44 protein-coding genes and 2 pseudogenes (1 of these 46 running past the window's edge) are annotated in these 57,671 nt (G+C 68.9%); 12 read left to right on the forward strand and 34 right to left on the reverse strand.

The window, feature by feature from the left end:
• Window positions 1-118 precede the first annotated feature (118 nt).
• The 6 genes and pseudogenes from LWC33_RS23930 to LWC33_RS23960 all read right to left on the reverse strand — a co-directional run bounded on the left by LWC33_RS23930 (window position 119) and on the right by LWC33_RS23960 (window position 7,278).
• Window positions 119-1,908 (reverse strand): annotated as a pseudogene (locus tag LWC33_RS23930) (IS1634 family transposase).
• A 1,152-nt stretch (window positions 1,909-3,060) separates the two neighbouring features.
• Window positions 3,061-3,993: an IS110 family RNA-guided transposase gene (locus LWC33_RS23940; RefSeq protein WP_255692650.1), complete on the reverse strand. Its 933-nt coding sequence runs from the start codon at window positions 3,991-3,993 to the stop codon at window positions 3,061-3,063.
• On the reverse strand, window positions 3,986-5,740 hold the full coding sequence (ltrA, locus tag LWC33_RS23945) for a group II intron reverse transcriptase/maturase (protein ID WP_233306712.1): 1,755 nt from the start codon (window positions 5,738-5,740) through the stop codon (window positions 3,986-3,988). Before ltrA ends, LWC33_RS23940 begins: the two co-directional genes overlap by 8 nt.
• Window positions 5,741-6,356: 616 nt before the next feature.
• Window positions 6,357-6,665 carry a hypothetical protein gene (locus LWC33_RS23950; protein ID WP_233306713.1) on the reverse strand — a complete coding sequence of 103 codons (309 nt, stop codon included), beginning with the start codon at window positions 6,663-6,665 and terminating at the stop codon, window positions 6,357-6,359.
• Window positions 6,666-6,820: 155 nt separating this feature from the next.
• A complete protein-coding gene (locus tag LWC33_RS23955) occupies window positions 6,821-7,006 on the reverse strand; it encodes a hypothetical protein (protein WP_233306714.1) in 186 nt (61 codons plus the stop codon).
• An 8-nt stretch (window positions 7,007-7,014) separates the two neighbouring features.
• Window positions 7,015-7,278 (reverse strand): hypothetical protein, encoded by a 264-nt coding sequence (locus LWC33_RS23960; protein ID WP_233306716.1) that lies wholly within the window; start codon window positions 7,276-7,278, stop codon window positions 7,015-7,017.
• Window positions 7,279-7,913: 635 nt separating this feature from the next.
• On the opposite strand from LWC33_RS23960, the gene LWC33_RS23965 reads away from it, so the two are divergent.
• On the forward strand, window positions 7,914-8,426 hold the full coding sequence (locus LWC33_RS23965) for an Rv3235 family protein (RefSeq protein ID WP_233306718.1): 513 nt from the start codon (window positions 7,914-7,916) through the stop codon (window positions 8,424-8,426).
• Between the two features lie 196 nt (window positions 8,427-8,622).
• Entirely contained in the window at window positions 8,623-9,603 is a 981-nt protein-coding gene (locus LWC33_RS23970) for an ATP-dependent DNA ligase (RefSeq protein ID WP_233306719.1), read from the forward strand.
• 146 nt (window positions 9,604-9,749) lie between these two features.
• On the opposite strand, the gene LWC33_RS23975 is transcribed toward LWC33_RS23970, so the two are convergent.
• Genes LWC33_RS23975 through LWC33_RS23985 form a run of 3 tightly spaced genes read right to left on the reverse strand, consistent with a single transcriptional unit; the run spans window position 9,750 to window position 11,851 of the window.
• Window positions 9,750-10,472 (reverse strand): hypothetical protein, encoded by a 723-nt coding sequence (locus tag LWC33_RS23975; protein ID WP_233306720.1) that lies wholly within the window; start codon window positions 10,470-10,472, stop codon window positions 9,750-9,752.
• A gap of 51 nt (window positions 10,473-10,523) precedes the next feature.
• Window positions 10,524-11,408 (reverse strand): endonuclease NucS domain-containing protein, encoded by an 885-nt coding sequence (locus LWC33_RS23980; RefSeq protein ID WP_233306722.1) that lies wholly within the window; start codon window positions 11,406-11,408, stop codon window positions 10,524-10,526.
• 32 nt (window positions 11,409-11,440) lie between these two features.
• Complete coding sequence (locus tag LWC33_RS23985; protein ID WP_233306725.1) at window positions 11,441-11,851, reverse strand: DUF732 domain-containing protein; 411 nt, start codon at window positions 11,849-11,851, stop codon at window positions 11,441-11,443.
• A gap of 195 nt (window positions 11,852-12,046) precedes the next feature.
• Here LWC33_RS23985 and LWC33_RS23990 point away from each other — a divergent pair, with 195 nt between their 5' ends.
• Complete coding sequence (locus LWC33_RS23990; RefSeq protein ID WP_233306726.1) at window positions 12,047-12,343, forward strand: hypothetical protein; 297 nt, start codon at window positions 12,047-12,049, stop codon at window positions 12,341-12,343.
• On the opposite strand, the gene LWC33_RS23995 is transcribed toward LWC33_RS23990, so the two are convergent.
• On the reverse strand, window positions 12,324-14,441 hold the full coding sequence (locus LWC33_RS23995; protein WP_233306727.1) for a UvrD-helicase domain-containing protein: 2,118 nt from the start codon (window positions 14,439-14,441) through the stop codon (window positions 12,324-12,326). The genes LWC33_RS23990 and LWC33_RS23995 overlap by 20 nt on opposite strands.
• On the reverse strand, window positions 14,441-20,605 hold the full coding sequence (locus LWC33_RS24000) for a DEAD/DEAH box helicase (protein ID WP_233306728.1): 6,165 nt from the start codon (window positions 20,603-20,605) through the stop codon (window positions 14,441-14,443). The genes LWC33_RS23995 and LWC33_RS24000 overlap by 1 nt, the downstream gene beginning before the upstream one ends.
• Before the next feature lie 1,174 nt (window positions 20,606-21,779).
• Between LWC33_RS24000 and LWC33_RS24005 the strand changes: the two genes are divergently transcribed.
• Entirely contained in the window at window positions 21,780-22,124 is a 345-nt protein-coding gene (locus LWC33_RS24005) for an Rv1352/Rv1906c domain-containing protein (RefSeq protein WP_233306730.1), read from the forward strand.
• 356 nt (window positions 22,125-22,480) lie between these two features.
• Here LWC33_RS24005 and LWC33_RS24010 read toward each other — a convergent pair whose 3' ends face one another.
• The 9 genes and pseudogenes from LWC33_RS24010 to LWC33_RS24045 form a co-directional block, all read right to left on the reverse strand.
• Window positions 22,481-24,910, reverse strand: coding sequence for an AAA family ATPase (locus LWC33_RS24010; protein WP_233306731.1), 2,430 nt, complete (start codon window positions 24,908-24,910; stop codon window positions 22,481-22,483).
• Window positions 24,911-25,008: 98 nt separating this feature from the next.
• Window positions 25,009-25,707: a TY-Chap2 family putative peptide chaperone gene (locus LWC33_RS24015; protein WP_233306732.1), complete on the reverse strand. Its 699-nt coding sequence runs from the start codon at window positions 25,705-25,707 to the stop codon at window positions 25,009-25,011.
• A gap of 622 nt (window positions 25,708-26,329) precedes the next feature.
• The gene (locus tag LWC33_RS24020; protein WP_372476682.1) at window positions 26,330-26,617 is read right to left on the reverse strand and encodes a TY-Chap2 family putative peptide chaperone; all 288 of its coding nucleotides are present in this window, start codon (window positions 26,615-26,617) and stop codon (window positions 26,330-26,332) included.
• Window positions 26,607-27,035, reverse strand: a pseudogene (locus LWC33_RS36600) (TY-Chap2 family putative peptide chaperone); the annotation flags it as partial. The pseudogene LWC33_RS36600 and the gene LWC33_RS24020, both read right to left, overlap by 11 nt.
• Window positions 27,035-28,816, reverse strand: a complete 1,782-nt coding sequence (locus LWC33_RS24025; RefSeq protein ID WP_233306735.1) for a DUF262 domain-containing protein — start codon at window positions 28,814-28,816, stop codon at window positions 27,035-27,037. The gene LWC33_RS24025 and the pseudogene LWC33_RS36600, both read right to left, overlap by 1 nt.
• Before the next feature lie 4 nt (window positions 28,817-28,820).
• On the reverse strand, window positions 28,821-33,557 hold the full coding sequence (locus tag LWC33_RS24030; protein ID WP_233306737.1) for an Eco57I restriction-modification methylase domain-containing protein: 4,737 nt from the start codon (window positions 33,555-33,557) through the stop codon (window positions 28,821-28,823).
• Complete coding sequence (locus LWC33_RS24035) at window positions 33,554-36,520, reverse strand: SNF2-related protein (protein ID WP_233306738.1); 2,967 nt, start codon at window positions 36,518-36,520, stop codon at window positions 33,554-33,556. The genes LWC33_RS24030 and LWC33_RS24035 overlap by 4 nt, the downstream gene beginning before the upstream one ends.
• Entirely contained in the window at window positions 36,447-37,424 is a 978-nt protein-coding gene (locus LWC33_RS24040) for a hypothetical protein (protein ID WP_233306740.1), read from the reverse strand. The genes LWC33_RS24035 and LWC33_RS24040 overlap by 74 nt, the downstream gene beginning before the upstream one ends.
• Window positions 37,425-37,494: 70 nt before the next feature.
• Window positions 37,495-38,535: a DUF6416 domain-containing protein gene (locus LWC33_RS24045; protein ID WP_233306741.1), complete on the reverse strand. Its 1,041-nt coding sequence runs from the start codon at window positions 38,533-38,535 to the stop codon at window positions 37,495-37,497.
• Between the two features lie 384 nt (window positions 38,536-38,919).
• Between LWC33_RS24045 and LWC33_RS24050 the strand changes: the two genes are divergently transcribed.
• The gene (locus LWC33_RS24050; RefSeq protein WP_233306742.1) at window positions 38,920-39,420 is read left to right on the forward strand and encodes an Rv3235 family protein; all 501 of its coding nucleotides are present in this window, start codon (window positions 38,920-38,922) and stop codon (window positions 39,418-39,420) included.
• A gap of 114 nt (window positions 39,421-39,534) precedes the next feature.
• On the opposite strand, the gene LWC33_RS24055 is transcribed toward LWC33_RS24050, so the two are convergent.
• Entirely contained in the window at window positions 39,535-40,752 is a 1,218-nt protein-coding gene (locus LWC33_RS24055) for a GntR family transcriptional regulator (protein ID WP_233306746.1), read from the reverse strand.
• A 32-nt stretch (window positions 40,753-40,784) separates the two neighbouring features.
• On the opposite strand from LWC33_RS24055, the gene LWC33_RS24060 reads away from it, so the two are divergent.
• Complete coding sequence (locus LWC33_RS24060) at window positions 40,785-41,384, forward strand: hypothetical protein (protein ID WP_233306748.1); 600 nt, start codon at window positions 40,785-40,787, stop codon at window positions 41,382-41,384.
• Between the two features lie 38 nt (window positions 41,385-41,422).
• Here LWC33_RS24060 and LWC33_RS24065 read toward each other — a convergent pair whose 3' ends face one another.
• Together LWC33_RS24065 and LWC33_RS24070 are read right to left on the reverse strand one after the other, a co-directional pair.
• A complete protein-coding gene (locus LWC33_RS24065; RefSeq protein WP_233306750.1) occupies window positions 41,423-42,046 on the reverse strand; it encodes a hypothetical protein in 624 nt (207 codons plus the stop codon).
• 320 nt (window positions 42,047-42,366) lie between these two features.
• Entirely contained in the window at window positions 42,367-42,936 is a 570-nt protein-coding gene (locus LWC33_RS24070; RefSeq protein WP_233306752.1) for a hypothetical protein, read from the reverse strand.
• A 286-nt stretch (window positions 42,937-43,222) separates the two neighbouring features.
• Between LWC33_RS24070 and LWC33_RS24075 the strand changes: the two genes are divergently transcribed.
• The 6 genes from LWC33_RS24075 to LWC33_RS24090 all read left to right on the forward strand — a co-directional run bounded on the left by LWC33_RS24075 (window position 43,223) and on the right by LWC33_RS24090 (window position 47,493).
• Window positions 43,223-44,533, forward strand: coding sequence for a tyrosine-type recombinase/integrase (locus tag LWC33_RS24075; protein WP_233306754.1), 1,311 nt, complete (start codon window positions 43,223-43,225; stop codon window positions 44,531-44,533).
• Between the two features lie 753 nt (window positions 44,534-45,286).
• On the forward strand, window positions 45,287-45,421 hold the full coding sequence (locus LWC33_RS35400) for a hypothetical protein (protein ID WP_255692652.1): 135 nt from the start codon (window positions 45,287-45,289) through the stop codon (window positions 45,419-45,421).
• 211 nt (window positions 45,422-45,632) lie between these two features.
• Window positions 45,633-45,758, forward strand: coding sequence for a hypothetical protein (locus tag LWC33_RS35405; protein WP_255692653.1), 126 nt, complete (start codon window positions 45,633-45,635; stop codon window positions 45,756-45,758).
• A gap of 301 nt (window positions 45,759-46,059) precedes the next feature.
• Window positions 46,060-46,302 (forward strand): hypothetical protein, encoded by a 243-nt coding sequence (locus LWC33_RS24080; protein ID WP_233306755.1) that lies wholly within the window; start codon window positions 46,060-46,062, stop codon window positions 46,300-46,302.
• A gap of 427 nt (window positions 46,303-46,729) precedes the next feature.
• A complete protein-coding gene (locus LWC33_RS24085) occupies window positions 46,730-47,206 on the forward strand; it encodes an RNA polymerase sigma factor (protein WP_308190998.1) in 477 nt (158 codons plus the stop codon).
• Window positions 47,134-47,493: an anti-sigma factor domain-containing protein gene (locus LWC33_RS24090; protein WP_372476683.1), complete on the forward strand. Its 360-nt coding sequence runs from the start codon at window positions 47,134-47,136 to the stop codon at window positions 47,491-47,493. Before LWC33_RS24085 ends, LWC33_RS24090 begins: the two co-directional genes overlap by 73 nt.
• A 188-nt stretch (window positions 47,494-47,681) precedes the next feature.
• On the opposite strand, the gene LWC33_RS24095 is transcribed toward LWC33_RS24090, so the two are convergent.
• From LWC33_RS24095 to LWC33_RS24140, 11 genes are all read right to left on the reverse strand, one after another.
• On the reverse strand, window positions 47,682-48,146 hold the full coding sequence (locus LWC33_RS24095; RefSeq protein WP_233306758.1) for a peroxiredoxin: 465 nt from the start codon (window positions 48,144-48,146) through the stop codon (window positions 47,682-47,684).
• Complete coding sequence (locus LWC33_RS24100; RefSeq protein ID WP_233306760.1) at window positions 48,143-48,973, reverse strand: DUF1295 domain-containing protein; 831 nt, start codon at window positions 48,971-48,973, stop codon at window positions 48,143-48,145. Before LWC33_RS24100 ends, LWC33_RS24095 begins: the two co-directional genes overlap by 4 nt.
• Complete coding sequence (locus LWC33_RS24105; RefSeq protein WP_233306761.1) at window positions 48,970-50,352, reverse strand: SAM-dependent methyltransferase; 1,383 nt, start codon at window positions 50,350-50,352, stop codon at window positions 48,970-48,972. The genes LWC33_RS24100 and LWC33_RS24105 overlap by 4 nt, the downstream gene beginning before the upstream one ends.
• 73 nt (window positions 50,353-50,425) lie before the next feature.
• Window positions 50,426-51,643: an SAM-dependent methyltransferase gene (locus tag LWC33_RS24110; protein ID WP_233306762.1), complete on the reverse strand. Its 1,218-nt coding sequence runs from the start codon at window positions 51,641-51,643 to the stop codon at window positions 50,426-50,428.
• A gap of 68 nt (window positions 51,644-51,711) precedes the next feature.
• Window positions 51,712-52,473: a DUF1365 domain-containing protein gene (locus LWC33_RS24115; protein ID WP_372476685.1), complete on the reverse strand. Its 762-nt coding sequence runs from the start codon at window positions 52,471-52,473 to the stop codon at window positions 51,712-51,714.
• A gap of 32 nt (window positions 52,474-52,505) precedes the next feature.
• Entirely contained in the window at window positions 52,506-53,741 is a 1,236-nt protein-coding gene (locus LWC33_RS24120; RefSeq protein WP_233306764.1) for an NAD(P)/FAD-dependent oxidoreductase, read from the reverse strand.
• Window positions 53,742-54,097: 356 nt separating this feature from the next.
• Entirely contained in the window at window positions 54,098-54,790 is a 693-nt protein-coding gene (locus tag LWC33_RS24125; RefSeq protein WP_233306765.1) for a fasciclin domain-containing protein, read from the reverse strand.
• A gap of 127 nt (window positions 54,791-54,917) precedes the next feature.
• Complete coding sequence (locus LWC33_RS36225) at window positions 54,918-55,208, reverse strand: molybdopterin-binding protein (RefSeq protein ID WP_308190995.1); 291 nt, start codon at window positions 55,206-55,208, stop codon at window positions 54,918-54,920.
• Entirely contained in the window at window positions 55,190-55,969 is a 780-nt protein-coding gene (locus tag LWC33_RS24130; RefSeq protein WP_308190996.1) for a hypothetical protein, read from the reverse strand. The genes LWC33_RS36225 and LWC33_RS24130 overlap by 19 nt, the downstream gene beginning before the upstream one ends.
• A 248-nt stretch (window positions 55,970-56,217) precedes the next feature.
• Window positions 56,218-56,682 (reverse strand): anti-sigma factor, encoded by a 465-nt coding sequence (locus LWC33_RS36605; protein ID WP_372476684.1) that lies wholly within the window; start codon window positions 56,680-56,682, stop codon window positions 56,218-56,220.
• 452 nt (window positions 56,683-57,134) lie between these two features.
• A protein-coding gene (locus tag LWC33_RS24140; protein WP_233306767.1) for an RNA polymerase sigma factor crosses the window boundary here: on the reverse strand, window positions 57,135-57,671 show its 3' portion. It continues 252 nt past the right edge of the window; only the last 537 of its 789 coding nucleotides appear in the window; the start codon falls outside the window, past its right edge; it ends in the stop codon at window positions 57,135-57,137.

Genomic DNA, 57,671 nt, shown 5'->3' on the forward strand with positions numbered 1-57,671 from the left:
ACCCAGCCCGGCAAACCCAGATCAACTCAAGGCCTACTCGCGGATTCGGGTCTGAGCTGGGCGAACGGGTGTGGGCCTGGTGACGTGTCGTGTCACTAGGCTTGGGTGTTGTGCCTGGTCAGCGGCTTGCGGGCTGCTCGGGGTCGAGGTCGAGGATCCGCGGTGGCAGGGCGATGTCGAGGACTTGGTGCAGGCGGCGGACCTCGGGGCTGGGTGGGGTGGTCTGGCGGAACAGTCCGGCTGGGCCGGTGAAGGTGCCGACGTGCAGGCGTTGGAGCTGGTCGCGGGCCCGCGGCCAGGTCGTGGCCTGGTCGGGGGTGCTTGCGCGGGTCTCGACGATGCGGGCCAGCAGCAGCGCGAGCCAGCAGAGCAGGACGTGGGCGCGGATGCGGTCTTCGAGGCGGTGATAGACCGGGCGCAGGTCCAGGACCTGTTTCATGTCCCGCCAGCCGCGTTCGACTTCGAGGAGTTGCTTGTAGCCCAGCGCGATGTCCTCGGTGGTCAGGTTCGGGTCGCTGGTGCGCAGCAGGTACTTCCCGTCGAGCTTGGCGTCGGCGGCGATCTTGGTGGTGTCGACGCGGAGCAGCCCGCCCGGGGTCAGGCGCAGGAACCGGTTCAGGCCGGGCTTGGTGGAGATCACCCCGCGTAGCTCGGCCCGCTTGGTCGCGGTGAGCCGGTCGGAGTCGGCGACCATCGCCTCGAGGCGCTCGACGAGGTTCGCGCGCACGGCGGCGTCACGGTCGGCGGCGTCGGGGTCGGCGGCGTCGGGGTTGTGGCAGACCACGAACCGCTCGTGCTCGCTGATCTTCACTTCCTTGACCCGCAGGTTCGCGCTCACCTGCTGGTAGCGGCCTTGCCGGGCCATCGCCGCGGTCGCCTCCGCCGAGCCCGACCGCAGCTTCTCGCCCAGGATGTAGCCCCCGCCGCCGGCGGTCAGATGGCGCCGGTTCGCCGCGGAGGTGAACCCGCGGTCGGCCACCCAGATGACCTTCCCCAGTGTCCAGTCCCGCAGCTCGTCGCGGACCTGGCGGATCAGCGGCGAGTCACTGGTGTTGCCCGGCCAGCACCACACCCGCACCGGGATCCCGTCACGGGTCACGGCCATCCCGACCACGACCTGCGGCAGGTCGTCGCGGGAGTCCTTGGACTTGCCGCGGCTGCGGAACCCCGCCCGCCCGGTCGCGCCGCCCGGCGGCTCACCGCCCTCGGCGGCACCGTGGGCAGGGTCGGGGTCGACGACGCGGCCGTGTTCGTCGCGCCAGAGCGGGGTGTCGGAGTCCTCGGTCTCGAAGTAGGTGGAGGTGGTGTCGAAGAAGATCAGGTCGACTTCGAGGTTGAGCAGGTGCGCGACGGCGTCGAACACCCCGCGCGCGAGCTGGTCCTCGACCTTGATCAGCCAGTCCATGGCCCGGTAACAGGCGTCGTCGGACACCTGTTCAGGCCGGGAACGTGCACGTCATGGGCGACCCACGAGGTGGCGGCGAGCTTCGAGGACGGCGCCAGCGCCCGGTTCGCGACCAGCGCGAACAGCACCCGCTCCACCACCGGATCCCGCCGTGTCCCGGCCGCGAGGCGACGCAGCAGGGTGTCGATCCCGAGCCGGTGCCACAGCCGGTCGAGCAGCCACGCCCCACCCAGCGGGCGGGACTCGGTGAACTCCAGACCGGGCACCCCGAGCGCGCGAGCCCGATCCGGGCCGGTCGCGCTCGCCTCGACACCCACGACCCGGGTCAACGCGGCGATCAGGCGCTCGATCGCGGGCCGGTCGAGCTGGTCGGCCCGGCCGAAGGAGTACAGCACCTTCGTCCGGGCGGTCTTCGCGGCCGGGTCCCACTCGTTGTGCGCCAACTGCAGGTAGGACACCTTCGACCCGTCCCGGTTCCGCCGGGTCGACGTACGCACGAACACGCCACCAGAGCTTACACACTTCTCCCCAGCTCAACACCCGATCCACGCCCAAGTCGTGTTACTAGGGAATACGCGGCGCTTGGCCAGGCCTCACCGCGCTGACCTGCACCAACACCCACGATCATGCACCAGATCACACGCTAGCTGCGGAACTCAGGCTCAGCTAAGACGAATCGAGGGACTCGGGTCGCCGCGGTGCTCGACGACTTTGCAGGAAGATGGCTCGTCGGCGGATCAACCTCGCGAACCTGTGCGCGCAGCACCACGGGGCTACGCGCTCCGCGGCGCCACGCCACTCGTCGCGGCGTCTGCCGTGGAAGCCCATGACCAAGAGCTGGTTCAATCGCAACCCGAGGAACGCCTCATATGAAAGCTGACGTCATGATCAGCTCGCTGCTTGTCAGGGGCACGAAAAGGTCAAGGGTCGGGCCGAGGGCTCCGAGTTTCGGCCCACTCGCCTGGGTGCCACTGGGACACCCCGAGGAAGCCGGAGTTCTCCGTTGCTGGGCACGCCCGGCGGCTTTATGCCGAGAACGCCTCATATGACAGTCGCGTTCAGCGGCGCCGCCGATCCAGGGCTTCCCGGGCCATCACGCCGGATACCGTGATCGTCCGGCATGTCCTCGTATGCCGGGCTATTGAGCTGCGGCCGCTGTTGCGGGTCAACGCCGAGCGAGGAGAAGGAGCGCCGCGTCCCGGAGGTCATCCCTGAAGGAGCGGGGCCGGTCAACCCCCTGTTCTTGTTGTTGATGTTCGTCGCTGCAGCTTCCGGGCGCGCTGAAGTAGCGGCGGGGTCAAGGAGCGCCCGGCAGGGCGCCCGCGTAGCGGCCGAAGGTCCTTGATGCCGTCGCTGGGCGGCGCGAGGCTCTGTTCAGCTGGGCGAGATCGACGTGGTTGTTGCTCCGCTGCTCGGGGGTGTTGGGATTGTTGTGCCGCGCCTGAAGCCGTGGTCCCGGCTCGATATGGACGTAGCCCCCGAGGGGGTCGTCGGTCATCCCTTCGCCGCGCCGACCTTCCGGGGTCGGGCGGCATGGTGCGCTGCGACGAATGCTTGGGGTGGTGGGCGAGATCAATCAGTCGGGACGATCACGCCGAGCAGGCTCGAGGATCATGACCCCTTCGATCCGCGCCCACCACGATCACGGGGCCTGCTCACGCAGCATCGGTGATGGCGCCGTCCGCGCAACGATGCAGGCAGCGGATGTGGTGATCACGTAGGCCGTAGAAGACCAGGGTGACCAGGTCCCGGGCCGCGGCGACGACACCGATGTTGTGGCCCCGCCGCTCACCGACCCGGTCACGGCGCTGCCCGAGTCGGGTGTGCGCGGGCACGCGTTGGACGGCCTCCACCGCGGCCCAGCGGACCAACCTGGAGCCCTGTTTGGTGATCCGTCCCCGGTGCACGGTGGTGTCGGACTCGCGGTGCGAGGGAGTCAAGCCCGCCCAGGACGCCAACTGAGCGGGCCTGGCGAACCGGGCGACATCGCCGATCTCGGCGACGAACACCGCCCCCAGCAACGGCCCCACCCCCGGGATGGTCTGGATCGCGGTGTAGCCGGGATCAGTGCGCAGGCGCCCGGCGACGAGCTTGGTGTAGGTGTCGATCTCGAAGTCCAGCGCCGTGATCAACCGCAGTAGCGAGTCCACCCGCGCCCGCGACTCGGGCGCCAGCCTGGTCGCGGTGAGCAGCTTCTGCCCGCCCGGGCTGAACAGATCACTCATCGGCACCTGCACCCCAGCACCCGCCAGCACGGCGTGGACCTGGCATTTCAGGTTCGACCGGACCCCGACCAGCTTCGCGCGGTGACGCACCCACCCACGCAGCTCACGCGTCGCGGGTGGGGCGATCCACGCCTCGGGCAGCCGACCCATCCGCAGCAGATCCGCCAGGTCGGCGGCGTCACGCTGGTCGTTCTTCACCCGACGGTAGGTGAACATCTTCACCCCCAGCGGGTGCGCCAGGTGCACGTTCGCGCCCAGCTCGGCGAGGGTGTCCGCGGCCCAGTCGGGTAGCCCCGGCGCATTGCTGCGCCGGGGCCCCCTCAGAACCGGACGTGCCCGTTTCCGAGCATCCGGCTCAAGCAAGCCGCGAGGGCGTGCAGATCTGCGTCGCTGGGGTCCTGCGTTGCCGCGCGCGAAGCGCGCGGTGGCAGGACGCGTGCACCAGGCGAGTGCGTGTGCCGTCCGGCGTGTCGGCTCGTCCATGGTGGACGAGGTAGTCCTGGGCGATCGCCCTGCGGACGACCTGCAGCCACCATCGTTCCCACTCGCGGGGGGACTGTGGGGGCTGCTCTGCAGTGAGCAGGTGGTCGGCGCAGAGCGGACAACGACCGGCTTGCCTGTCGAGCAGGCGTAGGTTGTGCCGGTCCAGCGGCGGCCTGACCCGGCGCCGCCGTTGCGCCCAGTACTCGGCCAGGGCCGGATCGTCCGGGGACGCTGAGCCCTTGACCATGGTGTGCCGGACGATCTCGGTCCAGGAGAACTTGACCAGGTGCGCGCCGTTGTCGCGGTCGCCGAACACCCAGCGGTCGTTCCTGAACTTGTTGAACTTGCCGAAGTAGCGGCTGGTGACCCACTTCTTCGGCTTGTTCGGGTGACTGTGCTTGGCCCACTTGTAGGTGAGTTTCCACACGTAGTCGTCCAGCGACTGAAAGATTTCGCTGGACACCACCCCCCGGTAATAGGCGGCCCACCCGCGGATGATCGGGTTGAGCCGGCCGAGGATCGCCATCGCGTTGGCCCCGCGCAGGGCGCGCATTTCGGTGGCGAGCCGTTCCCGCATTCGCCTGACCGCCGCCTTACTCGGCTTGATCAAAAGTTTGCGGTCGTGGTAGCGGCGGACGTTGAACCCCACGAAATCGAAACCCTCGCCGAGAGAGACGATTTGGGTCTTGGCCTCGTTGAAGGCCAGACCCCGGGGCGTCAGCCACGCGACCAGCCGCGCCCTGACCTGCTCGGCCTGCTGCTTGTCGTGACAGCAGACGACCAGGTCGTCGGCGTATCTGACCAGCACCGGGGCGTCCGGCATCGTCTGCCCGGCCTTGGAACCGGACGTGTAGTACCGGACCCCGGCGGCGCCTTCGAGCCCATGCAGTGCCACGTTCAACAGCAACGGGGAGATCACCCCGCCCTGCGGGGTGCCCTCCTCGGTCGGCGCGAACTGCTCGTCTTCGAGCACTCCGGCGGTCAACCAGCCCCGCACCAGCCGCCGCCCGGGAAACGACCCGAGCATATTCAGCAGGTGGTCGTGGTTGATCCTGTCGAACGCCGCCGTGAGGTCCGCGTCCAGAATCCACGACCGGGCGTTGGTGCCCCGCATCGTCGTGAACAGGACCGCGACCGCGTCGGCGCAGCCTCGGCCGGGGCGAAACCCGTAAGACTTGGGTTCGAACCGGGCCTCCCACTCCGGCTCCAGGGCCTGGCGGACCCGTGCCTGGTGGCAGCGGTCCATCAGCACCGGGATGCCGAGTGGGCGAAGCTTGCTGCCCTGGGCCTTCGGGATGTACACCCGCTTCACCGGCAGGGGCGTCCACGAGGCGATCGTGCGGTGCACCCGCACCGCGAGCTGCCCCTGTTCGGCCGAGGTCAGCGCGACCTCCCCATCGACCCCCGCCGTCTTGCGACCAGCGTTGCGCTGCGCCACCTGGCGCACGCTGACCAGTGTGTTCGACCAGCTGCGCAGCAGCATCTTCTGCAGGTTCCTGACCGCGGCCAGCTCCCCCGCCTGCGACGCCGTGAAGATCCTCCGCCGCAGCCGCCGTACGTTGTCCTCGTGGGCGCGCCAGTCCACAGCGTCCCAGTCCAGGTCGACGTCCTCCGGTCCGTTCACCATCGGTGTCCAACTTGCCCTTCGGTTCCGGCGGCGTGCCGTCTTCGGTCTTCACCAGCTCACCTGCCCACGTCAGCGCCCTTTCGGGCCCGGTCACCCGGACCGGTATCCGGCCGGTTATCCACGGGACGGCCACCTGAAGGGGGTGACACCATCGCCCGCGGTTTCCCGTCGCCTTTCGGCATGCCGGCATTCGCTTCTTGGGCATCCTGTTCCCGCCACGGAGTTCAGCGTCCCTTACGGTCGGCTTACCGACCCAGCTGCTGGCCGGGTCGGACCTGACGGGGTTCCCGCGTTCCGCACACGTGAGTAACGGCCGGGGTGGGTGCCCCCTTTATCCCGGGACCGGCGGTGTTCCCACGACCGGTTGGTACTCCCCGGTCGCCGCCTGCCGCTCTTCCACGGCCAGGTCCTGCACCCCGGTACCGCCTCCCACCACCCGGGGCCATACGTCACGAGACATCAACGGGGGTTCACGCTATTCACCCGTCCGGCCTTCCCCTTGCCTGTGGTCCCCGGATGGGACGGCGACCCTTGGGCGTTTCCCCTGAGCTTCACACCCCGCGGTCACCCGCAGGGCATGTCAGGGCGGGGACGAGCCTGGAACACAGGCCCGGAACTACCCATCCGGCATCCGCCGGCCCTCCAAACTGAGCGTTCGCTCACCATGTGCGACCTCGCGTCGCACGTACCAGCCGTAGGTCGCCTCCAGCACGACTTCCGGGGCCTCACCGGCGCGGGCCATCACCTGCGCCAGATAGTCCGGGTCGTTGGCGATCCGCACCGTCTCCAGATGCTCACCGGCCTCGGTCATCCGCACCAACACCGAACGTCGCCGGTGCAGATCCATCCCGACGATCTGCCGTCCCTCGTATGCTTCGCTCACAGGGGGCCTCCCACCATCGTTGACGTGAAGCACCTCGAGCATGAACCGAGGGTCACGAGGAGCGGGAGGCCCCGCTCCTTCATCGCATCAGTGCCAGGGCTCGCCCAGGCCCGTCGCCAGCGGTCGCAACTGGCGAGCTCCCTGTAAGGCCAAGCCCTGGTATAGAAGATCGCAGAGGAAGGAGCGCTTTCCGGGCGTCAGGCGCTGGCGAAGGTTAGCCGGGTGCCGGGCGGAGCCGGCTGATCGAGGTCGTCGACGATCGCGCCGTCGAGCAGGACCCGCCGCGCCTCGTGGTGCATCGCCAGTCGTTCGGGTGAGACGCCGGCGTCGAGCAGGCGGCTGCGGACAGTTGGGGCCTTGGGCTGGTTCTGTGCGTCGCTCACGTGATCAGTCAACGCCGGCACGGTCGCCGTGGTGCGGGTCGGTGCCGAGGAGCACCCCTGGCGGTGCGGACCGCGGCCGTCCGGATCGAGTCCGGCACGTCGGTGAGGCCGAGGGCGATGGTGTCGAGGATCGACGCGAGGCCGTAGGCGTGCTCGGGGTAGCGCCGGCCCCGGTACTCGTCCTGAACAGCGAGGTGGCGAAGCCGCGCGGCGGCCTGGTCGATCAGCTCGCGGTCGGCCCGCAGCCTGGCGAAGAGCTGGCGTTCCTGCACGTCGAGCCCCCTGATGGTCGGTGACGGCCGGCGCCAGACCTCTGGTGGACGTGCGGCCCCGACCGGTGGTCGACCGCGGGGGAAGCGCGGCTCGACAAGCGTCAGCGCCGACGTCGCCACACGCTGCCAACGATCGCCAGTGACGACGTCGAGGTACTCAGGCACCAGCGGCACACCCGACCGAGGGAGGCGGCCCCACCGCTTTCGCGAGCATCGTCGTACGTTCGGGCAGGTCGGCGGCCGGGATCGCGGGCCGGGGCCGGATCACGGCGGATCTCTGCGCACGATCAACAAGATCAAGCTCGGGTAACAGTGTCGTCCGTTACGGGTCCTGTAGGGACACCCGAGAGGGCGCCGAGCTGTGTCCTTCTTCGAAGGTCTCGGTCCGGCCCGTCGGCCGGGCTCTGTTGTTGGTGGTGGGCCGCTTACTCCGCCCGGTCTCACGTTCCAGGGTGCTGCGCATCGACTGGCTTCGACGGCCCTGCGGGCTGCCCTGGAGCGTGAGCCTCGCCGGGCGGAGTCGGGCGCGGAGGAGCAAGGGCGGGCGCTTCGCACCGCGCCCCGCAGCCAGCCCACCACGGCTACACGAACTGCCCTGCTGTTCGGGCTGGTTGCCGATCCCCTCGGAGGCCGCCATGTCCCAGACCCTCGACCACCAGGAGACGCCCCAGGACGAGAACACTCTTCGACGGGTGCTCGGACTGCGCCCGGTCCGCACGGTGGTGTTCGACGGCGAGGACTTCCTCGACCCGTGCCCCACCTGCGGGCACCGCGCCCCGACCGACGCCCCGGCCGAGCTCCCGCCCGGTAACCCGGTCACCGACGTCGTGCTCGATCGCGTCGCGATCGGCCAGGCATACCGGACGATAGCGATGGCGGTGGAGGTGCTCGATCAGCGCCGCCCGGCCACGCAGCTCACCGACCTGGTCGCCCCGCGGGTACTGCGCTACCTGCGGGCGGTGCCGGTCGAGGCCAACGGGCTGCGCGGTGGGGCCCGGTTGTTGAGCTTCCATCCGTCGCAGCCGCACGAGGGCGCGGTGGAAGTCGTCGGATCGGTCCGGCTTCGGGGCCGGCGCCGGGCGTTGGCCGCCTCGTTCACCCTGGTCGGGCTGGACCGGTGGGTGTGCGCGACGATCCGGATCCTGTGACCGGCTGGGGTCGGGCGAGATCTTCTCGCCCGGCCCTTCAGGCCGCCGCAGTCGAGCTGGCGCGCTGTGCTGTCCGGTCGCGGCGCTCCGGGCGGGGCCGGCGCGCCGCACCCGCGACACGGGACTTCTTCCCGTGGCCGGGGTGACGGTTCGTCCGCCGATCAGGACCCTCGGTAATCTGCTTATCGTCCCGGGTGTGAGCGCCGTGCCGTACCCGCTGCCGCCGATGGTCGCAGTGAGCGCGGGGGAGTTGCCGGTCGGGGAGAAGTGGGTCTACGAGCCCAAGTTCGACGGCTTCCGCTGCCTGGCCCACGCCGCGAACGGGAGGGTGCGGCTGCATAGTCGGCAGCTGCGGTCGCTGAGGCGGTACTTCCCGGAGATCGTCGCGGCGGTGGCCGAGCTCGGCGAGGACGTGGTGCTCGACGGGGAGCTGGTGGTGTGGCAGCAGGGCCGGCTCGACTTCCTCGCCCTGCAGGAACGCCTACACCCGTCCACCGCTGGCGCCGGTCGGCTCGCCGCGGCCAAGCCGGCGGCCTTCGTCGTGTTCGACCTGCTGGCACGCCAGGGCGAGGATCTGCGGCCGCTGCCATGGGCCGAGCGGCGCCGGCGATTGGAGGAGCTGCTCGGTACACGGTTGCCGCACGGGCTGGTGCTCATGCCTGCCTCGGCCGATCCGGCGGTCGGGCGGCTGTGGATGCGGGAGCACACCGACTCGGGCATCGAGGGCGTGGTGGCCAAGCGGGTCGACCAGCCCTATTGCGCCGGCGGCCGGGCCTGGCGGAAGGTCAAGACGCGGCTGACCGCCGAGGCGGTCGTCGGGGGAGTACTCGGTTCGCTCGCCGAGCCCGACGTGCTGGTGGTCGGCCGGTACGGCGCGCACGGCCGGCTGCGGGTCGCCGGCCGGACCACGCCGCTGCCCGCGGCCGCCCGCGCGCAGCTGCAGGGCGTGCTGACCGCGCCGGCCGGTGAGCATCCGTGGCCGGAGGTGATCCCGTCGGCCCGGTTCGGGCAGCGGCCGAGCGAACCCGTCGAGTATGTGCAGGTGGCGCCGAGCGTGGTGGTCGAGCTCGAGGTCGACGCCGCCTTCGAGCTGGGCCGCTGGCGGCATCCCGTGCGGTTCGTGCGGTCCCGCCCCGACCTGCGTCCCGAAGAAGTCATCGAGGCTTCGAGCCGGTAAGCCGGGCGAACAACAGCTGAACACCCGCGTTGCTGCGCCCGCCGGGCGTATCAGACGTATCCAGCGTGCCTCACGCAGCGGAAGCGCGTCTCTGCTACAGAGGCCCACTCATCTTGCAGCGGCCGCCCGACATCTGATCAACCGAGTTATGGCCGAGCTTCGGCGCGAAGAACTGACACGTGATACTCACGCTCAGCCTGCCTGTCCAGCACTACTGAGTCCCCCGCGCGAACTGCCTGCTGAGCGAAGAAGGCTCGCCACGCTTTCCGGGCGCGAAAGATCTTCTTGTCGGATGCGATGTCGGTCCAGATGCCGGAACCCGGAGAGTTTGCAAAGGTCAGTTGGACTTCCTTGCCGATGCCGGCCTCTCGGTTGGGTGCGCCGAGAACGTCCTCCGGGAAGAAGTCCAGGCAGCGGGTTAGGTAGACGTGTCCATTGTTGATGTTTCCTTGGCTGAGCTCGATGACTCGGCAGCGGGCGCCGTCGACTCGAATCGCTGGCTCCGCCGCATAGACTCCGCGACGGACCCGCTTGACCCGATTGCGCCCAGCGAGGTATGCGAGATCGACGCTGACATTGTCGTAGTTCTCGTTGGGGCGGCCGGCTCCACGGAGATCGGCTACCACTTCCTTGATCGACATCGGCGCCCCTTTCGCCATGAGGACCTCGACAATGGCATCCGTCCTGTGCTGGATGCCCGCGTCGTCTGCGAATGACTCGTCGAGGGGAGGGGTCAGAGCGCTTGTCAGAGCGGCTTGCTGGGCTTCCAGGCCAGCGATCTGGGCTCCTAGGCGTGCGTACTCCGTCCTGGCCTCCGCTAACTCGATGCCTACCGCGTCGAGCTCCTCTTTGAGGCTCTTACTTCCCATGACGCTCCTTGGTTCAAGTTAGACCAAGTTTGGCCGAGGTGCTCGCGTCCGTCAACGACGTGCGTTTGAGACGCGACTGATCCCTAGCTGTGCTAACGAGAGAAACCGTGGCCTCCTGGCACCACCTCCAACGAGGTGGGCGGCGTCGGAGCGGAGGCTGTCGCCGATGACGACCATAATCGGCCGTCGGCGAGGGCGGCCACACTCGGAGCGGAGAAGATCAGCGTAGTCGCTGACCTGCTTGACCGCGTGCGCGCCGATCTCGCCCCGCTTGAGTTCGACTACGACATCCTGCTTGAGCAGGCCTCGCCCGCGGCTGTACAGAAGGTCAGCGCGACGGCCGTTGCCGAAGATGTACTCGTGAACGACGAAGGTGAGAGGGCCAAGTCCGGCTCGCTCCAGGAGGTCCTTCCGTTCCATGAGGCGGCGCTGGATCTCTCGTTCAAGGCGGATGCGGTGCAGCCCGTCGGCCGCCTGTTTGGCCGGCATCTTCGAGTCGTAGCCTGCGAGCCTGACCAGCTCACTCCAGCAGTCGGCCGGCACCTCTACCGCGCTCTTCACGAAGCGCGTCCGGTTAGCGCCCCAGTCGCGGAGAATTGAGTTCTCTTTGATGGCGCTCCACGGGACCGACCGTTGCAGCCGCTCGATGACCTCGAACTGGCAGATGGGCTTACCGTGAAGTGGATGACCAGGGCGGTCGAGCTGCTCTGGATCGGAGCGAACGACCAGGAAGTGAGAGATGTCCTTCTTGATCCCGGAGCGGTAGAGCAGCACAGTGTCGCCGGTTCGAGTGTGCGGCGAGCAGGTCCACCATGCGGAGGGGGAGAAGCCCGCAGAGGGCTCCAGATCACGTCGCTCTGTGCCGTCGTCCTCGAGGTAGTGCTCCGGGCGAGTCACCCACAGCCAGTGGCGTTCGCTGTTGATCGTGTCGTTCATCGTGCCCTCTGTGTCGAGCGTCAGACGACGCGTCAGGCGGCGGTTGGGCAGAAGGCGTTCTTGGAGGCATCAACGACGTAGGCGGCCTCCCTGGTGGGCAGGGCGGCACCGTACGCAGTCAGCGTGATGACGTAGGACAGCGAGTTCCCGGTGACGAGCGCGTTGCAGATTGTCTTGCCAGCGTCGATCCGCTGCTCGTCGGGCTTACCAGCCCAGATTCCGTGGTCGTTGAGAGCTGCCACGAACTGCTGCTCAGGTGTCGTGCCGCCTTGGCCCGCGGCAAACCCGATCGTGCCAGCAACTGCGGCGAGGATGACCGCCGCTACCGCGGCGCCAACGATCTTTCGGCGTCTCGCCGAACCCGCCGGGACGGGAGGCGTGTGCTGGTCGGCAGCGCCGATGGGTGAAGAGGGTGCCGGAGCAGGCTGAGGGTCGATCGACATAAGATCCGCCTTGCGGGAGGGGAGTACTGCCCCGCATATCGTCAGCGATCGGGTGAAGGTTCCAGGCCATTCGGTCTAATCATCAGCTTTGATGACGACGCGCTGTCAGCAGTCGGATTCGTGCGCTCGGCGGCGCGCGAGCGCGACTGCCTACGAGGCTCGCAGTGTGCTGGCGTCAAGCGGATGTGGTCTGCTGTGGACGTGCACGTCGATCGGCTCCGAGCCCGGCTTCAGGACCATCTTGCGCAGGTTCGGGCGGCGGCGGAGGACAACGAGTTCGTCGACCTCCATCTTGCCGAGCAGCTCCACAGCCGTCTTACAGCGGCCCTCGACGGCTGGTCGACGTACGACCACGAGCAGCGGGCGGCCTTGACGGGTGCCGTGAACTACCTGGTCCAGACCGACGACGAGGAGAATGACCTCCGCAGCCCCATCGGGTTCGACGATGATGCGGAGATCGTGATGGCGGCGCTCAGGCGAGTTGGGGGATGAACGGGCTGGGCTTGGCGGACCACGTGACCAGCAGCTGCTCGCGGGCTCTGCTGCAGGCGACGTAGAAGAGCGAGCGCTCCCGGCCGCGGATCGCGGCGTGCTCGGCGTCCGGCTTGCTCTCGAACACGAAGTCGAGCGGGACGACGCCCTCGGCGGCGCCGATCACGATCACGCGCTCGTACTCGGTCCCCTTGGCTCGGTGCATGGAGGACACTTTGACGGCTTCGTCGTTGCCGGGGCCGTCGCGCTGGAGAAGCTCGACGGGGATGCCCGCGTCCTTCAGCGCGATGCGCGCCCGCTCCTGCTCGCGGGTCCGGCGGGCCAGGACGGCGATCGTCGCGGCAGCGACGTCCGCGGCGAGCCACGCCTTGATGGTGGACACGACGTGCGTCAACTCCTCGCCGTCGGACGCGAATCCCTGTAGCTCTGGGACCGGGCCACCGTAGAGCGAGCGGTAGCCGGCCACCGACTCATCCTCGCCTTCCAGGTCGACGACAGGCTCGTTGCCGATGACCCCGAGGGCGAAGGCGAGGTTCTGCCGCGTGGTGCGGTAGTTCAGAGTGAGCCGTCGGGAGCGGCCACGGGTCTCGATGCCGTAGTGCCCTAGGACGATCCGGTCGCCGTAGATCCGCTGGTGGCCGTCCTCGGCGATGAACAGGTCGTTCGGCCCGGAGGCGACGAGGCCGCGCAGCACGCGCCAGTGGCCGGCGTGCAGGTCCTGCCCCTCATCGACGACGACGTGGTTGAACGTAGGCGCCTTCTCTCGCAACGCGGGGTCGGCGAGGATCTCGGCGGCCCGCACAGCGAGCCGCTCGAACGTCGTCCTGCCCTGGCTGGCGACGCCGCGCTCGAAGGTCTCGATGACCCGCCAGACAGCGGCGCGGTGGACCCGGTTGAGTCGGAGCCCGCGGCCCGTCCGCCGGGCCTTGAAGTACGCCTCCCGTGTGTGGGCAGGCAGGGCGAGGACGACTGCGCGGTACTCGCTGTCGAGGAAGGTCGGAGTAAGGGCGTCGACGAGGTCGGCCGGAACACCGCTGCTCGCGACGGACTCCTCCCACAGCGTCTCGCGGTCGCGCTCGCCGAGGATCTGGCCGGGCGGTCCGTCGACTGCGTGGACGACGGACCGCACGATCTGATCGACGCCTCCGACCTCAACGCGGGCGAGCTCCTCCGCTGATAGCAGCCCGTGGATGTCCGCCTGCAGGTTTGCCGCGAGATTGCGGGTGAAAGTGCACAGCAGCACTCGCACATCACGCTGCCGCGCGAGGTAGGCCGCTCGGTGGAGCGCGACGACGGTCTTGCCGGTGCCGGCGCCGCCGGCCAGGCGGTAGGGCCCGTTGTAGGTCTTGCGGTAGGCGACGGCCCGCTGGGTGGGATGCAGGTAGGTGCGCCAGGCAGCGAAGTCGGCTTCGAGCATGCGGCGCAGTTCATCGTCGGTCTGCAGGTAGACGAACTGCATGCGGCTCGTCGGCCGCTGCACCGCGGCGACGGGATCGGCGTCGGCTGGCCGGTCGAGGTCATAGATCGTGCGCACCTGATCCAGCGAGGTACCCGTGGCCAGGTCGAGGAGGACCTGCTGCTGCCACTCGGGGAGGTCCCCGGCAAGGACGAGCAGGTCGTCCTCCGTCGCAGCGCGGATGGCCTCCTCGGCGACCTCGGCGTTGATGCCGAGGGCGACGAGCTCGGCAGGCTTGAAGGGCAGGACCTGGGGGGCGTCTGGTTTCGCAGGCTTAGCGCGGAAGTCCTCGACGCGCTTCGTGATCGCCTTCGGTCGGAGGACCTCCATCGCGCCGTTGGCCGGGTTGATGTCGAGGACCTGGTTCTGGGCTTCCTCGTAGGCCTCGTCGTGGGAGCGGATCGCTGCGAGCAGCCACATCGGCTCGGGCTCCTCAGCGACGGCGAACAGCACAGCTCGGTAGCTCAAGTCCACCCGCGCCGTACGAACCCGCTTGTCCGCGGGGTTCTTCGGGATCTTGAGGTCGAGCCCGGTGAGGTCGGCGTTCTGATTGAGCTTGGTGACGAAGTCCCAGGCTTTAGCCTTGATCGAGCCGTCGACGTCGATCGCCTTGTGGAACTCCTTGGACATGATGACGCCCATCAGGCGCTTCCCCCTGCGCTCAGTGCCGTCGCGACGGCGGCGACGTCCGGAGTGACGACGGTCCACGAGTTGTCGAGCAGCCACCGTCGTACGTCCTCGTCCTCCTCGAGGAGAACAGCGACGCGATGGTCAGGCCACGCAAGATCGACGGCAAGCTCCCCGTCGTCGACCTCGTAGCCGGGCTCGGGAGGCGGCAGATGCCCCACCGCAAGGTGCAGAACCTGTTCCTTCTGGCTCCCCTCGAAGGTGTCAGCGATGTCCTGCCACGCCGGTGAGACGGCCACGGTCTCAGCTGCGGAGGCGGGCGCCGACTCGACGGTGGAGAGGCTGTGCGCCTGGAACCGCCCCGGTTCGAGGAACTGCAGCACGTTGCCGAGGGCGAGCCAGTCTCGCCAGGCGACGACCTGGCCATCGCTGCCGACTACGTCATCGCGGTCGTCGACTCCCAGCCATGCGCGGATGTCGATCTTGCTCCGCCGTTCGAGGACCAGAGCGGCGCCGTGCACGGTGTACTTCGTCAGCACGCCCAGCTTGCCGGGCGCAGGATTAGCGCCGGTCCCCGTGATGGCGGCCTCCATCAACTCCGGCACCGCCTCGGGCACGGTCTTCGTGAGGCCCTGCTCGCCGAGCGCGTAGGTCAGCGCGAGTGCATGAGCGGCGGGCTTCCACGCTGACGGCGACGGGCGCAGTACGAACGCGACCAAGAGCGAGAGTGGATCGACGAAGAGCTCGCGGATGTGCACGCTGCCTGGAGGCGGCTGCTTCTCGAACGTCCCGACTGCACCTTGCCAATACCGCGCGTCGATCCACCCGGCCGGCTCGGGTGCGATTCCGTCGAGGACGTCCGTGAAGGCATCGAGGTCCTGATGAGTCACCGCCCAGACGAGGTAGCCCTTAGCACGCAGGTCAGCGCGCTTCTCGGCGTCGTCGGCGACCCGATTGTGGTCGCTGGAGGAGTGGAATTTCTGACCGTCGCAGAAGACCGCGATCTTCGGGACGGCCCGGTCGCCGCATTCGAGTACGAAGTCTGGCTGCACGCCGCCGAGCGGGACCTGCGGCGTCGCGCGCCAGACCTGGCCACCGAGCGACTGCGGGAACCGGATCTCGGCCGCGTCGCCGACACCCGTCGCCGTCAGGGTGACCGCGGCGCTGCGGCTCTTGGCCCAGCGCACGAGCAACTGTCGGAAGCGCCGCTCGATCGGGGTGTCGTGCGGCCCGACGACGATGTCCTTAAGCGTCTCGATCGGCTCTGGGCTCCATTGCTGGAAGATCTCCGTGATCAGGCTGATCGCGGACTCGCGACGCGCCTCGGTCGCCATGTGCGGCGGGACGTGGGGGAGCAGGCAGCGGTGGCAGGCCGCAAGACCCTCTGTGCGGCACTCGCAGGCCTGGAGGACCTGGAGCGCGGCGGCGAGGAGCTCGTATACCTGATCGGGCTCGGCGAAGCGCCCTAAGTATCCGGTGCCGCCCGGGACGAGGTCGTGGAGCACCATGACCCACCGCTCGCCACTACCCGGCACGGGGTCCGCAGCCTCGACGACGTCGAGGTGCTCGGGCTCACCGCCCAGTACCTGCCGGAGGCCGAGTAGCAGGGCCGCGCGGAAGGACGTCCGCACGATCGCATCCGCGACGACGATCGGGGGCACCAGAAGCCGGACCGCCTGGGTGCGCAGGTCGTGGGTCAGCGCGACGGTCACCCAGCCCTGGTCGTCCGGCTCCTTGCGCTGCCGGCACCAGCCCCGGTGACGGGCCCGCGCCGCGTCGACTCGCTGGGCGGCCGGAACGACGCCGCAGTGTCGGCAGGCGTGGAACAGTGGCGCTGTCACCTCGTTGCCTGCGACGTGCAGGGTGCTGCCGCCGCGTTCGGCGGGGCCGAGGTTGACCCAGCGGATGTCCGCGGTGCGCAGGACTTCGACGCCGAAGGGGTAGTCGGTGAGCTGCCAGGCTGCGGCGATGGCGTCCGGCTCGGCGTCGACGGTCGTGACGATCTCGAATCGGGTCTTCCGGCGGTCCTCGCCGTCGTCCTCGCGCATCGCGCTCTCCCGCGAGGTATAGGCGGAGGCGCCACGGAAGGGCAGGGTCGTGAGGACCTGGCCGGCGTCCGCAGCTGTGACCGCACCGCAGCGCGGACACGACCCGGCCGGCGAGCCGTCGAGCGGTCGGGACCAGCCGCAGGCTGGGCAGAAGCGACGTCGGATCGTGGCCGGGTTGCGGCTCGTGCCGAGGTCCAGCCCGTCGATCTGAACGGCCGTGCCGCGCACGTAGAACACCGCGCCCGGGGCGAGCTCGCCCAGCGCGGTCCTGCTTCCACGGACGTACTGCTCCTCGGAGGTCTGGCTCGCGCCGGTCTCCTCATCGGTCCACCAGAGCCCGACGTCGAGCCGGGTCGTGTCGTCGAGCAGCGCGTAGTTAGGCAGCAGCCCCTTCGCCTCGAGCGCGGAGATCCAGTACATCCGGTCGCGTTCGCGGCCGGTGGCTCGGGCGACCGCGATCTCGCCGTTCAGCCGCCGCAGTTCCCGCTTGCCCGCGTCGTCGAGAGAGGGGCGGGCCTTCATCGCCTCGATCTCTGCCTTGAGCAGTGCGACCCGTCCGGCGAGCTCTTCACCCTCGGCGATCCAGGCCTTCACCGCCGCCTCGACCGCCCGCTCCATCTCCGGCGGTTCGCCGTCGGGGCTGCCGTCGCCCGCCCACTCCCGCAGGGCCTGCGCGCTGTCTTTCGAGACCTCGTCGCCGAAGCCGCGCAGGAACTCGTCGACGTAGGTTGCAGCGTGGGCGCGAGCGTCCGCGACCAGGCTGCCGAGCCAGGAGCTCGGCGCCAGCCCGTCGCGGAACACCTGCTTGGCGAGCCGCGTAGTCGGGTGGCCCGAGCGAGCACGCCGATCCACAAGCGACGCCAGGTACTGGCGGCGCAAGATCTCGGTGGCGTCGAGATAACAGGCGGGTGGCACGACCTCGCCTGCGATCATGGACAGCGGCTGCGCGAGGCGCTGCAGCTCCAGCGGTCGAGCGGGCAGCAGCGAGACGACGAGTGCGTTGCCGGTCAGCCGGCCCGCACGGCCGACCCGCTGCAAGTAGGACGCCGTGGAGCGCGGCAGCGATGTCAGCGCGACCGTCGACAGGTCCCCGATGTCGATGCCGAGCTCGAGGGTCGGGGTGCAGGTGAGCACGTTCGGGGCGTCGGGCGTAGAACCCGCCTTGAACGTGTTCTCCAGCTCGACGCGCTCCTTGGCCTTCAAGAGCGAGGTGTGCTCGCGAGCGATGATCCGTCGGACCTCCTCGCCGCGGTAGAGGTCGCGGTAGTAGTCGGGGTCGGCGTGCTCGCGGCGATAGCTCCCCGGGCACTGATCCTGCATGCACGGGGCGTTGTTGAGCTCGGTGAGCACAGCAGGCGGCCCAGGGAGGATCGTCGAGCACACGCTGCACCGCAGGCGGTCCGGTACGCCGTCCGTGCGCTCCACCCGGACCCGCTCGGGTGGGATTTGCCAGACCGTGGAGCCCGCGACGCCGGTCAGCGAGGTCAGCACCTGGTTGGCCGTGAGCGCCTTGAGGAGGGCGAGCACATACTTGTGGGCGTCGACGGTCGGGACCTTCAAAACCTTCGTCGTCCAGGTCGTGTACCAGCTGCGTGGCCCGAGGACGATGTCGAGATTCTTCGACGTGCGCGCGCTCGTCGGGTAGGCGGGCGCGGGACGTCCGGGCCGGTCCTTGCTCTTGCCCGGGAACGCCGGCATCCCTTCCCGGTACGGCCGTCCGCCCCAGATGGGGTATCGGTCGTCAGTCTCGGCGTACTTACGGAACCAGCGGTGCGCAATGGCACCCCGCGACCGCATCCGTTCGAACAGGCCGCGCGCCCAGGCGCGTGTCGCCTCCGGCGCTCGTCCGTCGAGGCTGAGCTGGACGTTCTGCCTGGCTACGGAGTCGAGCGCGGACTTCACCACGGCGTCGAGGTCGGGCACCACCACCTCGGCGGTCGCCGCGCCAGTCCGTTCGAGCGTGCGCGCGGAGAGAGGTGCGAGGCCGAACTCCAGCGTTGCTGCGAACGTCATGCGGGTGGCGACGGCCTGTCGGACGCGGGCGCTCGGCTCTTCCGTCCAGTACTGCGCGAAGGTCTCGTGTAGCCGGAGGTCAGGAGGGAGCATCGCAAAGCGCTCGGCTGGGTTCGCGGCCGCAGCCTCGACGGCGGCGCCGAGCGCGTCGAGCGTGGTTCCTGCGGGTCCGATCGCCCGGTGGAGCAGAGCACGCAGGTTCAACGCGTAGGCACGGTTCTCGACGAACGTGGCGCGATGGGAGGCGTCCTGCACGCTGTCGGTGAAGACGAGTGTCTTCTTCTCTGTGGGCGCGACGTCGGGACTCCCGAACAATTGGCCCAGCGTCGCCGACGCGAGCGTTGCCACTCGCGAGCCCAGGAACCGGATGGCGTCGTCGTGCCCACAGGCGGGGCAGCGCTGTTCCTTCGCAGCTTCGGCGTCCGGCGTGACCAGCACCGGCACCTCGTTGCTGTGCTTGCCCGACGGCCCGGAGACGAAGTCCGCGTTGTCGGGATCGACCCAGCGGACGAGCGGCGATTCCTGCTGGGCCTCGCCGGGAGCGAAGATCCACGCCCGCTGGGTGCTGTGGTCTGAGGCGGATCTGCGCCACACGGCGTTCGGTGACGTGGCGTTCCCGCCGCCCGGCGTGGCGACGACGCCCCACCCCGAGCGTCCACAGTGGCGACAGAAGATCGATGGCAGCGAGCGCTCGCCGTCCTCGGGTGGCGCCCCCTCGAACCAATGGAATCGGGGCGACCTGCTCAGCTGACGCAGGAGGCGGCTCACCTCACGCAACCACAGCTGAACGTCCACGGTCAGCAGTGGTCGTCCGCCCTTGCTTCGGGCCCGCGACAGCAGCGCGAGGTACAGCGCGATGGCGTGGCGTGCCGCCGCCTGTCGCTGCGGGGTGCCTGCACCCCAGCTCGGCTCCGCGTCCGTCGCGAGCGTCGTCAATGCCACCGGCAGGGTGCACAGAGTCACCAGCGTCCGGGTGAAGGGGTGCGAGGCCAGGGCCCGACCGAGGGCCTCGGCGTCGTCGAGCAGTTCGTCGATCCGCGGGTCGTTCCGGTCCTCGGTGTCGAGGAGGAAGAGCCGGATCCCCTCGCGCACCTGGTCCTCGTGGAAACTCGCGTCCGTGAGCGCCTTGGTCACCCGGTCCAGCAGTGGCACCGATCCCGTCGCGGGGGAGGTGACCCACTCGTCCACGGTCAACCGGTCCTCGCCGACCAGCGAGGATTCGTCGAACTCGGTACCGAACACGGTCCGCGCGAACTCGCGCAGTGCGGGCCCGCCCTCCGCCCCGCCGCCGAGCGTCGCCGACGTAGCGACCGGGGTTATTGCGCCAAGGGGCTGCTGGTCCGTCGACACCCCCAGGCTCATCCCGAGCCTGCGCAGCAGCATCGCGACGTCCGTGCCCTGCGCGCCGTCGTACGTGTGGAACTCGTCGAGCACCAAGTAGCGCAGAGACTCGGCAGACTCCGCAAACAAGGGCTGGTCCTCGCTGCGGAGCAACAGCATATCCAGCATCTTGTAGTTCGTGAGCATCACATCCGGCGGACTCTTCCGCATGTGGTGCTTGTCCTCGATGACCGCGGTCTCGGTCATCACCGTGCCGGTGCCGGAGTCGCCGGTGTAGAGACCCACGCTCACATCGCCGAGCTCCTCACGGTGGCCGTGGACGAGCTTCGCGATGCGGCGAGCCTGGTCGTTGGCCAGCGCGTTCATCGGATAGAGCACGAGAGCCTTGATCCCGCCGCGGCCCTTCTGACGCTCGCGACGACAGTGCTCGAGCAGTGGGATCAGGAAGCTCTCGGTCTTGCCGGAGCCGGTGCCGGTAGTGACCAGCGTCGGCTTCGGCAGCTGCCCCTTTGACGACAGCCGCATCCACGCCTCTGCCTGGTGCTTGTGCGGGTGAAAGCCGGCGGGGGACCAGTCGAGGAACTGCCGCCACGCGTCGTCCGCGTGTCGAAACGGAGTGCGGAGCCGGACGTAGGGGCCGCGGAAGACGCCGTCGTGGGGGTTCGCGATGAAGCGTTCCAGCTCCGCCCGCACCTCGTCGTCCGCGAGGGCGAACGTGGTGCCCAGGAAGCTCGTCAACGACGCGCGCAGGTCCTCGGCGACCAAAGACGGCAGCACTCAGGTCCTCCCTCGACGTGCAGAGTGACTCACGGTAGTAGCAGTGATCGCGAGCACTCCACCGGGGAACCCGATCGTGGCCACCTACGTAGTCTCTCGTCCGGCAGCTCCTCATCAATGCGGGTGACCTTGGTGTCGCGATCGTGGCTGACGCTCCAGCGCGCAGGCCGGCATATCGAGTCGGGGGGCGGCGAGCACCGAGACCCCGCTCGGGTGCAACAAGACGGAGGGCTTCGTTTGCAACGACATCAGCTGCGCCCAGAGGCAGCTGATTCGTCTTGCATGCAGGGTGGACGCCTCGGGCCTCTCGAACCCTATGATCCAGCCCCGGAGCGAATGGCGTCCCGGCGTCCTTAACCTAATGTCGGCAGCCGCAGCCGGTTCCGTGCGCGAATCACCTTGGCCTCCTGCTCTGCGCTGAGTTGCCACAGCGCGCAGGCGACGCGCTGGGGCGATGGACCGCGGCCGAGCCGAGGTACTCCCGGAGCAGGATGAGGAGGCCGGCAGGGACAACAACCTCCCCGGGCGTACCCTCTTTCAGCTCAATGATCGTAGGGCTGAATGCATCAACAGGACTGATGAGAGGGCGTAACAAGCTGGGCTGTCTTCGGCGACTCCGGGATGACAGGACCAGCTAGCTCCCGCCCCCCGGAGACGTCATGAGGCTCGAATCAACGCTGAAGCTCGCCCGCACCGCCGCTGTGATCCCGGTACTCATCGCCGCTCTCGCGGCGTGCTCGGCCGCTCGGGTGAAGCCATCGGGCCCCACCGTGCCGGACGGGCTTGCGGGCATGCCCATGAACGGTGCCCGTGATGTTTTGGAGGACCGGGGCTTCAAGCTGATCGGTCTTGAGTTGGCGCCTCCCGCGCCGTCAGGCACGATCGTCCCCGAGCAGGACCACCCTGAGTACTGGGTGGTCTCGGGCACCGTGCCTGCAGCGGGGAGCGCGGTGAAGTCGCTCTCGGACCTCGTCAAGATCCAGGTCCGGCGAGTCGCCGGCGCCCCAGCCGTCGCGACGACCACCGCTCCTGCGGTCGACCCGCAGCAAGCTGCAGTGAACGACGCCGTGAAGGCAGCCGGTCTCGTTCTGCCGCGTATTACGGCAGCGGCTACGCCCTCGCCAAAGACGCCTGCAACACGCTGCGGTCGGGGACGATCGCTCCAGAGCTCTGGTTGTCCCGCCACTTCGGCACGCAGGGCGGCGACGAGCTGCGGGCCTACGAGATCGTTTTGCCGATGATGTGTCCCGAGTTCACGGCGGCCCTCGACCTCGCGAAGGCCGGTCAAACGGGATTCGGCAACGGTACCCACGAGATCGGTCGGCAGCTCGGCTTCGTCGCCCCGGGGACGTTCCGGCTAACCGGGACCGCGGACGACTGCTACTGGGAGCGCACCACCGCGGGCGGGGACATCATCGCGAACAAATTCATCACGCATGGCACAGCGGTCACGGTGACAATCCGAGCCGGTGACGGCAGCTTCACGTCGCAGAACTGCGGGGACTGGGAACGGGTCTGAAATCTCCCTGGTCCGGCTCGCTCGGCCGATCCCTGTCAGCGAGAGCTTCTGCCACCTCGGCCACGGTGTACTCCCACTCCTGAACCAGGTGCTCCGGCACGTCGCCGAAGGCGCGGTTGCTGTGGAGGACCTCGGAAGTCAGCTCGTAGACCCTCGAAGCCCTTCGCATCAGGCCGTAGAGCTCTGGCCAGCGATCATCTGAGCCCCGAGCGGGCAGCAGCATAAGCCTGCGGGCGACGACGCTGTGCGCAACGGGCCGTGTCCCGATCGCCTCTTCGACCAAGGAGGCCGCCGTCTCCTCGAGGCGTCTGCGGACGATCATGACTCGGATCCGGCGGTCAACCGAGGCCCGCATGTTAGATGCTCGACCAGTCGTGGGCCGCGAGTTCCTGGCACGCGGCTTCAGCGGCGGCAATGGTCGAATCCAGGTCGGCCTCAGGTGGGAGCTGACCATGGGCGCCCTTGTTCCAGAACTTGAGGTGCCGTGCGCGAGAGCGGTCGAGGACGGGCAAGCGTGCCTTGCCGCCCGCCAAGGCAGTAACGTGCGCGATCCGGTCCCTCGTGGCATGTTTCAGCCCGAGGGTGGCCAACGACGCGCTGACGTCCTCGCCGCGCGTGACCGCGCACGAGATAACCGCCTGTCGTAGAGCGCCGTCGACCGCTGCACGGCACAACCCTGCGACCACGGAGTGCAGATCCTCCGAGTACGTCCAGTCGGCACCCGTGGACAGCTTCCGGATCTCGCGAGCGTCTGTGAGCAACGACTGCCACGGCAGGCTGTGCGTCGTCCAGGAGACCGTTCGTGTCGCCGCGTCCCGCTGCAACTCGATGACGGTCATGTCCGGATTGCGGGCGCGCAGATGCTCCTCCAGGCGCGGATCGTGGGTCAGCGCGATCACCTGCCGCGTCTCGGAAAGTCGGGCGAGCTCGCGGGCCAGGAGATCGACTCGGGTGTCGTCGAGCGCATGAACGGGATCGTCGACGATCAGGAATCCGAACGGGCCGGGCACGTCGTGTACCAGCAACGGCGTGAGAAGGAGCGCGTTCCGCTGGCCGCTGCTCAGCATTCCGAGGGTCGCCACACGGCCACCCATCATCAGATCGACTTTGACGCCGCGCTGCTGCTTGACTCCGCCCTGATGCTGGATGGCCGGCAACTCGACGGCTGCGTCAGGCAGCATTCGCGCGAGGGCGTCGTTGAGGCGCGCGGTCACTGCGTCCTGCCGTCGCTGTCGGATGGCAACCTGCAGGTCGTTCAGAGTCTCCTGAGCCTTCTTCCAGATGACGGCGTCCGCGGCATCCGCGGCGTTCCCCCTGACAGCTGCGGCGAACTCATGAACAACTGTGGCGAGTTCGGATCGCCACCTCGCCGAGGTGTCTGTCGCAGCTCGCAGTTGGTCAAGCCACTGCCGGTAGACATCCGAACTGAGCCGTTCAAGTAGGGCCCGCCCAGCAACGTGGGCATCGGAGTGCGCCTGGCATCCGCGTGCGGTCGCCGCCCTGAACGCGGCGGTCTCTCGATCAGGCCCACCTGGCACCGCGGCGTCGAGAAGCGGCGCCAGTTCGGCCACGATCCAGTCCCGTAACTCGGTCACGGCTTCGAGGACCTCCTTTGCTGCCGCAGCGCGCTCCTGGAGACCGCCGGTGAGCTGCCGTAGGCGTCCACGCCAGTCCGCGGACGACCCGCACAGGGGGCAGACAGCGGAGTCGAGAGCCTCTACAGCGACGAGTTGATCCATGTGATGGAGCGCCGCAGCGATCCCCGGGCCCTCGATCCTGGCCTCAGCGGTCGCGAGTCGCTCCTCTGCTGCTTGGAAGCGGGTTCGGATTGACGCGATCCGCTCTTCATGGTCGTCGGCAACCATTGTCACGCTCTGCGGGTCCGCCACCGACAGGCCGGTGTCCCGAAGCCACGTGTCGATGTCGGCGACGTCCCTGGTGCGAGGCCAGTCCACAGCGGCTGGACGCATGAGGTCGCTGCCAGGGACGTCGTATTGCTCGGCGAGTTGGTCTTCGGCTGTCCTTGCCTTCTTGACCGCTGAGTCGAAGGACTTCTGCGCTGCGATCGCGCACTGCGCCCGGCTCTCGACCATATCCCGGACCCGCTGCCACTCCGGGCCGAGGACGAGGAGTTCCTCGAGGAAGCCCTGCAGCGCCTTGGTCTCGACGAGCTGGTTTTGAAGGGCGTCGTAGCTGTAATGCGCACGAGCATTGTCCAGGGCGCGCCGCCATGCGCTGCCGAGCTCGAGCCGCTGCGACTCCCCCGCGTCGGTGAGGGAGCCGACAACTGTCGGTGTATCAGCTCGCTCCGCGAAGTCGACGTCGATGACGAGACGAGACGCGCCGCTGACGAGCGTGAGGCAGACCTTCCCCGCCGCGGCGCCCTCGGTGAGCAACTCGGCGGCCCAGAGCGTGTTCGTCGTGCCGATCGAGAGGTCGCCGTCGCCGCGGAGCGCACAGTCGATGCTGCGGGCGAGGCTCGTCTTGCCTTGGCCATTCAGGCCGCGAACGACGGTTATGCCGGGTACGGGAGCGAACTTCAGGGCGGGCGGGTCAAGCGACGCGATTCCACCAATTCCTGCGACGCGGATCTCGGCGATCCGCCAAGAACGTGCCTCGAGCAGCACTTCGGCTGCGTTGCCTTCCGCAGCCTCGGCGGCACAATCCTCGATGGCCTGGAGTAGGCGCTTGCGCCCCTCCTGCTGGTCGGACTCGTTACCCGTGGCGATCTCGTTGCTGACGAGGTCGTGGAGTTCCGCCAGTGTGACCTCGTTCAGTGCCTCCACAGGAAGGCTCCAAGTGCTCGCACGGTGACTCACCGTAGTGCGATCTGGGTCGGTCGATCTACTGAATGGCACCCGGGCGTGTCGTTGGGCTGCCCGAGTCAGGGAAGGACGTGGCCCAAGACCTCGCCGATGACCGTCGTGAGCGAACGCGACCGCTTGTAGATCGGGAGCAGCTCACTCGGGCGCCGATTCGGCAGGTGCAGGCGACCGTCGGTGTCGAAGACGGCGACGGGATCGTTGTCTCGGAGCAGCATCCAGAAGCGGTAGCCGGGACGTCCGAAGAGATCGTCCGGCCGGCTGTCGCGGAGCGACTCGACGACGCTCGGGAAGTGCAGTAGCTCCGGTCGATGAGCAGCGGTTGCATCCATCCCCGACGAGTCGAGCTGGCCGCTGCGCGCGTCCCACTCGTGGCGGTCGTCGATCAAAGACGTCAGGATCCGGGCGATGAGGCGGTAGGTCAGGACCCGTTGCCCGGTGGGCGGGGCCTTGGCTGCCGGAATGAGCCCAGCGGCCTGCTCTAGCGACCGGACGACGTCGTGTCCTCCCCGAGCTGCGAAGGCGTCCGCCCAAGTGATGGGCTCATACGCCTCGGCTACATGGACATGCGCGCGATCCTCCCGGTTCAGGTCGATCAGTGTGGTCGTCACGTTGTCAGTCCGCCGGACGAGGCTGAGGCAGTCGTACATGCCGTCGCCGGGGTGCGTCTCGACGAGCAGGAGCTTGGGACTCCGGCGTACGAGTTCGCTCGCGATCCACCACGACTGGGCTATGACAAATCGTCGTGCTGGCTCGGTCACTCGTCGCCCCCACCACGTTGGCCTCCCGACTCTCGCAGAGAACGTAGTTCGGCCCGTGCTTCGCAGCGGATTGCACATCCAGGTGAAAGCGACTCAGCGGTGTCCTCTGCCGAGGGTCGGGAGCCCACCGCCGACGGTTCTCACCGACGTGCTTCGGCGGCTCGCTCGATCGCTTCGATCCTTGGCCGCAGCTGCACGGTAAGCATTCGCATTCTTCGCCGAAAGAGCGCGCTGGATGGCGATGGCGGAGCGAGCCCTGCCTTGAACCCTCGGCTTATCTCTCGGCCGTCGCGACTTCTGGGGTAGCGGCTTGGTCAGTTCGTCGCTCCGGCCGGAGATCGCCTCCTGCTTCGGAGTCGGCGGCGCGGCAGGCCCGCTGACCCTGTTCGGGCGCGGACGCTGCGGGGGCAGAGAAGCAGCCGGGACGCGCTGAGTTCGCCACGAGGGGAGGGCAAAAGGATCGCGCCACGAAGCGATGATCTCGTCCTCAGCCCGTTGACAACCCTCGGGTAGTCCCGCCTGATCGGCCATTGATCCTCCACCTCGTACAGCAGCCTCGGGCGTGAGGTCGCGGACGGTGCTAGGCGCGTTACTCCGATTGCACGAGTCGCCAGCACGGTGCTCAGGACAGGAGATGCCCGAGTGTCTCGCCAAGTGTCGTCGTGAGCGAGCCGGTGCGGCGATAGCTCCTGTAGATGTCGATCGCCGAGCGGTCGAGGTAGTGAAGCCAGCCATCGGTGTCAAGCACCGCGACAAGGTCACGGTTGCTTTCCATCAGCCAGAAGCGAAACCCGGGCTGGCCGTCGATGTCGTCGGCTCGGACGTCTTTCAGCGCTTCGGCCATGCCCGGGAATCCTCGAAGGACGGGCCAGCAGCCCCGAGCCGAGCTGGAAGGTCTGGAGGTAACCACTCCGCACCAGGAGCGGGCGCCGGTCGTTCAGTGTCGTGGATAGCAGGCGAGCGATCAGCCGGAATGTGACGGTTCGCCGCCCCGACCGCGGAGTCACGGTCGGAGCCTTGAGGCCGGCCGCTGCCTTGAGTCGACGTAGCACATCGTGGGCGTCCGCCTGCTCGAACACCTCGCTCCACGGGATCGGAGCGACCGGGGGTCCGAATTTGGTGCCGAGCGGGGCGTTGCGGTCCACTTCCAGCACGGGATCCCGCGACGACGGGGCCGCAACGGTGTCGATGAGCGCGAGGTTGTCCTCAGCGGTGTAGTCGGGTCGGGTCTCGATAATCGTCAGCTGTGGGTGGCGACGAACCAGCTCGCTCGCAATCCACCACGAGTGCGCCACGACGAACCGCTTGGCCGGCACGGGGCCGCCCATCACGAGGCTGCATCGTCCTCGCGTTCTTCGACACCAAGTAGCTTCCGAAGCCGGTGCTCGAGGCGCTCTTGGCGGGCGGCGTTGAACTCGAGGAAGCCGTCGAACGAGTCGGGGAGCAGATCGAGGTCGTTCTGCGCGCGGTACTGGGCGCGGGCGGCCTCGGAGGCAAACGCTCCGGATGCCAACCACTCCCAGGGCCAGGAGTCCTTCTTTGCGATGTTGACCGGTCCGGCAAGCAGTTGCAGGTTCGGCAGCCCGTTGACGGCGGCACGGTAGGCGCTGTGCTGATCCTCCGGGATGCCGAACTTGCGCAGCTTCGCTGCGGAGAAGCGGGCCCGGGGGAAGATGTGGTCCTCGTGGAACTGGTGGGCCAGGTTCAGACCCGGATAGAGGAGGGCCAACACGGCGAAGGTGCGCGCGGAGTTGTACTGCAGCTGAGCGAGCTCACTAATCTCGGCGGGGGTGAAGCTCAGCGACTTGCCCAGGGGAGCCATCACCGCCTCGAGCCGGTCGGAGGGCCACCCGGAGTCCGCGGGAGCAGAGCGGATCGCCTCCCGAAGTCGGATGAGCAGCGTGTCGAGACCGCTACCCCAGATCCCTCGCTTGACCAGGCTGCGCAGTACCCAGGTCCGGATCTTCTCGCGGTCTGGACGGTCTGCGTTGCTCGTCAGGTAGGAGTCTGTCGCGTTGCGCCGGTACAGGTAGTACGCGAGTGGAATGATCACGCTGTTCGCCGTCAGTGTGCGGGACGTGAAGCCAAACGACATCAGGAGCCGAGCGGCCAGGAGCATCGCCGACCGGACACCGGTCCACTGCTTCTCCAGTTCGGCCATGTTCGAGCTAGTGAAGTTCGAGACGTTGAATCGCACATCGGAGACGTCGATCAGGACGAGGGCCGTCTTGAGGACGTTGTCGCGGTTGAAGCTCATCTCGCGTGCGCTGCCGTTGAGGTCCTCGACGAGGTCCCGGACCTCCTGGCGCGCGTCCAGCTCGGACCACTGGTTGGTGGCCATCGAGAGCAGCAGATCCGAGTACGACAGCTGGGTCCCGCCGCTGTTAACCCGCACGAAGATGTCCAGGACGGTGTTCGGGTCCTGGTCGTCCTCCTCGTAGGCGTTCATTGAGTCACGCTCGCGGATCGCGCGATACAACGTGTTCAAGCGGACATGGGCGTCGCGGTTGTGGACGACGTTCTTCTCTGACAGCCAGTCCAAGATGTCGAGGCTGTCCTTCTTGAACTTGAGCACGTCCGCGACCTTGAACCAGAGGTCGTCGGATTCCGCATTCGGGGCCGCCTCGGCGTCAGTAAGGAAGCGGAACAGGAAGCGGGTGGCCAGCCCTTCCCCGTCCCCGCCGCGGGTGATGTTCAGGTGGAGCCGCTTGACCGGATACGCCTCCGGGTTGTTCGCCCACTTGCGGGGCAGCCGCTCAGCGAGGCTGCCGTAGAGGCCGATGTTGAGAGCGGTCAGGCGCTGCTGTCCATCGAGAACGGCGGTGACGTCCTGACCTGCCGGGATGTGCGCGATGGGTGCGTAGGGGTTGCGCAACTCGTGGTAGTCGGTGAGGAATTCGTAGAACGTGAAGTCCTGGGCCTGTTCGGCCTTCACTGCCCAGAACAGGAACGAACCTATCGGGTAGCCCCGCATGAGGCTGTCGAAGAGCTGACAGATCTGGTCGGCGTCCCACACGAACTCGCGCTGGATGGCGGGGAGGACGTAGCGGCGCTGCTGGATGGCCGCGAGGGTCTTCTCGACGGTCGTGGGTGGCAGGAAGTTGCTCACGTTCTCATCCCCCGTAGTAGACGCGATGCAAGTAGCCCGGGCTCATGCCGGTGGCCCGGGACAGGCCCAGGATCTTCTCGTTCAGGGCCGGGTCACCGGTGTCGAAGTCTTCGTGTTTCAGCTCGCGCATCTGAAGGCGGCGACTGAACTGCTCATGAGCCTCGGTCATCTCCTTCTCTCTGTCCACGGAGGTGAAGGGCAGCTCGTACCGGCCGAGGTCGGCGCGCGAGCCATGCTTCTCGTACTCCTTGAGCACGTCCTTCGGCACCTGGCGACCGTTCGCATCGAACTGCATCACGCGCTCGTACTTGCGAAGGACGCCGAACTGGGTCCGGTAGATCGCGCAGAGTTCCTCGGCGGTAATGCTAAGCATGACGGCGGCGAGGGCGTCGATCTCGACGAGCGCCTGCCTGCGCTCTTGGTCCCTGCGAAGCGGAGTCGCCATGGTCCACGACTTCTCCACTTCGCCGACCTCGGGTGTCGGCATACCGCTGGCGGTCCAGCGGTCGAGGCGCCAGTCCTCATCGAAGAGTTCCTCCCACAGCGGGGCGTAGTCCGCGGTGAGGCAGTTGAGGCGGAGGGCGCGGAGAATGAGCTCGCGGACGAGGGGGTGGCCAGAGGGTTGCGGGAAGCGTGCAGCGAATTCGGCCTGGACCTTACTCACTCCGCTGGCCTTGACGAGAAAGTCAAGAGGTATCGATGCCCACATGCCTGCGGCGATTGCCAATTCCGGTGGCGTGGTGGTCAAGCTGTACACGCCGTGTACGTGGGTCGGCCCAGGGGGGATAAGAGCTGCGTGAAGACTGCGGACAGTCGACGAGTCGACCATGTTGCGCCAAGCGAGGCGCCAGAAACGGTTGGCCGGTTGTCCATCCCAATGTTGGAGTCCGGCAACGAATTTCGCTCGGTCGACCGCTCGTTGATAACTCGTTCGCGAGATGGCATCCTTAGGAAGGGTCTCGAGATCCCATGGTGTGTAGTCAAGGTTGCTTCGCATCGATGGGTTCGGTTGTTTGGCAAAAGGGTTGGCAACGGTAAGATGCGGCCCTTGAAGGATGGCGTCGTCGAGCGTTTCTGGTACTGCGGACTCGGAGACGTAAAAGCCGTCTTTGCGAGCCTCTGCCTCCATCCATCCTAGAGTCCAATTGAAGCCGGTGTGCTGTAGCCGCGATCCGCCAGAGATCTTCGTGAGCACCCTCTGGCTGGATTCGGTGACCGGTCGAAGCATTCGAGCTTCGAGTGCCGGTGTACCTGGGGGGTCGATCAGATCTGCCCAGGTGGCTAGCGTAGTGCGATCCACTTCGATAATCCTGGCGGAATGCGGGCGCGTATCCCATCTGTCATCTGCGTCTTTGATGCCAGGCTCGTCGCCCTCTCCTTTGTGGCGCAGAGACCTCTCGAGAGTATCGGGATGGTAGAGAGACGAGGCGTTCAAGAAACGGGGTTCTCTCGGCGGCCCGTATATCTGGACGCCGAACTGTCGCGTGTGGTGAATCTCGAATAGGAGAAGCTCGTTCCGGAATTGCCAGTGTCGGCGCAGTCGTTCGTAGGTCTGTCGCCTGAGGGTTGCCGCACGGGTCTCGGAGAAATGGGACTCCGGATGGATTAGACCCACGGCTGCATTAGGCGTCATGCTGCGCCAGCACCGGTCCATAAAGGCCCGGTAGAGATCCGGTCTGCCTGCGAGAATCGGTCTTTCAACCGAAGAAATGAGCTGAGATGTTGTTCCCGCTACTGCCGCTCTTTCGTCGAGGTAGCGGACAGTACTTAAGGCCAGAGTGGAGCGTCGACGGTCGTCAAATGTCGATACTGAGATCTTCTCGGTGAGTCCGAACCAAGGGTCAGCCTCGGCTAGGGTAAGGGTGTCGTCCCATTCAGGTCGAACCCAGGGCGGGTTGCCGACCTGAAGGTCGAACCCGCCTCCGCTGGCGAAGATGGGAGCGAAGTCGAGCTCCCAGTGGAACAAGCCTTCGCGCTCCGCGATCCGACTGCTGATCTCCAACCATGGGTGCTGTCCCAGTAACTCCTCAACGGGTTGCATGTCGGCGAAGGAGCGTTCGTTGTGCTCAGCGTCGTCCAACTCGGCCCAGGTGGCGTCGTCGGCGAAGAGGCCTCGGCCCTTCTTGATCTCCGCCTTGCTAGTGTGGCCGAGGAGGCCTTCGAGGGCGTTGATCCATTGCTCGCGAGTCGGAGGTGTCTCGCCGTTCGCGACCGGCCAGTACCAAAGGGCGGCCCAGGCGTCCATGACTCGGCGAAGGCGGCCGTACGCGCTGTCGGGGTTGGATAGCGACTCTTCGATCTGCTCGCGCTTCACCGCGCCCGTGCCGACTGGCAGCTCCGTAGCGCCCCAGACCGCGATGTCCCGGCGGATCTCGCTCTCGGCGATCTCCAGGCGTCGATTCGCCAAAGCCCAAAGCGCTTCCACGCGCCGGCCGAGGTCCTGGAACTTTTGCACCTCGGCCTTGGAGAGCGTGCTGGTGATCTGCTTGCGCCACTCCTTGAGCGCTCTGGTCTCCTCGGGCCGGAGTTCCTTGGCCTCCTTGGTGTCTGCGACCGCGCCCCAACCCGCTGCGGGCAGCAGGAAATGGTGAATCTCGGTCGCGGCGACTCGCTCGGAGAGCGGGCGGGCGGTGGGGACCGTCTTGAGCCAGCCCTTCTTCGCGACCTGGGCAGGGGTGTAGGTCTCGCGGCGGGCGCCGATGAGTGAGTTGCCGCGGCGGAGGTGGAGGCCGAACCAGGGGGCGCGGAGGCCGGGGTGCATCGCGTCGAGCCACAGGGTGATCTCAGCGAGCTCGACAGCGGTGGCATTGAGGTCGACGCCGTAGCAGTTGTGCAGTGCCAGATATGCCTTGACCTTCTGCTTCTCCTCGGCATATTTCTCCGGCGGGATCTCCTCTCCGAGTTCCCGCTGCCGCCGGGTCAGGTACTGGTCGGCGAGCTGGTTGATGGCCTCGACGAGGAAGGCGCCGGAGCCCAGGGCGGGCTCGCAGACCGTCAGCTTGAGGATATCCGCGGCGGGTGTCGTCGTCTCGTTCTGGTCGAGCAGCTCGGCCAGCGAGTGCGTCACGACGCAGCGGGTGAGGACCTCGGGGGTGTAGTACGAGGCGCTGCGCTGGCGGTCGCGTCCAGAGAGTCGGAAGACGAAGTCTCCGGGTTCGTACTCCACACGGTTGCGATCGCCGGTGTCGGGGTCGTCTCGCATGACGAACCACTTGTCGTCGAAGCCTTCGGTGCTGGAGATCGGGACGACCCAGCTGCCCTTGGCCGGGTCGCCGTCCTTGGCGACCTCGACCATGTAGTCCCGCGCGATGGAGCCGGTGTAGGACATGAGGCCCTCGTACACTGCGCCGAGTTGGTTGATGCCGAGCTGGGCGTAGGAGACGAAGCCGCGGTCGCGGCCGCGCTGCTTCTTTGACAGCAGCAGGCGGCCGAGGACCTTTTGCAGGCAGGCGTTGCCGAGGCCGACCTCGTCGATCAGCGCCGTCGCCTTTGGGCTGAAGAGGTCGGCGCGGAGAGCCTCGAACTTCAGCCCGCCCCTGTCGTCCGGCTCAGGGACGCGGTTCCCGTCCGGACCGAGGGTTTCAGGCGGGTAGCCGTCGTTGACCAGTCGGAACAGGACGCCGAGCGAGCTGTAGAAGTGGGTGCCTGTTTGAGCGGTTGCGCTGGTGAGGTCGGTGAGGACGAGTTCGCGGAGCCGGTCGAGGCCGTAGCCCTCGGCGTACTCGGGTGCCTGCACCGGGAGCACGCCGAGTTCGGGGCGTGCCTCGGCGTAGAGCAGGAACAGGATCCGGTAGAGGTAGCGCAGGCTTTGCCGGGTGAGGTCGGCGGCGAGGCCATCGACGTCGTCCGGCAGGCCGTTGTCGCGACGTCGCCGAAGCACGTCGGAGGCGATCAGCTCGATGGACTCGCGGACGCCGTCGCGGAGGCCCTTGGAGACGCCCTCGGCGTGCTTGACCGAGTCCTCGAGGAGACTCAGCAGCCGGGCCTTGTCCTCGCCCGTGTCCGGGACGAGGCTCTCGGCGCCGACGAGCGCGGCGATCGTCTCGATCTCGCCGCTCGCCTTGGTGTCGCGGCGTTCGAGGGCGGTGGCGAGGTCGATCGCGAGATAGCGGCCCTCGGGCCAGGTGGCGCGCTCTGCGAGGAGTAGCCAGGCACCGGCGGTGACGAGGATGAGTGCAGGCTTCTCCTCGGTGTGGAACAGGCCGGAGAGGACCTCGGAGGTTGCCGACACCGGCTCGCCGTCCACGATGGCCGGGGTGAGGAGGTGGCCCGCGCCGTCGGTGTCGAGCAGGTCCTCGATCTTGGCGGCGTCCCGGGCCTGCAGCAATAGCAGCGGAGTGCCGGTGGGGGATTGCGGGACGGCCGCCTGCACGGTCATCTCGGTTCCGGTGCGGGCGCCGACCCAGGTGGTCTCTTCAGCGGGGAGGAGCAGCGCCGCACGAATCGTCGCGTGGAGTGCGCTGAGTTGAGCATTGAGGCGAGCGCGGTCCTTAAGGCTTTCCTTTGCCTCGCGCAGGGCGAGTTGCTCGCGGTGCTGCGACTCCGCCTCGCGGTATCGGACCAGGTCCCGGCCGAAGTCCCCCGCAAGGGAGATCAGGCCGCTGCGCGGCGTGATCTTGGTGTGGTCTTCCCGCTCCTTCCACTCGGCGCGGCGGGTGCGGACGGTGGCGGGGAATTGCTCGGCGAGCCAGTGTTCGGAGACGAAGTCGTTCTCGACGACGATCGTGTCGAAGGCACTCAACGCGGGTCTCCGTTCGGGACGAGCAGGAGCAGGACGCGCACCATCGGCTCCTTGCGGGCGCTCAGCGACGCGACGAGGTCCTGGGCCTGGTCGCCGTGCTCGGCGATGCGGCGGCGGGCGCGCTCGGCCTGTCGCGGGTTGTCGAGCTTGTCGGCGAGCGCCTCGGAGGCCCTGCGCCACTGAGCGATCCCGCGCGCGGCGGCACGTAATGGTTCGGTGACCATGGCGGCGCGCTGCTGCTTGAGCAGCGCCATGTGGGCGCGCATGCGGTCCACGGCGGCAGGGACGAGACCCGCGTACTCGCTCAGATCGAGCGGGATCTCCGGGTTCACCGCGTCGCTGCGGAAACCTGCGGAGCGCAGGACGTCCTCGGCATCGTCGAGCACGATCGGATCGCCGCTGGGCAGGAACTGCATCCCGACGACGGAGCGCAGCACCACCTGCCCGCGCTGGTTGGTCAGCGTGCCGAGGACGATCGCGGTGGGCATGTCCACGGCCGCGGTGGCCACCGGCACCTGGTTCCGGCCGAGGCGGGTAAGTGCCCGGTCCACCGCCCAGTCCAGCACGGGGTGCAGCGGGGAGAGGAAGTGTGCCAGCGGCCACTGCGTCTCCTGCTCGCCCTCACGACCCTCGGTCGCTCGGCGCAGATGGTCCTCGCCCGCTTCGCGGGTGACGGCGAGGAGCAGCTTTTGCTTGATCTTCCGCTGAGCGAGGTAGCTCTGGGGGAGTGCGCCGAGCCGGGCGACGAGGTCCTTCGGCGGGACGAGCTCGACCAGGCCCTCGTCGGGATGCTCGGCCCAGCCCACCCCACCGGGTCCGCTCGGGTTGCCGTCGAAGGCCTCGTGGATTGCTTCGCGGAGGAAGTCGACCTCGTTGTCGAAGAGGCCCTGCTGCTCGGCTCTCGCGGGAGGTGCCTCGGCCGTGTTCTCGCCGTGGGTGAGGAAGGAGGTGTCGAAGTCGGCGAATTCGTCGTCGTCTGCGAACTCGTCGGTGGGGACGGGATCGGGGATGACCTCGTCTAGCGAGGTGCCGTTCTGCAGGGCGCGGCGGATCGCGCTCTCCTCCAGCTCGGTGTCGTGCAGATGGAGGAGGGAGGCGGCGTCGCCCAGGGCCTGATGCGCGGCGTGCTCCTTCTCCAGGAGCCGGGTGATGACGCGGACGTCGCCGCTGAACTTCTCGTCCGAGGTGGTGAGCGCCAGTGCGACGATCGTGGGTGCGTGCTGCTGGCCGTAGCGGTCGATGCGGCCGTTGCGCTGCTCGATGCGGATGAGGCTCCACGGGATGTCGACGTGCACGAGGTTGTGGCATCGCTTGTGCAGGTTGACGCCCTCGCTCGCGACGTCCCCGGTGATGAGGACCCGCACCGGCGTCGTTGCGAGCTGGAAGGCCTCGACGACCTCCATCTGCTTCTTGTCCGGCAGCTTGCCGTGTAGGACGGCGAACGCCTCCTCAGGGAGGCCGAGGAGCTTCGGCAGCCGGGTCCGCAGCCAGTCGAGCGTGGCGAGACGTTCGCTGAACAGGACGACGCGGGTGTCGCTGTCTGCCGCAATGCCGATCGCCTTGAGGTGGTCGACGAGCTTGTCGAGCTTGGCGGACGCCGTCGTCTTACCCGCGAGCTCCGCGAGCCGGGTCAGGGCCTCCGCCTCGGCGTGGGCGTCGGGGTTGGCGGCGATCGTCTTCTGACGTGCTTCGACGGTCTCCAGGAGGGCGGCGGGGGAGGAGAGGAACGCCTTCGCGAGGTTCCACGAGAACAGCTGGCGGCCGCCCCCAGTCATCGGCGAGCCGCCGGGCCCCGGGTGCAGCCAGACAGTGGACAGCTCCGTGGCGATGGCGTCCTCGATGGGATTGGCCTCCACGGCGAGGACCTGCGGCTCGGGGCGCTCGGCCCACATGCGCCCTACTTCCCGGGCGACGTCTGGTGAGTGCCGGTGCCGGCGGACGAACAGGTGCTCGATGTCCTTCACGTCGTACTGCTCGCGGTCCACGATCGCCGTGGGGTCGAGCAGACCGATGAGCTCGGCGAAGGAGTCCGGCTTGCCATTGTGCGGGGTGGCGGAGGCGAGGATAAGCGCGTCGGTCTGACCGGCGAGGAGACGAGCGAGCTCACTGCGCTGCGCGGCGGCGTTGGTGACGTTGTGGGATTCGTCGATCACCACGGCGTCCCACTTGTGGTTCTCGAGGTGGGCTCGGTAGCGCGCGGACTTGAGGGTGTCGATCGAAACGATCACCTTGGGGAAGTAGGTGAAGGGGTTCCGGCTCGACGGAAGTTGCTGGCGGACGCGCTGAATGCCGTCCGAATCCAGGCGGACGAGCGGCAGGCTGAAACGGGTCCAGAGCTCGTACTGCATCTGCTCGAGGACCTGCCGTGGGGTGACGACGAGGACCCGCTCGGCGCGGCCGCGACGGGCGAGCTCGGCGAGGATCATGCCGATCTCGAGGGTCTTGCCCAGACCGACGGCGTCGGCGATCAGCAGACGGGGGCGCAGACGGTTGGCGTCGAGCGCAGTGGCGACGGCCTTCCGCTGGTACTCCAGCGGGGTGAGCAGCATGTCCGCGCTGACGGTCAGGCCCGGTTCGTGCAGCGGGACCGGAGTCTTGCGAAGCACGGACTCGACCCAGAGGCGGCTGCGCCGGAAACGCGGGGAGTCGTCGAGTACGAGGGTGGCCTCGGCGGGATCGAGGGCGACGACGTCGTCGAGCGAGTCGTAGAAGGTCGCGGTGACGCCGCGGACCAACTCGGAGCTGCCCGTGCAGCGGAGCTTCCAGCCCTCGCCTGCGCGTTCGCACGAGGAGACCACCCACTCCTCGTCCCGCACCAGAACCGTGCTGCCGGCTGCGAACGCTGCCGCCACGGGCAACCCCCCTTGCTGGATGTCCGGTTTCCTGACACTAGTGCGCGAGCACGCTGGGTGAGTGAGCGACCCCGATCGTGGTATCAGCCACCGCTCGGACTCCCAGGGCATGAAGCTCGTAATAGGCCGTGACGTCCTCGGCGTCGGGGAGGAACTCGGCCAGGTCGACATCCGTGTCGCCGGGAAGCACCTCAGTGCCGGAGCCGAAGCTCGGGGGCAGATTCTTGTGGCGCGTCCTGATCAGCTTCTTGTGCCGCTGGAGAATCTCGCGCTCTGCCTTGACAGTCTCGGCGAACGTCGCCTTACGGACGGAGACGATCTCAGCGCCGCCGCGGGTGTGGGTGAGGATTCGGTTGCGGTCGCCGTGGCCGATCTTGAGCCGTCCGTCGTTACGGACGAGGTAGAGCAGGTGCGGGTCGTCCTTACGGGCGCGGTGAGTTCTCGATCCCGGCTCGGGTTCGCACTCCCGGCACTCGCGAGTGCTCAGGTTCTGGACCGTGCCGCATTTGTCGTGAATTCCCCAGAAGCCGTGGGACTCGGTCCCCCAACGCTCGTAGGGAAGGCCTTTGACGTCGCCGGCGATGACCGTCCAGCCGGGTTGGGCGCGGAACTCGAGCTCCTCCTCGTACGCGGCTGCGGACAGGTACTCATGAACGCCGGCGTCGTCGAGCGTGTCGGATTCGAGCCACAGCCTCGCTTGCGGCACATAGTCGGGGAACTGGGCTTCGAATTCTGCGGCGAGGCCGTCGAGGTCGAGATCAGCGAGGTTCGTGCGGTCGTCGAGGCACGAATGGCAGCGGGTGGTCCAGCCATTCCGGCAAGTCCGGGTGAGCCCGCACCAGTCGCACCGCCAGATCTGGACGGTGGTGAACTCCTCGGCGAGGACCATTTGGTCCGCGACGCCCTCGGCGCACTCGTCGCAGTGGTTCATCCACGCGACCGCACGGACCCCGCCCTTCTTGGTCACGGGCACACCGAGTGTGGTGCCGCAGTTCGCGCAGGTCTTCTCGTTCATGGTCGGCTCAGGTGTGCGCGATGAGCAGAATCGGACTCGGCCGGACTGTCATCTCTCGTACGGTAGTCCTTCAGGGTGTGCGCATTCCGTCACTCGATGGAGTGATGCCTCGTGCCTTGTCGAACAATGCGGCGATGTCGGGCTCGAACCAGTAAACGGCGTGCTCGCTCCGGCCTGCCGGGTAGTCGTACTGCCAAGGCCAGGCACGGCCGAGCTGTTCGCTCAGCACTGCGGGGTGGCCGAGCAGGCTTGTCAGGTTCTTCAGCGACATGGTGTCGCCGGTGAGTTCGATGATTTCCTCGGCTCGGAATCGCCGCCCGGGATGGTCAATGAGGACGCTGAAGACCCGGCGTCGGCGTTCGTCGAGCTGGACCCAGAGGGCGATGGCGAGGTCGTGATCGGTCGCTCGCCACTCGGCGTTCGGCCTGCCTTCAAGCCAGAGCTTGGTGAGGTCCCGAAGCCGTGCGGCTTTGTCCGCGGGGACGGCGAGGATGACCTCGACGATGTCGGGACGGTCGTCCATCGGGAGCTCATCCTTTCCTGCTGCCCACACCACCCGGTCCAGCACGCCGAGGTCGAGGTCGAGCTCGTCGGCTACGGCCGTGAGAAGAGCACGGATCTCCTCGTCGGAGCCCGGGCCGACGAAGGCGCGGATACGGCGGTCGACGGCGATCGCCTGTCCGCCTGCTAAGACCGCGACGTAGTCCGCGGTCTTCTCACCGACGCCCTTGATCCTCAGGAGCTTCGCACGGCTGTCCGGGAGCAGGCACCACGAACGCAGATCGGCGACGGTCTGAACGCCCTCGGCGGCGAGGAGGTCGGCGAGCCGGAGCGCTCGGGCGAGCTTCTCCGGATGCTTCCAGTCGAGCACCTCGCCAAGTCCCTCGGCGGCTACCCGTGCGCGGAAGAGATCAAGGGTGACGGCGTCCGGCCAGTTGGCCAGGAGCTTTTCGACTCGAGGCTTGACGACGGAGTCGAAGTCGATCGCGGCCTGGAGCGCGGCGTCGGCGAGAAGCGCTCCCATGTGCTCATAGCGGGCGCCACCGGGCTCGACACCCGGGAAGATCGGGAACCCGGGAAGCTGCCGCACCTTGGCGGCCAAGGCCGCCACGCGCTCACGCTGATAAAGATCCACGGATCCGATGCCTCTCGATGTGTCGCTCTCATGGTGAAGACGCCGCTGAAGTTGATCAGGTTGGCCGCCGAGTGGAGCAATCGGTGACTCAGACGCCCGCTGCGGGCCGCTGACGCGGCGTGGCCCTTCGGGCTGTCCTCATTGGTGGGGCCGCTTACTCCACCCGGTCTCACGGGAAAGGGTGCTGCGCATCGGCTTCGCCGACGCCTGCGGCGCCCTTGCCCGCGAGCCTCGCCGGGCGGAGTCGGGCGCGGGGGGAAGGGCGGGCGCTTCGCACCGCGCCCCGCAGCCAGCCCCACCAACTACGACAGCAACTGCCCATTCGTCCCGGGCTGGCTGTCGATCCTCCGGGAGGCCGCCATGACCATCACCCACGACAGCGAGGAGACCACGCAGGACATTCTCCGAACCGCACTTGGGCTCAAGCCAAGCTACCGCTACGTCTGGGACGGCCAGGACCTGCTGGTGCCGTGCGAGATGTGCGGGCACCACCCGGTTGTCGAGGAGCCGGCGCCGCTCCCGGCCGGGGACCTGGTTGTCGACGTCGTGCAAGATCGCGCGGTGCTGCGGGCGGCATCGACGACGGTGGCGATGCTGGTGGACGTGCTCGACCAGCGCCGCTCACCGCGGCAGGTGCGGGACCTGGTAGACCCGCGGGTGCTGCGCTACCTGGCCGCGTTGCCGGTCGATCCGACCGGTTCCCACGGCGGAGCTCGATTGCTCACACTTCGAGCGGTGCAGCCCCACGAGGGTGCGGTGGAGGTCGCGGCGTCGATCCGGCTGCGGGGGCGTCGTCGTGCGTTGGCCGCGTCGTTCGAGCTGGGCAAGTGGTGGGTCTGCGAGACGATCCGAGTGCTGTAGCCCGATGGCCGGACGTAGGAGACTCCGCCCGGCCTTTCAGGCGGGATTGACCTGGAAACTTCCCCGCCATGAGCTTCTCCGGTCTGTAGTGGATAGGGAATGATGGTCGGCCGCCTATGACGAACGGTCTAACGCGGTAGGGCTGGAGCGCCTCTCGGCGATCCAGGCCTCTGCGCGTTCGACCGCCGCGGTGCGGGCGGGCATGCCGTGGGCCAACGCGCGGCTAACGTAGTGGTCAGGTCCATATCGGGTCCGGACCTCGGCCATCCGGTCGGCGAACGCCATTGGTTGGCCGTCGGGCCCTGTCGTCATGTCGCACCACCAGAGCAGATCGCGGACGATGCTCTCGTCGTCGGGGTAGACACTGAGCTCGGCGTCGAGGCCGACCTCGGCGGCCTCGCTCGCGGCGGCCGAGTGATGGGCCACGAGTGCGATCACGCGGGCGTCCGTGCCGGCGCTGGTGAGGAACCGGGCGCCGTCGAGCGGGTGGAAGCCGGTCGCAGCAAGGTCAGGGGCGTAGCCGATGTCGTGCAGCCATGCCGCTGCCCGGAGCGCGGACGCCTCGTGTGGAGGCAGGTGGACGGCAAGTTCACCGGCACGTTCGGCGACGGCCTGAACGTGACACCAGCGTCGTGGTTTCGCCTCAGCGAGGTAGTCGTGCGCGAGGTGCGCGGCATCGAGTACAGCGGTCTCGGCCTGCAGGTGCTGTTGGGCGAGCTCAAGGGTCTCGGCGGTGCCAGCGAGGGTCGCAGCGCGGGTGACCTGCTGGAGGCCGCGCAGGAGCTCGGCCATCCGCTCCCGCTGCCCGCCGCTCAAGGTTCGCTGGCGGCGGATCGATGCCTGCGCGGCCTCGACCGCTGTGACTGCTGCGCCCAACGCGAGCTCGGCCGCATCGGTGTCGACACACCTCGGCTTGCGTCGGACGTCGCGGTCGAGACCCTCCGCCTCGAGGAGGTCGAGGACCCGACGGGCGACATGCTCGGAGACACCATGGCGCGCGGCGACCACCGCGACCTCGGGCAGTTGGTCACACTCCGAGTTCGCAAGCTCGCTGCGAACGGCCTCGGCGACCTTGAAGTACCCCGAGGCGCTGCGTGCGGCGACGAACACCCCAGACCCCTGCCGGGTGACGACGAGGCCATCGTGGACAAGCTCGGCCACTGCCGCGCGGATGGTCATGCGGGCGACACCGAAGTGGGCCGCCAGCTCGACGTTCGACGGCAACCGCGTTCCCGCCGGCGCCTTCCGGACCACCGCGTACAGACGCGTTGCGATCTGGCGGTAGGGGGCGACACCCGAGGAGGGATCCAGCTTGCCCAACTCGTCCAGCATGGGCGGGACGGTAGCCAGACGGAGGCCAGTCCGTGGCGAAACGTCGGAATCCGCGCGTCCCCGGCAGCAGATGTGCGATGGGCTGCCGTGAGAAGGTCGAGACTCGCACCAGCCTGAACGTCTTCGCGCAACCGGTGAGAGGCGACGAGATGGACCAAGGACAGCTGACCGACGTAATCCTGAGTTGCGGCCCAGAGGCGACGCTCGAGGTTGGATGGTCTGGCGTCACCCAGCGGGTCTGCGACGTCGACAAGGTCGACGCCGGGCCGGCTTCCTGGCAGGTGAAGGTCAACCGAGCGCGGGTCGGGCCCGGGACCATCGGGTGGATCCACCGCTGGCGTGACGGTGGTCGCCTGGCGGCACTGATCCAGTTCACGAGCGAGCCGTACGAGGAGCAGGAAGCCCGCGGGACGATCCACTACTGCGACGGGATCCTGCACCACCTCTCCGAGCCGGTCGCGAGCCACTTGATCACGAGTGCGACGGGCTGGACGAACAAGGCCCCGTACACGACCAATCGCGCGAGACGGTTCAACGACGGCGTCATGCTCAAGTACGAGGAGGTGCAGGTCTTAGCCGGCTTGCTGGCCCCGGCGGACTTGGCATGGCTGCAGCAAGCGCGGACTAGCTGAGACATCAGCCTGGTCGTCGTTGGATGCGGGATGTAGAGCTACAGGCTGCCGCCCCACCACGCCGGTTGACCGCCGTAGTAGGCGCAGCCCACTTCCAGGTATCCGGTTGTGCGAGGAACGGCGAAACCGACGGTCCACGACATGGACCCGCCCTGGACGATGTCGTGCCAGGCCATGGGCCTGAAGTCGAGGCTGAAGACGTCGCGGACGTTGGTGCCGTCGAGGGAGGCGCGGCAGGTGACAGTGTCGGGGTCGAACCTGCTGCTTCGGGGGTTGTCGACCCGCAGGTCGACGGCGATGACCTTCTCGTCGGGTCCTGTCTGGGCCCAGAGCTCCTGCTCGACGGGGACCACGCGGGGGTTAGAGAGGGCGAAGACAACGCCGTTGATGAAGGTGTATCGCTCCCCCCACTTCGCGTCCGCGGACTGCGGCCCGGACGGGGTGAAGGCAGGTTGGGCGGGGGTGACCGGGGCGGGCTGGCCGGAGGCGGTCTGCTGGTCCAGCCAGCTGCCACAGCCCTCGCTGCGGAGAACGGGGTTGACGACCGCCGTGGGCAGGCCGTCGTCAAGCAGCTCGTCAGCGCGTTGTGCACATGCGGTCGTGGACGATCCGCTGCCGAGAGCGGCGGCGACGCCGACGCCCGCGATCAAGACGGCCGCCACGGAGAACGCCAGGAGCGTGGTCAGCGGTCGACGCCGCCGAGGACGACGCGCCGTGTGCCTGCCGCCCCGTCCTCGGGGCAGGCCGGAGCCTTGGGACGAGGACGGAGAAGCATCGTAGGGGTCGTAAACGCCTGCGGACGTCGGCGCCGATGGGATCCGGGCGTTGGAGTGCTGTGCCGTGAAGTTGCGCTGGTGCTGGAGCGTGGACATCGACAAACCCCCGACGGGCCGGCAGGACTCGGCCATTCGTCGTAAGGGTCGACGAGATCGTCACGCGGGACTGAGCGACTTAATCAGAGTTGATGAGTAGCCGGGATGAATCAGGAAGCGCAGTAGTCGCAGACTCCGGAGCGGGGTAGCTCCGTGTTGCAGGTCGCACAGCGGGGTCGCTCCACGGGTGTGAGCGATGCCTTCCGTTGGCGGCGCTGGATCTCCGCGTGTGTCAGCGCTGCCGCCCCTCCGTCGGCCGGAAGATCGGTTGCGTACCTCCGGTAGCAGAGCAGGCGGTGTTCGGCGGCGTAGTACTCGATGTCCTCCCCGGGCTCGCCGTCAGTCGACTTGGGTGCGCGCGCGTACCCGGGCCCGATCGTGCCGTCCTGGTGAACGCAGAGCGATGTGAGGGGAGGCTGGCCGTCGTTCTTGGCTCGCACTGCCACTTCTTCGAGCAGTTTGCCGATCCAGTTGGTCAGGAGCAGGCGGGTTCTTATCCCGGACAACTCCTGCACGCGTTCGCTGAGCTCGAGGTACGTCACGACCGCGTGGTACTTCCCGGCAGTCGCGAGGAGCTCGTCGTAGGCCAGCGGGACCCAGGCGGACATCGCTTCCGCGAAGGACACCTTGGAGCCGTCCGCGACTCGGTATGTTCCGGGTGGCCTCGGCGGCACCGACATGGCGTGATCGTCTCACGGTCGAACGGTGGCCAGGCCCCGTGACATCAAGTGTGACGCGAACGAGCGGGCATTGGAGTTCTCAGAGAGACATCTCGCGCGACTTGGGCCGCCACTTGTGCTGGTAGAACCTCAAGAGCAGGTCGCCGCACTGACTTGTAAACAGTAGGTCGTCGGTTCGATCCCGACCTCCGGCTCAGCGCCTGACCAGCACGTTCTCGTGAGCATCTTCCCCAGTGAGGGTGCTCGTGACACGAGACGTGACACGAGCGGCCGTAGATTCCGTGTCATGGCCAAGCCGAAGGGCCTCGACACGGCCCGCACCCGAGGGAGCATCGACGAGCTCCCGAGCGGCGCGTTGCGGGTCCGCGTGTACGCCGGGCAGGACCCGGTGACGAAGAAGCGGCATAATCTCGTCGAGATCATCGAGCCGGGCCCGGACCAGCTCCGGCGGGCACGCGCGGCCAGGGACCGTCTCGTCGCGCAGGTCGAGGAGCGGCGAAACCCGCGCACCAGCGCGACCATCGACCGGCTCCTCGAGCGGTATGTCGACCAGCTCGACGTGGCCCCGAACACACTCGAGCTGTACCGCGGGCACATCCGGCGGCACATCTCGCCGTTCCTCGGCATGCTCAAGGTCGGCGTGCTCGACGCCGAGATCCTCGACTCCTTCTACGCGGAGCTCCGCCGCTGCCGGAAGCACTGCAGCGGCAGGTCCGGTGTTGACCACCGAACGTCTCGGCCGCACGACTGCGACGAGCGCTGTCGCAAGCACGTCTGCAAGCCGCTCTCGCGCTCGTCGGTGCGGCACATTCACTTCATCCTCTCTGGGGCCTACGAGAAGGCCGTCCGCTGGCGCTGGGTGGCTTACAGCCCGATGAAGCAGGCCGAGCCCCCGTCCGCCTCGCCCTCCAACCCGCAGCCGCCGTCGCCGGCCGAGGCGGCACAGATTCTCAACGAGGCATGGCGCGATCCAGACTGGGGATCGCTGCTGTGGATAGCGATGACGACGGGCATGCGACGAGGCGAGCTTTGCGCCCTCCGCTGGTCAGCGGTGAACCTCGACGAGGGCCGGGAATCGATCTGGCTCCGGCACGCGATTCGCAAGGAGAACGGCGGCCTGGTCGAGGCCGGGCTGAAGACGCACCAGCAGCGGCGCATCGCCCTCGACCCGGAGACCGTGGCGGTCCTCCGGGAGCAGCTGGAGCGAGCTAGGAATCGATCGGCCTCTCTAGGGCTGGAGCTAGAGTCAGCCGCCTTCGTCTTCAGCGGCGCGCCGGACGGCAGCACGTTCCTCGTGCCGGACAGCGTCACTCAGCGGTACGAGCGGCTGGTCCGCAAACTCGGTATCCACACGACCATCCACAAGCTGAGGCACTACTCGGCGACCGAGCTGATCGCCGCCGGCGTGGACGTGCGCACGGTTGCCGGCTGGCTCGGTCACTCGGGCGGTGGCGTCACGACGCTGAGGACCTACGCGGCCTGGGTTTCGGAGGCAGGCCAGCGCGCCGCGGGCGGAATCAGCGCTCGCATGCCCTCGAGGCCGGAGGAGCCCACCCCGCTCGAGCGGGCGCGTCTGGACCCCCGCAGCCCCCTATGAGGTCGTCGCTGCTGATCTCGCCGACCAGATCCACCAGGGCGCGCTGCCGCCCGGGGACCTGGTGCCCGGCTGCCGAGGATCTCGCTGCTCAGTACGGCGTCGCGGTCTCCACGGCACGCCGCGCGGTCGCGCTGCTGGTGCAGTAGGAGCTGGCGCTGCGCGTCGGGAGCGGCCGTGCGCGAGTTGTCAGTGGCCGCGCTCGGGCCTCGACCATGTCGGTCGCGCTGCCGCCCGCGCAAGGCGATCCCGGCGCCCTGTGGTCCGTCGTGGTGCGGGGCCAGGACGGACGCGCTCCGATCCCCGGCTTGTCCGCGGAGACCTGGGCGATCCGGACTCATTCCGGACCCATCTTGTCGGCATTGTCCGGATGGAGTCCGAGACGCCGCTCGCCGCGGAGGAAGTCTGGGTGACCCAGTACGAACTCGAGGTACGGAAGCCGGGCGCTCCCGAGGCAACCGCCGTACTTCGGTGGAGCAGGTAACGCGTAGCGCGTTAACCAGCGTTACCTGCCGTCATCTTCCGCGACTGCTGTCCACAGCCGCAGGCTCTTGTCCACAGGCGAGATCGCGAGCGATTGATCGAAAGCAGGCTCCGTCGCTCACTGATCTGCATGGAACGCACGGGATGGAGTGGGCATGTCCGGGTTGCGGTTGGAATCGGGTTCGCGCGGGGAGCGGCCGCGGTTCTACAGCGTGGCGGAGGTCGCGCGGATGTTCGGGATGTCGAAGGTGCCGGTGTACCGGGCGATCGCAGATGGCGACTTTCCCGGCGGTGCGGATCCGTGGCCGGTTGATCATTCCGGCCAAGGCGGTCGAGGCGATGGTGGAGGCTGCGGTGTCCGCGCAGAGCGTGGTGGACCTCGCGGCTTGGCCGGCCGAGGGGGCGTGAGCGCCGTGCGAGTCCTCCGTAGGTTGATCTCCTGGACCGTTCGGTCTCTGGTCCTTGGGCCGATCCGGCCCGCGGCCCGGGCGGTACTGCCGTGGGTTTTGCTGGTGCTGTTGGGCCCGACGACGAGGTGGCGGGCGCTCGCGACGGCGAAGGCGCTCGTGGTGCCGGGGCCGTCTCGATGTCGGACTGCAGCGCCTGGCATCCGCCGGTGATGCCCGGGACGTCAGCGTTCTGCGCGGCGTCGTCGATCTTGCCGAAGTCGCCGGCGACCGCGCTGACCTGGTCCATGCCGCCGCTGTGGCGCCAGGCGGCGATGACCTCGGGGTCGGTGCGGTGAGCCCTGTCCCGCGCGATGGCCATATGCTGTTCCGGAAGGTGCGGGAGCCCAGCGCCACGGCGTTGAGATTCGGGGCCTAGCTGCGAATGACGATGACGGTCGTCCATGACCAGCTGCGGGGGCGGCCGCGTCGTAGCGCCCGGCGGGCCCGACCATGGCAGCCCTGCGGGGCCAGCCGGGCGACGACCTTCGCGCTGATGGTGCTCGAGGATCTCGAGGAGTCGCGGCGTGTGGCGCGATCCGCACCGCCCCACCGTGACGGCCGAGAGCCGGGTCGTCGCGGGGTGAGAGGATCCGCGAGGTGCATGTGACGCTTTCGGATGACGAGACGATGTTGTTTGGCGTGAGTCCTATGCCCGATCCAGCGAGTGGCGAGCGTCTGCCCGCGGTACTGGTCGACGTGTTCTCGTCGCGTGATCCGGAGTTGCTGGCAGCGTGTCTGGCGGATGACGTGCTGATCGACTCGTTAGCCACGCGTAACGTCGCGGAATGCGAAGACGTGCTCACCGCGATGCTGTGGGTGTGGCGCAGGTCGGCCGACTGATCGAGGCGCAGAACCGGTTCTTCCTCCGCAGGAGGTCATTGCCTCCCAACGGTCCGTGCGCGCCCGGCGTGCTGTCCCGCATTTCAGGGCCGCGACTGTGCGCAAGCAGGTGCCGGTAGCCCGTGGGTCCCGCCTGGCGCACGGCGGTGCTCGCCTTGCTGCGCGGGCGTGCTCGATCTGCTCGCCGCCGGCGAGCGCGACCGGCCAGCGACGTCCTCACCGGTCAGCCCCTAGCGGCGCAGTCGCCCGCAGCTGCTGGTCTGTCCGCCGTGCCGGCGATCAACGAGCCCGCCGGCGCGCAGCTCGCACACAAGGCGCTGCCGCAGGTGTCCGGCGTGCGCGAGTCCACCCCGCCGGCTCTTGCCACTGATTCCGCCCGGGCCGGTACCGCGGAAGGCACCTCCACTGGCTGGCCGGAGTCATTGGGATTCCTTGTTCCGGGCAGGATGTTCGTCGAACCGGCCGCGGGTCGGGAACGAAGACAGGGGCCGAGGACGTCGTCCAGGAGGTGTTCCTCGCGCTGTGGCGCGAGCCCGGGCGCTTCGACCCCGACCGCGGTGCTTTCGCGAGCTGGCTGCTGACGCTGGTGCATCACAAGGCCGTCGACGCCGTACGGCGTGAGGCCACGAGCCGGCGTCGCACGGTGCCGGTCGAGGACGCCGCCACCGCAGCGCCCCCGGGGCCGGGCGCAGACCACGACGCGTTGGCCGGTGTCGTCGCCGGACAGGTGCGCGACGCCCTCAGTCCCGCCGGCCAGCGCAGGCCGGACCGACCGGGGGTTCTGGATTCGGGCCGGGCCGCGGACGGCGCCTCCCGTTGCGTGGACGGGTCGTGGCGCTTGCGGCCACCGTCCTGGTCGCCGTGGCCGCGATCGCAGGGCTCGGCGTCTACCGCGCGCAGCTGAAGGCGCAGCGCGACGCCGAGGCGGCCCGTGCTCAGGGGATGGCCACGGCGATCCAGGAGATGGGCGAAGCGGGCACCAGGTCCGCTTTCCTCACCGCGACGGGCTCCGGACCGGTCGTCGCTGTGGTGACCACACACGGGACCGATCGGGACGTACTGCCCGTCGGCCTGCACACCAACGGCTACGAGCAGATCTACGTCGTGTGGGGGCTGCCCGCCTCGGGAACGCCAACTGCTCTCGGGACATTCGACGTACGGTCCGACACCACCAACGACCGTCGCGAGTAGCAGGCCCGCGAAGCCGTCGGGTCACTGCCGCGGAGATCAGCTGGGCTGTTCGTTCGCCCCTCGTAGCGGCGCCATCGAGGTCACTGGCGTGTGAGGACGGTGACGTGTGCACAGTTCGTCGGGCGCCCGGGTTCGTCGCGTATCGGCGGCCGGGCTCACTGTCGTGGGCGGCAGTGATTTGGCCGCGGTCAGGCCGTGACGTTCTTGCGTACGAGGTCGAGGGCCTGATCGGCGTGGGCGTCGAACTGTGTCTCGCTGGCGATCTCGGTGAGGATGCGGCGGTCCTGCCCGATCACGTAGGTGCGTCGGCGGGTGTGCAGCCCGCCGGGCAGCCAGCCTCGGTAGGCGCCGAACTCTTTGGCGACGGTGTGATGGGGGTCGGACAGCAGGGGGTAGCCGAGCGAGTGGGCCGCGGCGAACGTGCGCTGCGCGGCTACCGCGTCGGAGCTGATCCCGACCGGCTGGGCGCCGGCCGCGGCGAACTCGGCCGCGAGGTCGCGGAAGTGGCAGGCCTCGCGGGTGCAGCCGCCCGAGGAGGCGATGGGGTAGAAGAACAGCACCACCGGGCCCCCGGCCAGCAGGGTGGTGAGCCGGCGCAGGGTGCCGGTCTCGTCGTGTAGCTCGAAGTCGCTGATCTGTGCCCTGACGGTCATGCGTCGATCTCCTTGCTCGGGGGGAGCGGGAGGAATCGGCTGGTGCACCGGGCGTAGTCGGCGTAGCCGGGGCGGCGCTCGCCGATGCTGCTTTCCAGCAGTCGGGCGCCGGTGCCCCGGACGAGGTTGGTGGTCAGCGCGGCCGCGGCGAGCAGCCCGATCAAACCGGCCAGGTGGTGCAGGGCGATAAGCGCCAGGCCCCACCAGACCGCGGCGTCGCCGAAGTAGTTGGGATGGCGGGTGTAGCGCCACAGCCCACGGTCCAGGACCTGGCCCCGGTTGCGCGGATCGGCGGTGAAGGCGGCGAGCTGGGCGTCGCCGACGGTCTCGAAGACCATCCCGACCGCCCACACCAGGACACCGAGCACCGTCACCACGATGGACCCTGCGCCGCTCGCGTACCCGTACTGCGCGAGCTGCACGGGCAGCGACACGAACCACATCACCACGCCCTGAGACAGGTAGACCTGGCGCACCGCGTACCACCACGGGTGGCCCGCAGCGGCACGCAGCAGCGCCACGTAGCGGGCGTCCTCGGGCTCGCCGCGGTTGCGCCGGGCGATGTGCACCGCGAGCCGCAGCCCCCAGGTGACGGTGAGTGCGGTGACCAGCCAGCGCCGCCAGGCGTCGCCCTCGCCTGCCGACAGGCCCAAGCTGATCACGGCGATCACCACGAAACCGCTGCCCCACGCGACGTCGACACCGTCGTGCCGTCGACGAACACGGGCGACGGCGAACGCGATCGCCATCACTGCGAGCACGGCCGCGGCGCTGACCCACAGGTTGGTCAGCCAGGCCGACCAGGGGAAATCCGTCGACCTGGTCATCCTCGGGGCGAGGGGATGGGGGCGCGCGCCGGGTCGAGCTCGCCCGGGCGGACGTCTGCGGCCAGCCGGTCCAGCGCCGGGTCCGCGCCGAGGGTCGCGGCGCGGCTGCGCGGGAGCCCCGACCGGCCGTCGGCGTCCGGGCGAACCAGCAGGACTTGGTGCACACCCATCCGGTTCTCGGCGAACGCGAGCGCGGCGCCGGCGAGGTAGAGCAGCCACACCCGGTACTGCTCCTCGCCGATCAGCGTGACAGCGTCGGTCCGGCGGCGCTGCAGCGTATCCAGCCAGGGGCGAATAGTGCGGACGTAGTGCTCCCGCAGCGAGTGGACGTCGACGATCTCCAGCCCGGCCGCCTCGAGGAAGCACAGTGTCTCGCCGAGCGGGCGCATGTACATGTCGGGGGCGACGTAGGACGCCATGAACGCGCCACCGCCGGGCACGGAGTTGGACCCCGACGCCCCGCGCGACATCTGCTGCAGCAGCACCCGACCGTGTGGGAGCACCAGCCGCTGCAGCTGCGCGGCGTAGAGGGGGTAGTTGTCCTGTCCGACGTGCTCGCCCATCTCGATCGAGGCGATCGCGTCGAACGGCGGGTCTGCGGAGTTCACCCCAATCTCGCGGTAGTCCTGCAGCCGGATCTCGACCCGGTCGGTCAGCCCGAGCTCGCGGACGCGCTTGAGCCCGTAGGCCCGCTGCTCGGCCGAGAGGGTCACCCCGACGGAGGTGACGCCGTGGTGGCGGGCCGCGTGGATCAGCAGGGAGGCCCAGCCACAGCCGACGTCGAGCAGCCGCATCCCGGGCCGCAGGTCGAGCTTGCGGCAGATCAGCTCCAGCTTGTCGCGCTGCGCCTGTTCCAGCCCGTAGCCTTCTACGGCGTCGCGGGTCCAGTAGCCGCAGGAGTAGGCCATCTGCGGGTCGAGGAGGAACTCGTAGAAGGCGTTGGACAGGTCGTAGTGGTGCGTGATCGCGGCGCGGTCCCGGCGGCGGGTGTGCAGGCCGCCGGAGAGCCGGGCCTCCGTCGCCGGGGGTCGCGGGCGGGGGCCGATCGCTCCGAGCGCGGCGGCGGTGCGCAGCGCGGCGAGACGGTCGGTGGTCGTCAGGGAGACGGGGGCGGTGCGGCCGAGCTTCCAGAACCGGGACAGGCCCTCGGCGAGATCGCCTTCGACGTCGAGCTCGCCGGCCACGAACGCGCGCGCCAGGCCCAGCTCGCCGGGGTTCCACAGCAGCCGGCGCAGCGCCCGTCGGTGCCGGACCACGGCGACCGGCCCGGGTCCGGCGGGCCCGGCCTCGGACCCGTCCCAGGCGCGCAGCCGCACCGGCAGACAGGCCCCGAGCACGCCCTCGACCAGTGCGGCGAGGCGAGGAGCGACAGGGGACATGAGCACCTCCAGTGCCGGTGCGTGGGACGCGGTGCGCGGAGCACCACGTCCCACACCCCAACAGGTCAGCGGGTCAGCGGGTGAGGCAGAGCTGGTGGACGTCGAGGTGGCCGGCGCGAAAGCCCGCCTCGCAGTAGCCGAGGTAGAACTCCCACATCCGGCGGAAGGTCTCGTCGAAGCCGAGCCCGCGGACCTCGGCCCAGCGGGACAGGAACCGGGCACGCCAGTGGTGCAGGGTGCGGGCGTAGTCCGCGCCGAGCGAGCGACGCTCGGCGATACGCAACGACGAGTGCCCCGCCAGCCCGCGCTCGATCGCCTCCGTTGACGGGATCCGGCCGCCGGGGAAGACGTACTTGTGGATCCAGGTGTAGTCGTTGCGCGAGACACGAAGCCGGTCGTCGGGCATGGTGCTGGCCTGCAGGCCGACCCGGCCGCCCGGCTTGAGCAGCCGGTCCAGCGTGGCGTAGTAGGTGGGCCAGTACCGTTCGCCGACGGCCTCGATCATCTCCACCGAGACCACGGCGTCGTAGCTGCCGCGGGCCTCGCGGTAGTCGCGCAGCAGGACCTGCACCCGGTCGGCCACCCCGGCCTCGACGATCCGGCGCTGCGCGAGCGAGGCCTGCTCCGCCGAGATCGTGAGCGTGGTGACACGCGCGCCCCGCTGCGCCGCGCGGATCGCCAGCCCGCCCCACCCGGTACCGATCTCCAGGACATGCGTTCCCGCGGTGACCCCGGCGAGGTCGAGGACGGCGTCGATCTTGCGTTCCTGGGCGCCGACGAGGTCATCGGAGCCCGACGCGAACCAGCCGGAGGAATACGACATCGTCTCGTCGAGGAACAGCGCGAACAGCTCGTTGGACAGGTCGTAGTGGCGGTGGATGTTCTCCCGCGCGCCCTCGACGCTGTTGAGCTCCTCGACCGGTTGCCGGGCCTCGACCCACCGCCGGGCCAGGCGCTGGAGCACCGGCGGGACGAGGGTGGCCAGCGTCGCGGCGAACGGGGTGAGCACGGACGGGAGGTCCTCGGCGGTCCAGTCACCGACCATGTAGGCCTCACCGAACCCGATCTTCGAGTCGTTGCCCAGGCGGCGGAAGAAGGCCGCGGGCCGCGCGATCCGCATGACCGGCGCAGTGGCGTCGCCGGCACCGAGGACCTCCCCGCCCGCCAGCTCGACCCGCACCGGCAGGGCCCGCACGGCCCGCCGGAACAGTGCCTCGGCGACACGAGCCTTGATCGGCGCGCCGGGCACGGCGGCCAGCCCCGGCCAGACGCCCTCGTTCGGACGCGGCACTGGATGCGGCACTGGGCGCGGAACCAGGCGCGGTGGTGCGACCGTGTTCTCGATGGGCTGTCGGACGGTCACTGGACTCCCTCCTGGGGGCGGTGGGTGGGACGCGGCAGGACCGGCAGCCGGCGCAGCCACAGGCGGATCCCGTGGAAGCGGATCAGCGTGGACGTGCGGTGGGTGACGAGTGGGCGGCGCAGCAGCGTCGCGGCCAACGCCAGCGGCGTAGCCGGCCGGCGGGTGCCGGTCACCGTGGCGGTCAGGGCGGTGACCCCGTCGCGGCACAGCGTGATCGCCAGCGCGAGCCGGTCGTCCGGCTCGGGCACCGACAGGTGGTACTCGCCGTCGACGGTGAAAAACGGCGAGACGAAGAAGTCCTTGGCGATCGTCGTGCGGCCGTCGGCGTCAGGGCGGAGCAGGTAGCAGTGCCGCTCGCCGTAGGTGTTGTGCACCTCCGCGATCACGCAGGCCAGCTCGCCGGTGTCGCGGTGACACCAGAACACGGTCAACGGGTTGAACACATACCCGGCGCAGCGGGCGTGAGCGAGCATGCGGACCCGCCCGCCACGCAGGTCCACGCCCTGACCCGCGAGGTAGGCGTCGACGTTCTCCCGCAGGGTGCGGTCGGGGTCGCCCATGTGGTCCCGCGCCTCGAACCGGGCGAACGGGCGCAGCGCCCGCGGCAGTCGGGGGAGCCCGTCGAGGTCGACCAGCCACAGATAGAGGCTGTGCCGGAAGCCGTACTCCAGTGCCTCGCGCCGAACGTGCCGGACCTCGACCGCGTAGAGCTGTGCACCCGAGACGGTGCCGACGCACCGCGTCGCCTTGACGGACACGGAACCCGCCGGGGAAGTCGCCACGGTCGTGCTCACCAGCGCGCTCCGAACGCCTCCGCCGCCCGGACCCCGGACAGGCAGCCGTCCTCGTGGAAACCCCAACCGTGGTAGGCGCCGGCGAAGGCGGTGAGCCCGGTGGTCAGCTCGGGCAGCCGCCGCTGCGCCGCGACCGACTCACGCGTGTAGATCGGGTGCTCGTAGACCATGCGCGCGACCACCCGCGACTCGTCGACGCGGCCCGCCCCGTTCAGGGTGACGACGAACGGGCCGCCCTCGAGCCGCTGCAGCCTGGTCATGTCGTAGCTGACCAGCACCGACGAGTCGGCCGACGCACACGTCGGCTTCAGGTAGTTCCAGCTGGCGCGAGCCTGCGGGGCGCGGGGCAGCAGCGAGGTGTCGGCGTGTAGCCAGGTCTCGTTGCGCGAGTATGCGAAACCACCCAGCACCTTGCGCTCGTCGCCGGTCGGGTCGGCCAGCAGCCGCAGGGCCTGGTCGGGATGGGTGGCGACGACGACGCGGTCGAAGCGCTGCACCCGGTCGTCGTGGGTGCGGACCTCGACGCCCGTACCGCGGGTGACATGGCGGACCGGGGCCTCGGTGCGGACCTCGGGCAGCTCCTTGACGATCCGCTCGACGTAGGTGCGCGACCCGCCGACCACCGTGCGCCACTGTGGCGACCCGCTGACCGACAGCAGGCCGTGATGGTCGAGGAAGGTGAACAAGTAGCGGGCCGGGTAGGCAAGCGAGACGTGCGCGCCGGCCGACCACACACACGACACCACCGGGATCACGAAGTGATCCACGAAGTAGCGCGAGTAGCCGCCGATCGCGAGGAAGGCGCCGAGGGTGACCTCACCGGCGCGCTCATCGGCGAGCACCCGCCGGGCGTGCCGGTGAAACCGCAGGACTTCGCCCAGCATCCGCAGGTACCGCGGCCGAGCCACCATGCCTGGTGTCGGGAACAGCCCCGCCAGCCTGCGCGCGCCCGCATACTCCAGCCCGCAACCCTCGCACCGGACACTCATCGACATCTCCGCGTCCTGGGTCGGCACATCGAGCTCGCGGAGCAGCCGTAGCAGTGTCGGGTAGGTCCGGTCGTTGTGGACGATGAAACCCGAGTCGACCTGCGCTGCCCCGAGATCGTGAGTGTGGGCGTGCCCGCCCAGCCGCGGGTCGGCCTCGAACAAGGTGACGTCGTGGGTGCGGTTCAGCAGGTGGGCGGCGGTCAGGCCGGCCACACCGCTGCCGATCACTGCGACCGTACTCATCGGACTCCTGTGAGGACCTGGGGCGCCCGGTGCTGGACTGCCACCAGGCGTTCGCGATCACCGGCTCCTCCGGTTCGACGCGCGCTCGTCGGAGGCACACCTATCGCGGGGGAAGGGACAACAGCGGGCCGGTCACGTCGTCGCGGCTGCCGAACTGCCGGCCGGTCCGACAACGCGGTGTGCAAGCGCCGGCCTCCTACGTGGGGCTGGGGCGCCCGGCGGGCAGCGCTTCCAGGCAGGGCCGGTGGCACGTGTTGACGTGAGCCGTGAAGAGTGAGGTTCGGCGCAAAAAGCGACAGCGAGCATGCCGCCGCGCCCTCGCCGGCTGACGAGGGGCGCGGGTGGCTGCGCCGGGATCAGCTCGCCGGCATGAGCACCTTGTCGATCACGAACACCGTGGCGTTCGAGGTCGGGATGTTGCCGCACAACACGTTCGCGGTGTTGCCCTTGCCGTCGGTGATGGTCGGGGCCTGCGCGGTGCCGCCGATCTTGAGGGTGCCGCCGGAGAGTTCGGTGGTGGTACCGGCGGCGACCAGGCCCTGGGCGTCGTAGCGCTGCGGGACCACGTGGTAGCTGAGCAGGCCCGACAGCTGCTGCTGGTTGGCCAGCAGCTTGTTGAACGCCGGGGCGCCGATCTGGGACTTCACCGCGTCGAACGCGCCGTTGTAGGGGGCGAACACGGTGATGGCCTTCTGCTGGTTGAGGGTGTCTGCCAGCCCGGGCACCTTGCCCACGGCGGTGACCAGCGTGGAGAGCAGCGGGTTGGTGCTGGCCGCGGTGGCCACGGGCTGCGGGCCCATGGCGTTGAGCGATCCGGGGGCGTCGCCTTGCGGCAGCTGGCCGCAGGCCGGGCCGAAGACGTCGGCGTTGGTGGTCACTCCGGCGGACATGGCCCCCGAGGCCGGCGCGGCCGACATCGGCGCGGACGCCGGCGCGGGCATCGCGGCGGACGGCGTGGACGAGGACGAGGCGCCCGAGGAGCAGGCGGCCAGGGTCACGGTCAGCGCGGCGATCGCAGCGGCGGCGGCGAGCCGGAAAGGCTTGTTCATCTCAGGGATCCCTCCTGGGGCGCCGGCCCGGATCCTCCGGGCCTTCCACTCAGAGTTCGGCACCCGGCTCCGTGCGGTTCGAAGAAAGTTCCGCATCGAATTTCCGCGCGGATCGGTTCGGCGCCGATCAGGTGACGCGGAAGATGGTCGCCGGCCACCCGGAAGCCCCGTCGGGGATGGGGTCGGTGCGTGTTTCTGCCTGAACTTGCCCCGCCGCGTCCGTGGCCCGCGATTGCACGGTGTGGCTGCCCGGGCCCAGGTCGAACTCGATCGTCCACATCCGCCAGGTGCGGCCGTTCACCGCCGTGGACAGGGTGGCCCCGCGCCACGGCCCGCCGTCCATCCGCACCTCGACCCGCTCGATGCCGACCGGCTGGGACCAGGCGATCCCCGCGCACGTCACCCGCCCGGCGGGCACGGAGGCGAAGCCGCGGGGACGGTCCCACAAAGTTGGCCGTGGACACCAAGTCCCCACCGATCGGGTTCGACACACACGTCATGGTGACGGTCCGCTCGACCAGCGGGCGGCCCAGCAGGTCGACAGCACGGTCTCCCGGCCGACCATGCCGTGCACCCGCATGGCCAGTCCTCGGCGCGCAGCTGCGGCACCTGCAGGGCGGTGTCGATCCGGTGGAACCCGGCGTTGGAGGTGAGGAAGGTGGGGGTGCCGAACGCGGCGAAATCCGCGCCCGCCGGGATCGCGGGAGCGCGCTCGGCAAGGCGAGCCCGGGCGAGCCGGTCGGTCACCGCGCGCCGCGCGTCAGTGACACCGCCGCCGAGCAGCAGGCTCGCGCCGCCCGCAGCCACCGCAGCCACCGCGACCCCGCCGATCAGCACCGCCCGCCGCGCGATGCCGCTGCGGGCGGGCCGGGCAGGCCGGGCGGTCCGGGCGGGGCGGGCGGCGCGGTGCAGCAGCACGAACGTCGGGACCCCGACCGCCAGGGCCACCAGCGGTGCGATGAGCGCGGCGGCCCGCAAGGACGCTCCGCTGACCACCGCGGTCGTCCCGGCCAGGCCCAGCACCGCTATCACCGCGATCCCGGGGCCGGCCCGGCGCCGGGACGCCAGCCCGGCCGCCGCCGCGACGAGTGCGATCGCCGCCATTCCGCCGAGCAGGACCGGCTTGTCCGCAGTGCCGAACGTCGTCTTGGCGAACTCGGTCAACGGCTCGGGGGACAACCGGATGACAGTGTCCCGACTGCCAGGAACGGCGAGGACGTCGGGGCAACCAGCGCAGCGGCGAGATTGCCGAATCCGAGGGCGGCACCGACCGCGACGATCCCGATCAGCGCCGCGAGGGGCCGCCCGATCGCCTCGTCCGATGTGGCGGCCGGTCCTGCGGAATCTGTGAGGGTCACGCGGGAGATTCGCGCCGGGCGCCGATCTGGTTCGGGCCCACGCCCGAGCCTCTACACCGCCCCTCCGGCCTACACCGCCCCCTCGGCCACCACCCGGCTCGGCGCGGCCGGAGCGACCCGCCCGGGCTCAAGCGAGATCGCGAACTGCGTGTAGCCGGCCCCGCCGGCCCCCGCTTCTACCGACTCCACGCCCGTGACGTCGGCGGGCACGTCAAAGGTGCCGAGCGGAGCCGGGGTTCCCCCGGCCGGCAGGCCCCACAGGACATAGATCCGGTCGTTGCCGTTGGCCGGCAGGCCGACGGGCAGGACCCTCCGGTCCGGACCACGCATCATGGCCACGGCAACCACCGCCCCACCGCCCGGGGGCGAGAGGAAGGCGGACGTGGTCCCCGGCTCACCCAGCTGTTGCACCATGGCGACGATCGACTGGACGCGGGCCGTCTCGACGTCGCGCTGCGCCTTCAGCTGGGCGCTGTATACGCCCAGCCCCGCGATCGCCGCCGCCGCGACCAGGGCGGCGATCGCGCCTGCCACGACCCGCCCACGCACCCCGCGACGCCCGCGACCCGGGCCGGAACCCGCATCCCCGACCGGGCCGCTCCCGGTGGACCGCCGCGAGGCGGTGTCGGCCGGGGATTGAGACTCCGACCGCACCTCCGGCGGTCCCGGGGGCGCTACCGGGGGCGCTGCCGGGGCAGGCGGCCGGGCGACCGGCCCGGTCGTGGGGTGGGGACTGCCCAGGTCCTGAGGAGTCCGCGCCGCGGCGTCCAGGATCCGATCGCGCAGGCCCGGCGGCGGCTCGCTCGGTTCGACCGCCCCGCCCAGCGCGGAAAGCGTCTCCTGAAGCTCACCGACGAGCGCCCGGCACGAGGAACATTCCTGTAGGTGGCGCAACACCTCCGCCTCCTCCCCCGGCTCGGTCGCGTGCACCACCGAGGCGACCACGTCCTCCTCGAACGGACAGCCCCGCGCGTGCGCCCCACTCATCACGCACCTCCCTCCGTGACGAGACCGTCACCAGCGATCGGGCCCAACGCCACCCGCAGCCGCGCCAGCCCGGTGAACATCCGCGACTTCACCGTCCCGAGCGGCACGCCGGTCAAGGCCGCGACCTCCCGCTGGGTGTAACCGCCGTAATAGGCCAGCGCCAGAGCCTGCCGTTGCTCCGTCGGCAACCCGCCGAGGGCGTCACGCACCTGACCGGCAACCACCGCCCCCAACGCCTGCTGGTCCGCCCCCGGCCCAGCAGGCGTCACAGCACCGCCGCTGTCCTCGACCGGCTCCGTCCGACGCCGAATCGTGGCCTCGCGCCGCACCGCATCGACCGCCTTGTGATGCACCAGCGTCAGCAACCAGGTCACGAAGGCACCGCGTCCGGCGTCGAAGCGCCCGGGGTCACGCCACAGCGCGAGGAACACCTCCTGGACCACGTCCTCGGCCAACCCCTCATCGGCACAGATGCGCCGCGCGAGCGACCACGCCCGGCGTTCGTGCCGGTCATAGAGCTCGGCGAGCGCCCGATC

The sequence above is a fragment of the Pseudonocardia terrae genome (genome assembly GCF_021343995.1).
Taxonomy (GTDB): Bacteria; Actinomycetota; Actinomycetes; order Mycobacteriales; family Pseudonocardiaceae; genus Pseudonocardia; species Pseudonocardia terrae.

What these genes read in the sequence shown, in the direction of transcription:
- LWC33_RS24055 (WP_233306746.1), bottom strand. Translation starts at nt 40,752, where the DNA reads ATGCTGGACGAGTTGGGCAAGCTGGATCCCTCCTCGGGTGTCGCCCCC.
- LWC33_RS35400 (WP_255692652.1), top strand. Translation starts at nt 45,287, where the DNA reads ATGGCGACTTTCCCGGCGGTGCGGATCCGTGGCCGGTTGATCATTCCG.
- LWC33_RS23950 (WP_233306713.1), bottom strand. Translation starts at nt 6,665, where the DNA reads ATGCTCGAGGTGCTTCACGTCAACGATGGTGGGAGGCCCCCTGTGAGC.
- LWC33_RS24120 (WP_233306764.1), bottom strand. Translation starts at nt 53,741, where the DNA reads ATGAGTACGGTCGCAGTGATCGGCAGCGGTGTGGCCGGCCTGACCGCC.
- LWC33_RS24035 (WP_233306738.1), bottom strand. Translation starts at nt 36,520, where the DNA reads ATGCCCTGGGAGTCCGAGCGGTGGCTGATACCACGATCGGGGTCGCTC.
- LWC33_RS24095 (WP_233306758.1), bottom strand. Translation starts at nt 48,146, where the DNA reads ATGACCGTCAGGGCACAGATCAGCGACTTCGAGCTACACGACGAGACC.
- LWC33_RS24125 (WP_233306765.1), bottom strand. Translation starts at nt 54,790, where the DNA reads ATGAACAAGCCTTTCCGGCTCGCCGCCGCCGCTGCGATCGCCGCGCTG.
- ltrA (WP_233306712.1), bottom strand. Translation starts at nt 5,740, where the DNA reads ATGGTGAACGGACCGGAGGACGTCGACCTGGACTGGGACGCTGTGGAC.
- LWC33_RS24105 (WP_233306761.1), bottom strand. Translation starts at nt 50,352, where the DNA reads ATGTCCCCTGTCGCTCCTCGCCTCGCCGCACTGGTCGAGGGCGTGCTC.
- LWC33_RS24040 (WP_233306740.1), bottom strand. Translation starts at nt 37,424, where the DNA reads ATGAACGAGAAGACCTGCGCGAACTGCGGCACCACACTCGGTGTGCCC.
- LWC33_RS24070 (WP_233306752.1), bottom strand. Translation starts at nt 42,936, where the DNA reads ATGTCGGTGCCGCCGAGGCCACCCGGAACATACCGAGTCGCGGACGGC.
- LWC33_RS23985 (WP_233306725.1), bottom strand. Translation starts at nt 11,851, where the DNA reads ATGTCGATCGACCCTCAGCCTGCTCCGGCACCCTCTTCACCCATCGGC.
- LWC33_RS24075 (WP_233306754.1), top strand. Translation starts at nt 43,223, where the DNA reads ATGGCCAAGCCGAAGGGCCTCGACACGGCCCGCACCCGAGGGAGCATC.
- LWC33_RS23975 (WP_233306720.1), bottom strand. Translation starts at nt 10,472, where the DNA reads ATGGGAAGTAAGAGCCTCAAAGAGGAGCTCGACGCGGTAGGCATCGAG.
- LWC33_RS23995 (WP_233306727.1), bottom strand. Translation starts at nt 14,441, where the DNA reads ATGGGCGTCATCATGTCCAAGGAGTTCCACAAGGCGATCGACGTCGAC.
- LWC33_RS24100 (WP_233306760.1), bottom strand. Translation starts at nt 48,973, where the DNA reads ATGACCAGGTCGACGGATTTCCCCTGGTCGGCCTGGCTGACCAACCTG.
- LWC33_RS23965 (WP_233306718.1), top strand. Translation starts at nt 7,914, where the DNA reads ATGTCCCAGACCCTCGACCACCAGGAGACGCCCCAGGACGAGAACACT.
- LWC33_RS24050 (WP_233306742.1), top strand. Translation starts at nt 38,920, where the DNA reads ATGACCATCACCCACGACAGCGAGGAGACCACGCAGGACATTCTCCGA.
- LWC33_RS35405 (WP_255692653.1), top strand. Translation starts at nt 45,633, where the DNA reads ATGCCCGGGACGTCAGCGTTCTGCGCGGCGTCGTCGATCTTGCCGAAG.
- LWC33_RS23980 (WP_233306722.1), bottom strand. Translation starts at nt 11,408, where the DNA reads ATGAACGACACGATCAACAGCGAACGCCACTGGCTGTGGGTGACTCGC.